The organism is Candidatus Krumholzibacteriota bacterium (assembly GCA_016932415.1).
GTDB lineage: Bacteria > Krumholzibacteriota > Krumholzibacteriia > Krumholzibacteriales > Krumholzibacteriaceae > Krumholzibacterium.
On sequence record JAFGCX010000038.1, the window covers coordinates 1 to 49,606 of the forward strand.

Consider the following 49,606-nt stretch of genomic DNA (forward strand, 5'->3'; position numbering starts at 1 on the left):
ATTAAACGCCCGGGGGGCGCTCTATTCTAACGATTGACTCAACCGGTCTCTTTATCTAGAATATCACCTGATCGGTCTTTAGCGCGAAAAAGAATTATTCCACTAACCCTTCTCGATACCGGAGGTTTATCATGAGACATCTCCTGACCCTTTCCTTCCTTCTAACACTGATCGTCCCGGACCATTTACAGGCTGCTCCGGGAGACATCATCACTGAAAAAGCCCTGACGGGAATAAAAAACCCGACAGGGATCGCGTGGAACGGTAAAACTATCTGGGTAGCTGACAGGAAGACCGATTCTTTCAACGAGATCGACCCCGAGACCGGCATCCTGATCAGATCGATCGATTCTCCCGGATATTTTCCGTCAGGTCTCGCACTCCATGATGATCTGCTCTGGAGTGTCGATCCTTCTGCGGCAAAGATCTACGCGACCGATCCAGTGACCGGAAACACGGTAAAGACAATAGATTCACCCACGCCTTCCCCCACGGGACTGGCATGGAATGGATCAGAGCTCTGGATCTGCGATAACAGCTCGGATATCATCATGAAGATAGATCCAGAAGACGGCACGACTATAATATCATTTCCCGCTCCGGCGACAGACCCTCGCGGAATGACTTTCGGCAACGGATACCTCTGGTGCAGCGACAGGATCAGGGACAGGATCTTCATGATCGATATCATATCGGGAGAGGTCGTCATTATCCTCGATTCTCCCGGACCTTTTACCTGGGGCCTCGCCTGGAAAGACGGTCACCTTCTCAACACCGATTACCAGAATGATAAAGTCTATGAGTTGGTCACCAGCGACGGCGATGCCTTCAGTACCTTCGATCCCAGAAAAGCAAAAGTCGATTTCACTACCGAGGCGGTCGCGATGGGTCCCGGCATGATCGTATCACTCGATGTATATCTCGCCGACCCGTCGGACAGGCCGGGGCAGAAGATCCTTGAACCGGTAAAATACTCGATCGAACCTGATTTCCACACTGACAGATGGGGACAGAGAATAGCCGCTTTTCATTTTGACCGGATAGAGTCGGGAAATTCCGTCGAGGTATCGATGAACGCGACAGTAGAGGCGTCGGCGATCCGATATTTCATCTATCCCGAAAAAGTCTCTGGAAAGATCCCCGATGAGATCAGGAAGAAGTACCTCGCCGATGACATCAAATACGACATCAATAATCCTTACATACGCAAGATCATCGAAGAGACGGTCGGAGACGAACAAAACCTCTATTGGAAAGCGAGAAAGCTCTTTCAGTACCTTATAGCCAACATGGAGTACAAACTTGCCGGAGGATGGAACACCGCCCCTACCGTGCTCAAAAGGAAAAACGGTTCCTGCTCCGAATATTCCTTCTCCTTCATAGCCCTGTGCCGCGCTGCTGGCGTGCCGGCAAGATATGTTGGATCTCTCGTTGTGCGGGGCGACGACGCAAGCTATGACGATGTCTTCCACCGGTGGAACGAGATATACCTGCCCGGTTACGGATGGGTACCTGTCGATGCCAACGCCGGCGACAAGGAACTTCCTGCCGACCAGGCGGCGGCATTCGGAGGTATCGCCAACAGATTTCTTATCACCACAGAAGGCGGAGGCGGCTCGGAATATCTCGGTTGGAGCTATAACCATGAGAACAGATGGATATCGAAAGGTAAATGCACCGTAAAAGCCGAAGTGATCGCGGAGTGGTCTCCGATAGAATAGGTCGTCTGCTGTTTATTGCTGTCCCGTATTGCCTCCCGCTGAGCGGTTGGCAATACGGGATTACATTTTATCCCTTAATACATATTATCGGTTTCAGTCTTACCACGCGCCTGTTGACACCGGCACCTTCCATAATGGATACGACTCTGTCGACATCCTTGTAGGCGCCGGGTGCTTCTTCCGCGGCGGATCTTTTTCCGTGCGTCTTCAGCACCACACCGCGCGCTGAAAGCTCCTGGAAGATATCTTTCCTTCCATATTCCTTCAGCGCCTTTGTCCTCGATTTCAGGCGTCCCGCCCCATGAACGGCGCTTCCGAATGTCTCTTCCATCCCTTTTTTCGTCCCTATCAGAATATACGATGATGTTCCCATCGTTCCGCCGACGAGGACGGGATGCCCAGTCCGAGAATACCTTGCCGGCAGATCTGTCGAACCAGCCGTGAAAGCTCTTGTCGCCCCTTTTCTATGAACCAGCAATCTCTTCTCCACTCCGTCTATCATGTGCTTTTCGAATTTGAGATTATTATGACCGACCTCGTAGATATTCCTTATTCCTTCTTCTCCCAGCGAGAAAAGTCCGGAAAATACATTCCTGACCAGCCCGGATATCGCCTGCCTGTTGGCGAAACCGCAGTTTATTCCGGCTTTAACGGCCGAGATATATTCCCGCCCTTCCCGACTCTTTATCGGAGCTCCGGCGAGTTCATCCCCCGGAAGATCAAGATGGTACTTTTCAGTCGCTGATCTCAGGACCCGTTGGTAATCGGTTCCTATCTGGTGCCCCAGCGCCCTGCTGCCGGTATGTATGCTGACGACGATCGATCCTTCCCTCAGCCCGAACGCGGAGGATACCACCTCATCGAATACTTCCTCCACATACTGGACTTCAAGATAATGATTGCCGGATCCCAGCGTCCCGATCTGTCCCAATTGCCTTTCTTTCGCCCTCTCGCTGACTGCCCCCGGGTCCGCTTCCGCGACAGTCCCGTTCTCTTCTATATACTCGAGGTCCCTTTCCGATCCGTATCCCCTGTCGAGAGAAAACCGCGCGCCTTCGACGAGGGCTCTGTCTATATCTTTTTTCGAGAGTTTCATCGAGCCCGTCGATCCCATACCGGCAGGCACTCTCCTGAAAAGCTCATCGGCGATCTCGTGCTTTCTTCTCTCGATCTCATCCTTTTCCACATCGATCACCATGCTGCGGACCCCGCAGTTGATATCGAATCCTACTCCGGCGATTGTGACTATACCCTCTTCAGGATCGAAAGCTGCCACTCCACCGATCGGGAATCCATATCCAGGATGTATATCTGCCATTGCCAGGGAGGCTTTCTTTATTCCGGGCAGGCAGGCCACATTCCGTACCTGATCGAGAGCGTCCCACTGATTTGAGCCGCTCTCTGCCCTGAGATCGGCAATTGATTTTTTATCGGCATATATCCTTCCCGGGACGAGCATCTTTCCACGACGCGGTATCTCCCATAGAAATTCGCCGATCTGTAAAAGCGTCTCATTAGTGGCCATATCAAATACCTGCGTTTCCTGGCGCGATCCTGGCTTTAATCATGCTCATATGTCAAGGACGCACCTCGCGTTCCAGATCCCCTTTTCATCCTCTTGGCAGACGACACCGAGCCATGTCGCCCCTTTTATCTCCGAAAGAGATTTCTCACTGTTAAGTGTTCGATCGATACCCGATACGACCGCTTCGAGATCCCATTTTTCCCCCGGCTTTGCGATAGTGATAGATTCGACAGATGTAAAGAGAAGGCCGTTTATATCGGCAGTCGAGATCAGTTCGTTGAGAAACTCCACGAGAAGTTCCTCGAGGCACAAACCATGAGCGCTGATAGTCAGCCTGGAATCAGTCTCGTCGTCACCGACCTGCGACATTACGGAAAACATCGCCGCTGCCGCCTCACCTATCGCGATCTCCGGTGTCGGACCCCATCCCCTGACGCCGATATCGGCGGTATGTTCAAAAGTCTCGTTTCCCCTGCTGATCATTTCATCGTCCCTGTCCACCGCTGTCCGGAAAAACCGCCTGTCTAGCGGTTGAAGAGATATTGAACAACATCACCGTCGCGGATCACGTAGTCGTGGCCTTCCGTTCTGAGATGACCGTGAAGCCTCGCTTCGGCTTCGGAGCGATATTCGATAAGGTCTTCATAACTCAGCACCTTTGCCCTAATGAATCCTTCCTTCATATCTGAATGTATCCTGCCTGCCGCTTCAGGAGCAAGAGTCCCACGGGGAACGGACCAGGCCTGAAGCTTCCCGTTTGTCGCGGTATAATACCGGACAAGACCAAGCAGGCCGTGGCATTTTTCTATGAACCTCTCACGCGCTCCCGAACTGACGCCCATTTCCCTCGCGAACTCCTTTCTCTCGTCCTCGGGGAGTTCGGCTAACTCCTGCTCTATCCTCGCAGATATCGCCACGACTTCTCTGCCTTCGATCTGCTCCCTTATCGACGCGATATCCTTTTCTCCCGAAGGAGATTCTTCCCCTGAGTTCAATACTACGATCTGAGGTTTGCAAGTCAGCAGCTGAAGCTCATCGGCGACCTGCATGAAATGATCGGGAAGTTCCGAGGTGTCTATTCTTTTACCGTCCGCGAGCGATTGACGGATCGATTCAAGGAATTCAAGGTCTTTCCTCTCCGTCTTCTTCACCGCCTTCGCCTTCAAAGATTCTTTGGCGATCCATTTTTCAACTCTGTCGAGATCGGAGAGGAAAAGTTCGGTATCTACGATCTCCAGATCGCCCACGGGGTCTATTCCATCATGGATATGGCTTATATCAGGGTTTTTGAAATACCTTACCACGTGTGCGAGAATATTCGCTTCCCTGACGTGGTGAAGGAACCTGTTCCCAAGACCTTCTCCCCTGCTGGCCCCCTTTACCAGCCCGGCAATATCTATATATGTAATGTGGCTCGGAATTACTTCATCCGGTTGAAGAAGCCCGGCAAGCCTGCCGAGCCTTTCATCGGGAACGGCGACTACACCGCGATTACAATCTATCGTGCAGAACGGATAATTCGACGCTTCAGCTCCGGCACACGCCAGAGCATTGAGCAAAGTCGACTTACCGACGTTGGGAAGTCCTATGATCCCTACTGTCAGGCCCATGACCGGTCTCCATCATTTCTTCAGATAATTCAGCCGCCATCGACGCGCCTGCCGATCGATCCCGCGCGAAGATGACCTCCTCGCTCGTACAATGATAAAACAGCGATACCAGGTTGTAAATAAAAGTATATCCCCGCCCTTTCACTCAAAGGACGGGGATATTTAATCGTTGCGTTTTTCCCAGATCAGCCTATTTAAGAAGAAGGGGCGCGAAGACGAGCGCCACGACCGACATAAGCTTGATGAGAATATTCATGCTTGGTCCGGAGGTATCCTTGAAAGGATCTCCCACGGTGTCCCCCACTACTGACGCGGAATGAGCGTCTGTACCCTTTCCCCCAAGGTTCCCCTCTTCTATCCATTTTTTCGCGTTATCCCACGTTCCACCGGCGTTCGACATGAAGATCCCCATAAGCACGCCGGTGGTCGTCGCTCCGGCGAGAAAACCTCCAAGCGATTCGGCCCCGAGGAAGAACCCGATCGCCAGTGGAGAAGCGATCGCTATTATTCCCGGCAGCATCATCTCTCTGAGCGCCGCTTTGGTGACGATATCGATGCAGGTCCCCGTTTCCGGTTCCGCCGTACCTTCCATAAGACCGACGATCTCCTTGAATTGCCTCCTGATTTCGATCACCATCTTGTTGGCGGCCCTGCCCACGCCCTTCATCGTCATCGCCGCGACCATAAACGGCATCAACGCGCCGAGGAAAAGCCCTATGACCGTCCTTGTCGAAGCAAGGTTTATCGTATCAAGTCCGACAGTCTTCTGATAAGCGCTGAAAAGAGCCATCGCCGTAAGGGCGGCTGATCCGATAGCGAACCCCTTGCCTACCGCTGCGGTCGTATTACCTATCGAATCGAGCTTGTCCGTTATTTTTCTTATCTCCGGGCCGGCGCTGGACATCTCGGCTATTCCACCGGCGTTATCGGCGATCGGGCCGTATGAATCGGTAGACATGACGATGCCTATTATCGAAAGCATCCCTACAGCCGAAAGTGCTATCCCGTAAAGCCCTCCGCCGAATTCGTATGATATGAACATCGCGGCGGCCAGAGTGATTATCGGCATGATCGTGCTCTCGAATCCAACCGCGAGGCCCATTATTATCGTCGTAGCCGGTCCGGTCTCGCTCGCTCTTGCTACTGTCCTTACCGGTGATCCGGAAGTAAAGAACTCACTTTCAGCACCGATCAGTATCCCGGCGACAATGCCTGAAAGAATCGCCCAGAACGGGGCTATGGTACCAAGCATCAACCTGATTATAAAAAACGAAGCGATTATGAAAATTATTCCGCTCGTATACTCGCTATAACGCAGGGCTTCCTGCGGTCCCGCTTTTTTCAGGACGCCGATCGCCCATATTCCTATCACTGAGGCTATCAGGCCGGCTACGATCAGGAGGATCGGAAGAGCCATATACCTGTAATTGTCGATGCCGGTCATTGACGCTCCAAGGGCCATCGCGGCTACGACGCTTCCGACGTAACTTTCAAAAAGGTCCGCCCCCATGCCGGCCGTATCCCCGACATTGTCTCCTACGTTATCGGCTATCACTCCGGGATTCCTGGGATCATCCTCGGGGATTCCCGCCTCGATCTTTCCAACAAGATCTGCTCCCACATCGGCGCTCTTTGTGTATACTCCACCGCCGACACGGGCGAAAAGCGCGATGGAACTCGCGCCCATGGCGAAACCGTTTATTATCATCGGATTCTGCGTGAAGAGGAAATAGAATCCTATCCCGATGACTCCGAGAGCGGCAACAGATATTCCCATGACTGATCCGCCCCTGAAAGCTATCGTCAGGGCCTTTCCTATACCTCCGTCTTTAGCTCCCTGGCAGGCACGGACGCTGCTTCTAGTCGCGGCTTCCATCCCCAGAAGTCCCGCGCCCATGGAACAAACCGCGCCGAAAAGGAACGCTATCGCGGTCTGAAGGCTCAGAGCCAGAGTCAACACGATAAATATTACTACTATGAATCCCGCTATGATCGAATACTCTCTTTTGAGGAATACAAAGGCGCCGTGGTGTATTTTGTCAGCGATCTTTTTCATAAGATCCGTACCCTCAGGGTACCTTTTGACGTTCAGATACGTCATGACCGCTACGAGCATTCCCCCTACTCCCACCCAGGGCGCGATCTTCATCAAAAGTCTCAGTGTCTCACTTGACATGAAAACCTCCTTAAGGTCATTGAATAATACCCAGTTCTTTCCCGACTTTGCTGAACGCGGCAACCGCCCTGTCAAGATGATCGCGCGAATGGGCAGCCGAGATCTGGACTCTTATTCGCGCTTTACCCTTCGGGACGACAGGATAGAAGAACCCTATCACATAGATCCCTTCTTTGAGCACTCCATTTGCCAGTTCCTGAGAGAGTTTCGCGTCACCGAGCATGATGGGAACTATCGGATGGGTTCCTTCGACAATATCGAATCCCGCCGCCGAGATCCCGTCCCTGAAATATTTCGTGTTTTCGACGAGAGTCTTGAGCATCGGGCTTGGTTTCCAGAGCATATCAAACGCCTTCATCGCCGAGGCGACAAGAGCTGGCGGCAACGAATTGGAAAAAAGATACGGCCGCGATCTCTGCCGAAGGAGATCGACTATCTCCTGCCGGGCGGTCGTGAATCCTCCGGAAGCTCCCCCCATCGCCTTTCCAAGAGTCGATGTTATGATATCGACCCTTCCCAGAGCGCCACAGTGCTCGACGCTGCCCCTTCCGGTCGGCCCGAAAAATCCTGTCGCGTGGGAATCATCTACCATCACCAGAGCCCCGTATTCATCTGCCAGATCGCATATTCGATCGATCTGGGCGATAATACCGTCCATGGAAAAGACTCCGTCGGTCGCCACCATTATTCTCTTCGATCCATCGGCCTTCGCGGTTTCCAGCTGCGTCCTTAGATCGTCCATATCGTTGTTTCTGTAACGGTATCTCTTCGCCTTGCAGAGCCTCACACCGTCTATAATGGAGGCGTGGTTGAGCTCGTCGCTTATTATAGCGTCTTCCGCGCCAAGAACGACCTCGAAGAGTCCTCCGTTAGCATCGAAGCAGGAAGTGTAGAGTATGGCGTCTTCCATTCCGAAATACCCGGCGATCTTTTCTTCCAGCTGCTTGTGGATATCCTGCGTCCCGCAGATAAATCTCACCGAAGAGAGTCCGAATCCACGAGAATCCATCGCTTTTTTCGCCGTCTCTACCAGTTCGCGATTATTGGCCAGTCCGAGATAGTTATTCGCGCAGAAATTGATGACCGCTCCGCCGGTAGAAACGGTTATGTCGGCTTTCTGGTCGGAAGTGATTATCCTCTCTTCCTTGTAAAGTCCCGCGCCTCGTATCTCGTCGAGAGTGGCGCGAAGTTCTTCCTTTATCGTGTACATCGTTTCTCCCTCTGTCTCAATTACCAGGTCAGAACTATATCTGAAGCTCTCCTCTTTTGTTCTTTTCCCCGAGCACTTTCAGCATATCGACAGTCATCGAGACCAGGTCATACCTTGGATCCCAGCCCCATTCCTTCCTTGCCGCCGAATCGTCCATATAATTGGGCCAGGAATCGGCGATCCCCTGTCTCACTGGATCGACCCGGAAGGAGATCTCGAATTCAGGTATGTGCCTGGCGATCTCCGCGGCCAGCTCTACCGGAGTAAAATGCATCGCGGTGAGGTTGAACGCGTTCCTGTGTCTCAGTCTGGAACCTTCAGCTTCCATAAGATCTATCGCGGCCTGGATCGCGTCGGGCATGTACATCATATCCAGTGAAGTATCAGGATCGAGATAGCATCTGTAATTTTTTTCCAGTATCGCCCTGTAAAAGATCTCTACCGCGTAATCGGTAGTCCCCCCTCCCGGAAGAGTACCATGCGAGATGATCCCTGGATACCTCACGCCTCTCGTGTCGACACCGTAGCGCAGATGATAGTAATCACACAGAAGTTCACCGGCGACCTTGGTGACGCCATACATCGAATGCGGCCTCATAATAGTGTCCTGTGGCGTGTTATCGAGAGGTGTGTCCGGTCCGAAAGCGCCGATGGAACTTGGAACGAAAAGGCTGCAGCCATTCATCCTGGACGCTTCAAGCGCGTTGTAAAGCCCGTCCATATTTATCTTCCACGCTCTCTGGGGATCAGCCTCAGCCACGGCGGAGAGTAGAGCGGCCAGGTGATAAATCACGTTAATTTTCTCTTCCCTGACTACAGTATTAAATCGGTCCCCGGAAAGGACATCAAGTTTAACGAATCGCCCCGATCCTTCCAGCGCGCCTTTATCGTCATTCCTGATATCGCTCGTTATCACATTTTCCGTTCCGTATCTTTTACTGAGCGCGAAAGCCAGTTCCGATCCTATCTGCCCGAGCGCTCCGGTGATAAGGACCTTTTTATCTGAAGTCGTTCCCATCTACACCTGCTTTCTTTACAGGACTTAATACCGTCAGTATCCTATTTTACGACTTTGAGGGCTTCGGCAGTCGCTTCGAGAAGCGCTTGCGGCCCTACCGGAGTCCCGGTGGCATTGATCATCCAGAGATCAGGAGCCACATTTCCCACCAGGGCCATTCTTTCAAACTCGCTGCCTATATTCCCCGCTTTTTTCATCTGCTTCTTTACCTGAAAAGCTATCATGTGCCCGATGGCGTAGTCTGGAATATAGAGGAATGAATGGACGATATGCGAGTAGACCCCAAGTATAAAGATATCTTCAACGCCAAAGACCGGGGCGAAATACTCGTTCCATACCTCTTTCGATATCCTGACTGAAGCCTCTTTCAGTTCGGAAGGAGTCGCTTCGGGGTGGGCGTACATCCACCGCCATATCCGCATATCGACGAGAGAGACTCCACCGATCTCGTAAGTGTTCCAGAAATCGCTTATTACGTTTATGGCATCCGACTGGGAATCATGTCCCGGATCGAGTCCGAGCAACATCAGGTCGTTCTCCTGGAACACATAGGCGAACGCCTCGGTAAAAGCTGTATTGGGGACCCCGGTTAAAAGCGTATGGTCGATATAATTCATGTCGATAGTCTGCTCGACATTATGTCCAAGTTCATGAACGGCGATATTGAAGCCCTTGTAATCCATCCCCTTTGCACCCACGCGGGTCCTCAGCCTGGCAGGCTGATAACGCATCTCTCCGCCTGAAGCATGGCCTGATCCCCTTGCCGCCTCTACCAGTATGTTTTCCGCTATCGCGTCTGCTTTTTCATCGGCAAAGCCGAACAGCCTCAGGAATCGAGGTATGTCCTTTTCGAAATCGGCCGGTGTGGGATATTTATTTCTCACTACATCGTCAAGTTCTGACTCGGAGTATCTGCCGGTCGACTTGAATCCATTGTACCAGATATCGTAAGGGAGAAGATCACGCCCGAGGCGCTTCTTTATCAATTCTCCCACCTTCTCGACCAATGGGGACGAAAGAACATCGACAAGCATCTTTTCGACATCCTTCTCCCTGATCTCCCTGTCCTCTTCGAATCTTCTGGCGATAAGCGAAGGGGCGGCAGGAGAATATTCGTCGACCATCCTTGACGCGCGAAAACAACCAAGAAGGATCTCGTACCTCGTATCAGGTTCCCTGTTACCGGGGACTTTTTCCATTTCCGGCATATCACGGCCCGAATCGTTGACCGCCGCGGGCCAGACCTCGTTCGTGTAAGGGTTCCAGTCGACGAAGGGATTATTGATCACGACCTGCGGTATCGTCTGATCTACTATCCTCTCCATTACCTTGAATATCATCTTCTGTTTTTCCGGTCCATCTTTACTGTTTCCATAATTCGCCTTGAGTTCATCGCGAAGGTTCCAGTGGGAAAGCAGGCGAAGTCCCTGAGGAAAGAGCCTTTTCCCGTCGTTGTCCAACAGGTGATGCATCCAGATATTATAGTCCGCGATGTACTGGTCTGAAGCCGATCCCGCCCTGGCCAGCTCGAGGTTCACCCCGGCCGGTACCCGTCTCGAGAAACGCTGCGCAAGGCGTGCCTGCGCCCACTGCTTCCGCGTCCATTTCTTCCCGTCTGTCAAACGTTCCTCAAGCGATCTGATCGGAAAATTGAGAAGAGCCACGAAAGCCAGTTTGTTACTGAACAGGTCGTCAGTGATATGGGCTCCGACATCATATCCCGCGAAGACCCTGTCCATAGGAAGGATCGGCCCTGCATCGAGATCAGTCTGGAGCCTCATCGTTATCGACATGTCATGGACAGATCCGTTGATCTTCTCCAGAATCATCTCAAAGCGATCGAACATCGAGTCAAGGGTCTCCTCGTCTCCGGCGAAATTCTCTCGCACAAACTCCTCAAAATCAGCTGGGGTCCCATCCTCTTCACGCCAGTAATCGCTTACCTGTCTGATTCCTGCCGCCAACCGGACTCTCTGTTCGTCACCATACCTGGCGACAAGCTCCTTTTCGAGCTTTTCAGCCGATTCCATCAACCATGCCCCCTTCCCGGCATCTACTCCAGTCGAGACTGCCGCTGACAATATGAGGATCAGCGCGATACCAGCGAACGCATAATAAGCTGTCTTTTTCACAATAACCTCCTGAGATCAGAACCAAGGGACGATATCGGAAAACGGATAGTAACACCTTAAGCTATGAATCTCAAGCATAGAAATCCAAATAAATGCGTGTTCTTTCCGGCATGACTGGACCATTTATAAGGGGGGCGCGGAACGATAAAAAATGGCGCCCCCAACGGGATTTGAACCCGTGTCGTCGCCGTGAAAGGGCGATGTCCTAGACCTGGCTAGACGATGGGGACGCAGATATTTTTAACTGCTGGAATCTATCAATGCGAGTGGGCAAAGTCAACTGTAAAATCGGAAAAGAGTTAGTTTTTCATGGTTTGAAGCTGTTCCGCGGCCTTTACCTGGACCGGCTAATCATTTTCATCTTCATCGAAAAAAGAAAGCTGGCTTTCCTTCCTCTCTTTTTTTGTTCTGTTATGTGCCGGTCTCTGTTTGAAGAACTCTCCCGCCCTGGCGTGTTTTTCGTAGAACTCGAGAGATTCTTCTTTCATCGCCGTATGGTTTTTCATCAGAAAATCAAAAAGACCGGCATCTATCAGACCGTTGACCGAACTCATCGGAAGCCTCTGTGACATCCTGACCAGGAAATCACCAAATGTCGGGTACTCCCCCTTTTCTTCACGATCGGCAAGTATCGATTCAAGCTCGGAAGGATCGAGAGTATTGGAATAATTAAGGGGTGCCCTTATCCCGCTTCCCGATCTTGTGAACTCCATCGAGCTTGAATTGATATCAGGCGAAAAAACTATTTTCTGGATGCTTTCGAGGTAATCAAAATACTTTTTCTGTTTTTCATGCACTCCGGAAGTGCTGTTGAGCAGGGCCGTGAAATATTCGTCCAGATGATTTGCCTTGAGGAAAGCGGTCCTGTATGTGATGTAAGCCTGCGAGCAGCTGAACGCTCTGTTGTAGGTGAATCTGATGTTGCGAAGAAGATGATCGAATACCCTCTGCGCGTCGTTTTCCTCGATCCCGCTCTCAATGGCTCCTCTTATAAACCTGAGCCTGGCACTTAACAGGACTCCGGCTTCGCGCTTTCTCAGGGCGTTTTCCACGAAAACGGCTTCATTCCCGGTCAGTCCCGCCGACATCCTCATTATCTCTCTTACCTGCTCCCTGTAGAGAAGGACTCCCCTGGTGTCTTTTAATATCTCACTGAACATCCGATGGGGCAACAGGATCTGCTCCCCGTTATCGGAATTCTCGAGATATTTCTGCCAGAGCCTGCCCTCGAGGGGACCGGGCCTGTATAAAGAGATGACATTTACCAGTTCGTTGAAGTCGGCAGGCCTTATCTTTTTCAACAGATCCCTTATCCCCGGACTTTCAAGAAGATAGACTCCTGTCGTATCCCCCTCCGATATCAACTCAAAAGTCCTTTCATCATCAAGCGATCCTTCCCTCCATAGCTTTTCGATTTCCCTTTTCCCTTCTTCAATCGCCGACCGGGCGTTTTTCCCGTTCATTGCCCGTACGCACATCTCTATCGCGGTGAGAAAATGCAGCTTCTGTACTATCATTACCCAGCCGCCTACCTGTTCTATCTCGCCACTGTCGAGCAGGGCGAATCTGTCTCCCGAAGGCCCTGTCATGAATGAGACCAATCTGTCGGCTTCTCTCGGGAATACGACTATTTTCGAGCTGTTCAGATTGAAATTATGCACTCTGCCCTGAAGGGCGAATGAAGCGTGGATGATCTTTCTTATAACGCTGTTCCCATTATACAGCGTCTTGATCCTGTCGGAATTATCCAATAGCCAGTGTAGTGAATCGTTCCGTTTTTCAATCGAGAGAAGGTTTATCAGTTCGTCTTTCAGATCAGCGTCAAGCCCCTCGAGCGTGGAAAGCCTGCCGGCAATCGACATCAACGAAGTCTCCTCCCTTACTACCTGGTATGTTATCGCGTGCCCGGGCAGAAAACTTCTTAATATAAGAAGGAATCTCTCCCTTGTTCCATAAGGTTTGTAGAGTTCTACCTGCGGGGGTATTCCTGGTCTTGCCGAATTGAATGATTCGAATACCAGACCGTGTTCTGATGGATCGAGAGGCACGATACCAAGAATATTGGCGACGCAACTTTCCAGCACCTCGCTCCCCATCAGTTCGAGGCTTATGCCGCTTTTCCTGCAACTGTCCATAAGGCTGCTCAAAAAAAGGAGAAAGCCTGCCATACCTTCCCTTGACGCGCAATCGAGTTCCTGCCTGAGCGCGATTCTGCATCCCGCCTTCTTTTTTTCATTTTCATTATGGAATTTCAGAAGGAATCTTCTTTCACATTTTTCCGCGATCGACTGATCGGCATCAAGACCCCCGGAAAAATCTATCCTTGCCGAAGAATCAAGATCAACATCGCACCTTTCAGCGATCTTCCCAGATTCATCGATGGCCTTCTCGACAACGTAAAAATATGGTTCTAGATCCTGCCTTTTCTTAAGGTAGTATTCCGATATCCCTTCATCGGAGTCTTTCGGATCATCCTCTCCATTCATTTTTCCCAGAAGGGAATAATATTGCTGTTGATCCCTGTCCAGATACCTGTCGTTGTTCGTCACCACCATTGGCAGATTCATTCTTTTGGACAGAAGCATCATCTTGTCGAGGACGAACAGTTCCTTTTCCATGTTGTGATTCATGATCTCGAGGTAGATATTATTTCCCCCGTAGATCTTGACCAGTTTTTCGACTGCAGCTTTCTCCCTTCCCAGATTTCCATGAAGGACAGACTGGTTGGCTTCGCCAAGCATGCACCCGGTCAGGGCAATAAGCCCTTCCCTGTGGAGGACAAGTTCCTCCTGTGTCACGTACCTGCCATCCTTTTTCTCATAATGCTTGCTTACCAGGGATGTCAGGTTGGAATATCCCACATTATCACGGGCAAGGAGAGTAAGATGGAAGAGCCCGTCCGACCCGGTAAGTGATGTATGCTGGATCTCCGCCCCCAGAACCGGTTTTATGCCTGAAGCGAGGGCGAGATGATAGAATTCATGGTGCCCGTACGTCGTCCATCTGTCTGTCAGCGCGACTGCCGGCATCTTGAAAAAAGCGGCGCGGGACACTATCTCTTCACACGTCATCATCCCACGGTAGGGTGTATTTACGCTGTGAAGATGAAGAGGTACATATACCAAATTGATTCTCCCTCGCCGGACCGCGGATCGTGGTTCCCTTTTTTTGATTGTGGGACAGTTTCACCCCCCATTCAATAAAAAAATCTGTGACCAGTAAATTGTTGAAATATCGATTCCGTTATGAGAATATCACCCTACAGGATCAGCGGCATCGGAATTTTAACAGGGGCAGAATAATAATGGTAGAATTCGACAGGAGTACCGCCGAAAAGCTTGAAAAGGAGAACTTTCGCCTTAAAGCTGCAGTCGAGGAACTTTCGATACTTAATGAGATCTCCACGGCTATTAATTCTACCATGTCTCTCGACCAGATAATACGCCTTGTCGTGCAGAAATGCGTCAAGCATCTCGTCTCGGAACAGGGCACCGTTACGCTTCTGAGCAAAAACACCGAGGAAAACGCTTTTCACACGATAGAAAGACAGGCTGACCGGACTCACGATTTTTTGCCGTTTCATCTCGACACGCAGATCACCGGCTGGATGATCGTAAATCAGAAACCGATCCTTTCCAACGATCTTGATAACGATGACCGTTTCAAGATTCTTGACAATGAAAAGAATCCCATAAAGACGCTCCTGAGCGTACCTCTCCTTTCGAAAGGAAGGATAATAGGATCTCTTAACGTCTTCAACAAGAGACATGATCTTGGTTTCACCGAGGAAGATAAACGCCTGCTCAGTATCATCGCGTCGCAGTCGGCCCAGGTGATCGAAAACGCCAGGCTCTACGAGGAAGAGAAGATGCTCGAAAGCATCCGGGAGGAGATGAAGACTGCGTTCAAGATCCAGACGGGGCTCCTTCCCAAGGAACCTCCCTCGGTACCGGGGTATGATCTCTCAGGCAGGAGCATTCCCGCGAAAGAAGTCGGCGGCGACTATTTTGATTTCATCAGCCTGTGCGATGGAAGGATAGTCGCCTGCCTTGGCGACGTCTCTGGAAAAGGCATGCCGGCCGCGCTGTTGATGTCGAATCTTCAGGCCACCTTCCGAGGCCAGGATCTTGCCAACCAGAGCCCATGCGAAATAATGTCCCGCTCTAACGACCTGTTGTTCCGGAGTACCGATCCGGAAAAGTTTGCCACATTCTTTTTCGGTATCCTTGACCCGGCGAACCACAAGTTACATTACTGCAACGCCGGGCATAACCATCCATTCCTCGTCAACAGGGACAACCGGACGAGAAGGCTTGAGTTGAGCGGGCTTCTTCTCGGGGCACTTGAAGGTTCGAAATATTCCAACGCTACGGTTGATATCGATCCTGGAGACATTCTCCTCGTCTTTTCTGACGGGATCTCTGAGGCGAGGAATCCATCCGAGAATGAGTTCGGAGAAGAGATTCTCCCTGACCTGATCCTGAAGCATCATGAAAGATCAGCCACCGAAATAATCGACCGGATCATGAAGGCCGTATACGAATTCGCGGACGGATCCTCACAGATGGATGATATGACGATCGTAGCGATCAAAAGGACCGGATAAGATATTTTAAACCTCTTCACTCAGTCAGGGCAGAAGAAGTGAATTGAAGAGGAGCTTGAACGTCCCCGGTGTCGAAGCCCTGAACTGGGGGTTGAATGAGAACAGCACCAGCTCTCCCTTTCCTTTTTTTAGCCATACCATCGCCGACCTGTTCCCCGCTTCAGATATGTTTTCAGCGTAACCGCTGAGCAGTATATCCTTTTCCGGAAATTTCGCTATGACCCGGCGGTCCATGTCGAATCTGGGAATTGAAGTCGCGAATACCGGTTTTCCCCTGAAAAAGACACCCGCTTCATCTCCCATGCCCAGGGTCAGTGGATGGTCTTTCTTCAACAGCACCCTCACAAGAGAACCGGGACAGTACAATCCCGATTTTTCCATCTCCTGCGAAAGGTCTCTGAACGGCAGGGTGAATTCTTCCTTATCCTCTTTCTCTCCGATTGAAAGGGACCCGTCAAATAACGCCGTAGACCTTCCCCAGGCGATTGCCTTTCCCCCTTCATCGATGAATCCAAGGATCTTTTCGAAACCTTTTTCGCCGAGCCCCTTGAGGTATTCCGGCGGATAGGAACCGGAAAAATACCCTCCTCGCGATTCATATTTACCTTTCATCAGGATCGATTTCTCGTTATCTGGAAATATTATCAGATCGTATTTTCCAAGATCGATCCCTTCGACCCGGTCCGTCTTTACCGGATCGAAAGGAATGCCGTACGAATCGAAAAGATATCTCGTCCATCCGGCATCCATATCGTGGAAATTCGTTTCAACAAGAGCTATCCTTGGCATATCAAGCGATAAATCATCCCTGCAGAGCCTGCCGGCCAGGTCATCGTCGATATAGAGAGGTTCGACCAAGAGACCCTTTCGTATTCTGCGGTATTTATCGAAATTCTTTCCATCGATCGGGATCACGAAACTTCCTTTCGATACCGCTGTCCCGTTCAGTTCAACAGTTTCATCGAGCCGGAAGACTTTCAACCCCGATGAAAGCGCTCTGAAAACGATCTTGTAACTCTCGTTATTTTCCGCGAAGAAGACTGCCGCCGCATTATTCCTTTCCGGTCCTCCCGTGAGGAATGAAAAACCCCAATCCACAAGTTCAAGGGAAGATTCGAGTCCATCCGATCTCGCATCGATCTCCTCGCAGACCAGTCCCGAGTGAAGAGGGATCGACCAGCTGGTTATATCGTAAGGCTTGATGATCTCTCCTCCCGGCGTGTAATGGCGTACCGGGTATTCCTGGCTTTCCATCACTTCCTTTATAAAAGCCCTAACAGGCTGAGCGAGAGGTATGACAATATCCCCTTTCGCGACCGAACATCCCTGTCCAAGGGGAAGATCCGCTCCCGCCCTGTAGACTTTTATTCCATGTTCCTTTAGCAGATAGACTACGCGCGCCAGTTCTCCAAGGTCATGCTGCCTCTCCCTCGACGCCGGAAGGATATAGTAATACGGAGGGGTAGTGGATCCTTTCTCCACCTCCCTGCGGCACAATTCGTTCCGGAACCTAAGGATCGCCTCTCTGTGCAGTGATGATGTCCTCAGCATCGAATATGTCGAGCTTTTTTCGTATTCTACAATGTCTGAAAGCCTCCACCAGCCCCCTTCCCACAAGAGAGGCATGTTGATACTTTTCTTATATTCAGATAGTCCTTTTCCATGGACCGAGAGTTCGTTCGGTTCGATATATATCGGTGTGGCGTGCAGAACACTCGCAGCTTCAGTGAGAAGGCTTATTACATTTTTCCATATCGATGTCTCGGTCGAACCTGGCCAGTAGTCATCAAAAAGGTAATGCTGCGCTACTCCGGAGAGTCCCTCCTGCGTCATATCCTTTATCATGTTCGATCCGAATATTCCCATCCAGTTCCATAGTCCGGCATCTACGTTTTCGGCGATAGGATCGTGGTTTGGCGGGACGAAATATCTGACTCCGGAAGACCCCATCTGGTGTTTTTCTATCATCACATGGGGATACCAGTCGTTGCTCAGCACGTTCGAGATCGCTTTCGTGTCTGACTGGGTCAGCGTCACGAAATCGCGATTGTTGTCGTGCCCGACGTATTTGTGATAGACGCCTGGCATCCTGCTGCCCTCGTACTTGGTGCCCCTGTATTTCTGGTAATGTTCCACTATCATATCCATGCCATCGGGGTTATGACACGGATTCATCATAAAGACGACATCGTCCAGCCATTTTAGCCTCTCGGGATCTTCCGTCGTCAAAAGTTCGTATGCGATTTTCGGGGCTGCCTGCGATGGCCCTACTTCGTTCGAATGCATAGAGAGGGTGGCCATGAAAAAGACCTTCCCATCTTTCACGATCGATTCGAGTTCCTTCTCATCTAACGCGGGATCGTTTGCCAGCTTTCGGTTTATTTCCCTCAGTTGCCGGAGATTCTCGATGTTTGACGGCGACGATATGAAAGCGATATAGATAAACTTGCCCATAGGCGATTTTCCTATCTCGACAAGTTTAAGGGAAGGAGATTCCCCGTCCAGCACCTTCAGGTAATCTATCAGCTGTTCATAATTGAAAAGCATGCCGTCAGCGCCGGGCTCGAAACCGAAATATTTTTCCGGAGTGATCATCTCCGCTCCCGCATTTCTCGCCGGGCAATGCAATAAGGTAAAAACCGTTACGGTTATGAAAAGACTTCTTACAAGATATTTAAGGCCTCTCCTGTCCATCTCTTCTCCTGTCGTCCTTGTTATTCCTGGTTATAGACGCCATATTCAGGCATCACGCCCGTGGCACTTACGCCGTTGATACTAACACAGCGGTACATTTTGGAAAAGGAATCTTCTCTTTTCATCGCCGGACAAGTTTCTTTTTGACCTCGGACTAAATTGTTAATAGAATGGTTCCGGCTTTGAGACCAGGCAACGAATTACAAGTGATAACCCGGAAGGAAATATCAGGCATGGGAAAAATGATGTGGGAACCATCGAGAGAAAGAATAGAAAAAACGAATCTTTTTTCGTTCATGAAAAAGATAAATGAACAATACGGTCATGATTTCTCCTCTTACGATGAGCTCTGGGAATGGTCTATCGATAATATTACGTCTCTCTGGAAATCGCTGTGGGATCATTTCGATATAATCCACTCGAGGAAATACGATCGGATCCTCGTGGACGGCGAGAAGATGCCGGGAGCAAAATGGTTCGCCGGCGCTGAGCTTAATTTTGCGGAAAACCTTCTTCGGTACAGGGATGACAGGCTTGCCATCATATCTTCAGGCGAGAACGGAAGGAAAGAAAAGATCACCTACTCTGAACTCTATGAAAGGGTAGCCAGGCTTGCTTTTTCGCTCAGAAAAGCGGGGGTCGCGCCTGACGACAGGATCGCCGGGTTCATGCCTAACATCCCTGAGACGATCATCGCGATGCTGGCAGCCACGAGCCTTGGCGCTACATGGTCATCCTGCTCTCCCGATTTCGGGATAAAGGGAGTGCTTGACAGATTCGGCCAGATCGAACCGAAGATACTGTTTACCGCTGACGGCTATTCGTATAATGGTAAATCGTTTGATTCTCTCGGACAGATAAAGGGGATAGTCGGACAGATCTCGTCAATCAGGAAAGTGATAGTTATTCCCTACGCCTCTGCAGAACCGGATATCGGCGATATCGCGGGCAGCATTCTCTATGAGGATTTCATCTCGAAAGAAGATGGCCTTGAGATCGAATTCGAGCAGCTGCCTTTCGAACACCCCCTTTACATAATGTATTCATCTGGTACGACGGGGCTACCCAAGTGCATGGTCCAGAGCGCCGGAGGGATCCTTATCCACCATATGAAGGAACTCGCTCTCCATACCGATGTAAAACGCGAGGACAGGATATTCTACTATACGACCTGTGGCTGGATGATGTGGAACTGGCTTACCAGTTCTCTCGCCCTCGGCGCGACCGTCATCCTTTTCGACGGTTCTCCCTTCTATCCCGGTCCAGACGCGCTTTTCAGTCTTATCGATGACGAGAAGATCACTATTTTCGGTACGAGCGCCAAGTACCTCTCCGCTGTAAATAAATCAACGTACAAGCCGCGCAATAAACACAGTCTCGATTCACTCAAAGCGATATTATCAACGGGATCTCCGCTTCATGTGAGCGAATTCGATTTTGTCTATGAAGATATCCACCCGGACCAGTGCCTTTCATCTATCGCCGGGGGAACTGATCTGAACGGATGTTTTGCAGCTGGAAATCCGATAGGCGCCGTCTACCGCGGAGAGATACAGTGCAGGACTCTCGGAATGAACGTCAGGGCTTTTAACTCTGAAGGCATTTCTGTGGAAAGGCAGCAGGGTGAGCTCGTCTGCCTCTCCCCCTTTCCCTCGATGCCGGTCTACTTCTGGAACGATCCTTCCGGCGAGAAATATCACAACGCTTATTTCGACGTTTATCCGAACATCTGGAGACATGGCGACTTTATTGAGATAACAGAACACAACGGTGTGATCATGTACGGAAGATCGGACGCTACCCTCAATCCGGGCGGAGTGCGGATCGGCACGGCCGAGATCTACCGCCAGGTGGATACGATAGAGGAGATAAAAGACAGCCTTGTGATAGGACAGGAATGGGAAGATGATGTGCGCGTCATCCTTTTCGTGATCCTTAATGAAGGATTTGAGCTTACCGCGGAACTTCAATCAAGGATAAAGCAGACGATAAGGAAGAACGCCACACCAAGACATGTGCCCGCTAAAATAATCAGGATCGACGATATACCGTACACTATAAACATGAAAAAAGTCGAGATAGCAGTGAAGAATATCATTCATGGCAAAAAAGTGTTCAACCAGGACGCGCTTAGAAACCCGGAATCGCTAGACCTTTACAGGGATATACCGGAGCTCCGGGAAAAGTAGGCGCCTGGCAAACTGAAAAAAGCCCGTGAATTCTGATCTAATCACGGGCTTGCGCCAATCTTATTCTCCCTAAAGCCTTATAGGCTGTCGTTGCACCCGATATGCCTCGAAATAACCAGCCGTTGTATCTCGGATGTACCTTCACCTATGGTGAGGAGTTTGTAGTCCCTGTAGAACCGCTCGATATTGTATTCCCTCATCAGACCGTAACCACCGAAGATCTGGACAGCTTCATTGACGATCCTTCCCATCACCTCGGAGCAATACAGTTTCGACATCGCCGCCTGTTTCGAGAATGGCAATCCGGCATCCTTCAGCGAACAGGCCTTGTAAAGAAGTGCCCTGGCCGCTTCTATCTGTGTAGCCATATCGGCAAGTTTGAATGAATTTGCCTGAAATGTGGCGATCGGCCTTCCGAACTGCTCTCTTTCCCGGGCATACTTCAAAGCCAGCTCGAAAGCACCTTGGGCGCCTCCGAGTCCCATCGCCGCGATCGCGAGCCTGCCGTTATCGAGCGTCTCGAGCATCTGCCGGAATCCTTCTCCCCGTTTTCCCAGGAGGTTCGCTTCGGGGACCCTGCATCCTTCGAAAAAAAGCTCTCCTGTGTCGGAAGCTCTCCACATCATCTTGCCAGTCATCTTTCTTGCTTCAAAACCGGGCGTTCCGTTCGGAACGAGAATGCATGACATCTCGTTCTTCCCGTCAGAACGCTGGCCCGTCTTCGCCTGGACGACGCAGATACCTGATATCGGCGAGGATGAATTGGTGATGAATATCTTGCTGCCGTCGATCACCCATTCGCCGTTTTCCAGTTTTGCCGATGTCTTGCTCGCTCCCGCGTCAGATCCGGCGTCAGGTTCTGTCAGGCCGAAAGAAGCAAGTATCTCACCCTTGCAGAGACGGGGAAGCCACTCTTCCTTCTGCTGCTGATTCCCGTAGTAGTAGAGAGGTCCGATTCCGAGCGAATTTCCAGCTGCTACGGTCGCCGCTTGCGAGCCATCGACCCTGGCGATCTCCTCCACGGCGATAATATAATCGCCGTAACACATCCCCGATCCTCCGTATTTCTCATCGACGACTACTCCGAACAGCCCCATCTCAGCCATCTTGGCAGTTATCTCAAGAGAGAACTCTTCCCTTTCGTCAAGCTCCTGGGCTATCGGAGCGATCTCGCTTTCAGCAAAATCCCTTATCGAAGAACGCAGAACTTTCTGGTCTTCCGTGAGTCCGTAATCGATTTTATCCCTCCATGTTACAACAACAACTTCATCTATTTTCTAAAAAGTGAAACCCTCGGGAAGGTCTTTTTTATCAGTCCCTTCCGGAACCCAGGAAAGATCAAGGATCGTGTAGGTCGGGTTCTTCGTCCTGAAGATCGGGATCACTTTCATCCCGATCTCGGGATCCCCGAGAGAAAGATAGCTCATCAGGATCGTATCGACTCCCTCGAATTCGATGTTGATGAATTTGATCGGCTTGTCAAGGACATTGAAAGCTCCCGACCTCTCGCATACCATGAAGGTATGTACGAAGGCTTTCGTCTTCGCAAGTTTCGTCATATCGAAGACCGTGTTCCTGCCGAGGCAATCGGCGCAATGGATCCTGAACGGCTGATATACCGTGCCTTTGTATTCGCAGTCGGGATTATCACAGCGGGTTCCAAGGAGTTTTCCTTCGCCGAGACCCTCGAAGAACGGAGCTTCTCCCCCGTACATATGGATATACGTCATGTCCCTCGGGTTGGTCACTCCCATCAGCTTCCATCCGTCGTCGGCGTTTCGGATCGGCGTATTTTCCGACAACCTGTGAAAATCTCCCTTGATCTTGTATCTTCCGTCTTTAACAAAGACCTGTCCGAACATACTCATAATGATTCTCCTTTGATTTACAAACCTTATAACAGGTGATCGGGATCCATCAATATAGTCGATGTCACGTGAGAACCGACGCCGGCATGGCTTATTGCCATCCCTCTTTTCGCTCCCTTGACCTGAAGATCGGTCCAGTCTTTCGGTTTCACGCGCCCGAATTCTTTCCATCTCTTAGCGTCGCCATGGATCTCCGCCCATCTTTCCCAGATATGCGTCGCTACCTCGAACATCTGCATTATTCCCGTCGCTCCGACAGCGTGCATACAGCCTATCAGCCCTCCGGATATGTTCGATGGAAGCCTGCCCGGTTTTCCAGTCTTCGGATTTGTGTGATAGCAGTCGCCCGATTCGACGTAATCGCGTCCCTCGCCGTATGGCCTCAACCCGATATCCTCATATGTCTGAACGTCGCTGATCGTGAAAGCGTCGTGAAGTTCGACAAGGTCAAGGTCTTCGAGCGGATCCTTGATCCCGGCCATCCGGTATCCGTACCACGCCGCCATCCTCGCTCCAAGGAATCCGGTGAATCCGGGATACCTGTCCCCCCCCGGGAATCTCTTGCCAAGGTCTTTGTACTGATCGGCTGTTTCGTTGGGAAGCAGAGGTATCTCCATGTCGCGCCTGTCGGCCGGCCGGAGAGTATGCGATCCGGCGGCGACCCATATCCTGAGCGGCTTGTGAGGAGAGTTTTTCGTCATCTCTTCAGCTGTTTTCTCATCACAGATTATCGCGCATGCAGCCCCGACGCTCATCAGGCAGCAATCGAGAGCCCTGAGCGGATAAGCGACCACGGGGGATTTCAGAACGTCATCCACCGTTATCTTCATCGGTGACTGGGCATATGGATTCATCCTCGCGTATCCATGGTGTTTTACCGATATCTCGGCAAGAGTCCTGCGGAATGAATCTTCCGCCTTACCGAATATCTGCCAGTACCTCTGCGCCATCACGGCGTAATATCCAGTATATATGTGGCCGAGAGGAGACTCCCAGTCCTTGTCGGCGGCGCAGGATATGAGGAAATTGCCCTCATCGGTCGGGACTTCGTCCATTCTTTCCCATCCCATCGCCAGCACGCAGTCGGAATATCCCGAAGCTACGGCCTTGACCGCTTCCCAGAGAGTCGATCCTCCTGTCGCTCCTCCGGTCTTGACTCCGATGTTGCCGAGCGGGTCGAGACCAAGCCTGTCGTGGATCACTGCCTCGCCGAGGAGCTGATCACCGAAATGATCGGCAAAGTGGCCGTAGTAGCATGAATGTATATAGCTTTTCAATTCAGCCGGCGACATCCCGATCAGGTCGGCGGCCTGCGTGATCGCGTCGACGCACAGTTCCTCCGTCCTTTTTTCAGGTATCGCCCTGCCAAATTTTGACTGGCCGGCAGTGACGAGATAGACCGGCCTCATCAACGCGGGCACTTTAAGTTGCTGCTTGCTGAACTTGATCATATTTCCGACTCCTTTTTCCCAGACCTGTCACTTTTCGATTTAACGGTTGTTTACCTTACCAGATGAAATTAAAGATGTCCATTATTTTTGGGCACCGCCATTGAATAGCCATCGGCACCTGTGATATAATAGATACTCAGGTCAGTTTGAGAGGAGAGATCAGTGCTGAAGACATCGCTACCTGTATTAATATCGTTATACCTTCTTCTGCAGATCCCGACAGCTGTTCCGGCAGCCGAAGTCAATTGTTATAATGGATCTTCCCTGAGTGGAATAGAGGGCCTTGATATCGAGGTCACGTGCAATCCACTCGCTGAGAAGATCCTCTTTCACAGATCACTCGTAAGGGATTACGCGGTAAAACACCTTCTACGGGCCGGTATCGACATCAGTGGAGTTCTTGAAGCAAGATCGGGAATGATCGCCATATCGGTAGCGACAGTAGAGATGAAAGCTGAAAGCGGCGTGGAAGGATTCGCGACGACGCTCAACATCGATCTTAACAGGGCGGCTCTGTGCCTCCTCGATGACGAGGAATTCCACGCTATATCCTCCATCGTATGGGAAGAAGACAGGTTGATCGTATCGAGCGAAGATGAAGTGAAAGAATTTATCATCGAGATCCTTTCAAGGGCCCTTGACAACCTGGCCAATGACCTCCGTACCGCGGACCCTGGAAAATACGCCGTCTCATCCCTTGATACGGAAAGCGAATGATCTACTCCGTTTTGTAATCCGAGAGGACCTCCTTCAGCGTTTCCGCGTCGATATTGGCCCCGCATATGACTATTACCACGTTTTTTCCCCTGTACGATTCCTTTGTTTTCAGATAGGAAGCTACAGAGACGGCGGCGGCTCCCTCGATAAGCATATGTTCATTCCTGATGAATCCTGCCAGAGCGTTTTTTATCTCTTCTTCCGTGACCGTGATGAAATCATCGATATATTCCCTGCATAACCCGAAGGTGATCGCTCCGGGTTCGATGCCTCCGGCCGTCCCGTCAGATATTGTCGGCATCGATGGGATATCAAGTATTTTTCCCGCTTTAAGAGATTCCGCCATCACTTTCGAATTTTCGGGAGAACACCCGACCATCCGTATATCAGGCCTGATACTTTTTATATATCCCCCGATTCCAGATATCAGACCGCCACCACCTACCGAAGCAAAGATGGCGTCTATATGATCGATCTGCCTCTCGAGTTCCAGACCGATAGTACCCTGCCCGGCTATCACCTCACGGTCGTTGTAGGGAGAAATATACGTCATCGAGGCGTTAAGAGCAGTTTTTCTCGCGAAAGCTTCCGTCTCCGCGTTGTCAGTCCCGTATTCCTCTATCTCAGCTCCATACTGGCGTATCAACCTCAACTTATCCCCTGAAGCTCCTTCCGGGACGAATACCGTTCCCCTGCCACCTGTTATTTCAAGGGCGCGGGCGACAGCCGCTCCGTGATTTCCTGTCGAAGCGGTCACTACACCGCTGGACAGGTCTTCCCTGGAAAGAGAGAGTATCCTGCTGAGCGCCCCGCGGAATTTAAATGAGCCTGAATACTGGAGATTTTCCAGCTTGCACGCTACATCAGCGCCTCCGGCCTCGCTGAGATAAGACGATCGCGCGAGGGGCGTCTCCCGTATATACGCTCTTATAAGTGACTCGGCGTCGATAACCGCTTTTCTTACGTCCAGGATCACAACCCTCCCCGTGATAAAAAAAGGCCACCGGAAAACTTATAACCGATGACCCCGCCATTATCAAGCAATCAGATGAACACGAGCTAGAGAAGAGAGATAGCCGTATTTACCATTTCAAGCGTCTATGGTCAATTGAATATTTAACGATCATAAAAGATGTTTTTGTTCGACAGCTTGCCGGACTCCTGTATATTATTATGCGTTGCCGTACTGTTAGAGGATTGCTTATGAGAATGAACGGAATAAAATCTTTTTTCTCTCTTTTCAGGGATACGGCAAAAAGCTGTTTCAGAGACGATGTTCCATCGATGGCCGCCGCCCTGGCTTATCACGCCATACTCTCCCTCGCTCCCCTTCTTATCGTGATAGTAGGAGTCGTCAGCATGCTGTTCGGGACGGAGGCGGTGGAGAACGAGATCGTGATCCAGCTGCGTGATTCTATAGGCGAGAAAGCTTCCCTCGCGATCCAGAGCATTATTCGCAGCACCCAGGAGAGCCGTTCGGCGAATATCGCGGCCGGTTCGGGGTCTCTGCTCCTGCTTATAATCTTCTCAACCGGAGTCTTTCAACAACTTATCCTCTCTCTCAACACGATCTGGGGCAGGGATGTCGATCGCAGCCAGGGATTATTGAGAAAACTAATCCAGATACTGAGAAGCAATTTTTTCGCCTTTCTCATGGTCATCGGGCTTGGATTGTCGCTTTATACATCTCTTGTCATGAAGACTCTCACGGTGATACCGGAAAAACTCCTTCTAGAATCGTTTCCCGAGGTCGCCGGATTTCTGCCTCGCATCCCCGATCTCCTGTCACCCCTTATCCTTACTCTTCTCTTCGCGACCCTTTTCAAGGTAATACCTAATATAAGAATAAAATGGGGCGATGTATGGTTCGGCGCCGCGTTCACGTCGATACTTTTCGTCGTAAGCGAAAAGCTAATAGAAATGTACCTCCAGAAGACGATCGTCACGTCGCTATACGGCGCGGCCGGCTCTATCATAATTCTTCTTCTGTGGGTCTACTGGTCGGCGATGATTTTTCTCTTTGGAGCGGAACTGGCCAGGTCTTATGCGGAAAGATTCGGATCGAGAAGGGATATCGTCGACCTCGATTAAGGTCATCATCGATCGAACCGATCCCATCTCCAAGAAATACTCGGAAGCCCAAATCCTATGACCATATCCCTGACATGAGCCTGATTATTACTTCCATCGCCCTGTCAGTCCTTGCAATGAAATCGTCAAACAACCTTCCCGCCGCGTCGCTCGAGTCTCCATACCCCATACTGACGGCGACAGACGGAAGATATTCTTTCTCTATGACATCGTGAGCGGCTACCTTCAAACGGTAAAGGTCCCTCATCTTTTTAATAAAATCGAGATGCTCGATAAGATATATAAAATCTTCTTTTCTCTTTGGATTGAGTTCTGAAAGATATAAAAGAAGTTTCCTCGAAAGTGGATCGCGAAGCCTGTACTTCGCTTTGTATATAAGCAGAAGCATCTCGAGGTCACGCTGCCCCCCCCTGCATTCCTTCAGATTTCTCCTGATCTCATCATCCTCATTGGCGTGCCTTGCCACCATTTCCTCTATCAGCAACTCTATGAAATCGGCATCCCTGCCGAAAATAAGCGGCTCAATGATCTTTTCCTTGAGCTTTTTATCGAGTTTCTTCGGTCCGACGAGCATCCGCGAACTAAGGATCTGCGAAAGATCAACGAGCACATCCTTCGTCTCTGCGCTGAGAAATCCGCTCAGCTGGTCGAGGCTTATCACGTAACTGCCAAAATGCTCGGCAAACCTGTGATGAGGTAATATTCCCCTCTTGAGTATCTGGGAGTTCATCTTCGATACGATCTTGTTGCAGTAATAGATTATCTCGTCATCACTCGAATCAAGGATCACGATCATGTCATAATCATCGTCGAATCCCTGTTCGCGCGCGTGCCCCCCGGTGGCGTAGAGAGCGAACATGTCATGAGTATAGATCGAATATCCAAGGGATTTGTGCACATCCTGAAGGCAGTTTTCGTGCAGGGCATGCGTGTAATTATCGCAGAACTCGATAAATTCGGCATCTGTCTGCTCGCTTCCGGCGCCGGCGAGGGTCAGCAGGCTGACCCTTACGAACTCCATATCATAATAATCGCCTATCCGCTCTATTCTCTGGTCTATCGTCGGGATCGACGAGATATCACTGTAAAAACCTTTCGTTATCTCCTTGAGTTTCTCGTTCCTGTAGAGGTTCTTTATGAAGACCGGATATTTGTTCAGGATCGGATGAAAATGTCTTTTAAAAAAATGGCTGCTTTTGTAATGGAGGTCCGACAGGCTGAGAAGCTGCTTGTGATATGGCAACAGCTCCGGGATGACCGGTTCCTTTTTTATTATCGATATGAACCGTCCGAGAAGGTCGTAATCGAGAAGGGCAAGAAAGTTGTTGAGTGTCTGCGACTGGGAGCTTGATATCCTTGCCAGTGAATCCGAGACACTTGGAAGGGAACCGAGCTGATCGATGAACAGCCTGCTCAGCAGGGCGAAGATCTCTTTCGATTCCTCTGTATTCGCCTTTCTGCCCATTATAGTAAGAAACTGGATTATTGGGGCCGGTTCATAGACGGTGCTCGAGACATACCCCTTCGCTACTTTATTAAGTGTCCTCCGTGGAAGCTCCCTGAAACTCTCTATGAATTCATCGTAAAAAAGATTGTTCTCGTCCTTCAACTCTTCGAGAAAATCATCCCAGTATGTTATTCCCTCGAGAAACGACGAAGCCCGGAGAAAGTCGATCGCCAGATTGCCTTTATACCCTGGCGACTTGCGCGCGTCGCCGGAAAATATCGGACCATATATACTGATATCGCGCAGATGTTTCTTCAGGTCCGCGCTAAGTACCTCTATCGCCTGGTAACAGCTCTCGAGGTGATTGTAATAATCGACAAGCATGAATTCTTTCGCCGAAACTACTCCACGCTCCTCGAATCCGATCATTTCAGCTATCCGCGCCACCATATCTCCTATGCACTGTTCGCTTAGGGTGATCTCTTCATCCTGAGCGACCATGATCTGGTACAGCTGCCTGAAAAGTTCCAGGAAGCTCAGAGCCCGTTCAATGTCATCGTATTCTTTTTCACGGCCGGGATTTTTAGCCTTGAGTTCTTCTATGATCTCCCACGCGTTGAGTCTTTCAACGCCATATAACAATTTCAAGGCGGAAAGAAGTCCCCTTATCGGCCGAAGACCGTCTTCCTTCGGATTGATGCTGTCTTTCGATTTCGGATTGGACAGGACCGATTTTATCTCCCCGAGGATTCCCCTGAGGAAACCCTCGTGGTAGCGGTTCTCCCTGTTTTTCGGATCGAAATAAAAGCGGCTTGTCACCCGTTTCCTGAATTCCTCATAAAGATCCTCGCTGCCAAGGATATTCGCGGCCCCTATCATCTCGCTGACAATAATGAAATTGTATGTGTTGCTTGTAAGTACTGCCTCATATTCCTCGATCCGCGCGCTCAGTGAATTCCCTCCGATATATTCGGAAAGATGGAAATGCAGCCTCGTCGCGGTCTTGAACATGTGGCTGCTGAGCTGCCCGATCGCGCTGTTGAGGTTATCGCGGTCTCCATCCTCGGCGCAGACGATCCCCAGGTCTATATCATCCTGGTCCGCTCTTGTCCCGACGCCAAGGACGACGAATTCGGGATGGTCTTTCCCCTCGAGAAAGAGATCGAGGAGACGCCGCATGTAATCTCTCGTAAGGTGCCTGAACATTCTTCCCGATTCGAGCATGAATTTCTTGCTAACCTTGCTTCTGTCCCTGCTCGAAGCGAGATCGAGTTTTACGATATCTATAAGCCTGAGATTCATCTGCAGAAACTGCAGCGCGTAATAGCACCCGAGAAAATCGAGAGCCTCTTTTTTATCTTTCGCGACCTGGAGTATAGTATCCATCTCTTCCGAGATTTCCATCGAATAACTCCAGAAATGGACCCTGTCACGAACACCCTCGCGTTCGAGGGCCGCGGTCAGTTGATCGATATTTCTTGATATTACGTGGAGATATTTGTGGTTGTAATTTCCGAGTTTCTCCGTTTTTTCCTTCAGTCTCGCAAACTGATCCTTCATAGGCGACGCTTTCCCTCGATCAGGCCCTGATATCAGCCGCAGTCTCCCGCGGCATATTGACTCCCTGTTTTAATACCTGCATCAAAAGCGCTGAGATAGTTTTCCTCCGACAGCTTCGGAGCTCTCGCCATGATCGCAAGCCTGATCGATTTTTCTTCGAGTACGTCTGAGATCGACGCAAAGATACCGAGGACAAAAATATTTATCATCGAATAATTATCGACGTACCTGTCTATTACCTCGAAGAAAGGAATCTTGCAGATCCTTTCCTCTCCAGGCGACCCTGCCGTCTCGACATCGATATCGGCAACGACCACACCGCCCGGGGCGAGATCGGCGATATGCCTCTCGAACGCTTCCTGCGTAAGGACGAGAAGAAAATCGACCGCCTGTACTCTTGGAGAATCGACCGGTACGTCAGAGATTATGACATCGGCCCTGGCGATGTTACTTCTCGCTTCCGGACCGAACGAAGCACTTTCAAGGGCATACTTGTCTCCGTATATCGCCGCCGCTTCGGCAAGTATCCTCGCCGCCTGTTTCAGGCCATGGTTGCTTGACCCGCTCAACCTGATGCAATATTTGTACGACATGGCGGACTCCCTGTTTTTTTTACCGGTCCTGATCGTCGCTGGCAATGGCCAAGAATACATCGAATGAACGGCCCTTACAACAGGAATGATCATCACTGACGAGATGGCACGATGAAAAAGGACTAAACCATCGGAGTTTCCAACCGATAACTCTTACCAGCAAGGAACTTTGCGATTGAAATAACGTATATAAATATAGTAAGTTGACAGAATATGGTGCTTTCTTATCACTGATTCTCATGGATGGACTATCAATATTCGGCGGGATGCGTCACGGATGATTGGAAATTTAAATCGGTCTTCGCGCTTCATTGCTCTTGCGGCGGTCGTTACGGCCGCTATTGTGTATGTGTCATCATTTCCCTCTTCGGCCGCTCCGTCCACCGCGGTCCAGACGGCTGACACTCCAAGGATTAAATTCAAACGTATATCGATCGAAGACGGATTATCACAGAGTATCGTCGAATGCATCATCCAGGATAAGACTGGATTCCTGTGGCTCGGTACGGAATCGGGGCTTAACAAATACGACGGATACGACTTCACTGTCATGGTCAATGACCCGAAAGACCCGAACAGCCTCAGCTATAACCATATCCTCTCTGTCTGCGAGGACAGTCATGGTTATCTCTGGATCGGGACTTTTCACGGAGGGTTGAACAGGTACGATCCCGAGACCGGTATATTCAAACTCTACATCAACGATCCGAGGAACAGTTCGAGCATCAGCCATAACAATATCAACGCTATCCTCGAGGACCGTTCCGGTACTCTCTGGATAGGGACTGACGACGGGTTGAACAGGTTCGATCCTGTCAGCGATTCCTTCTCCAGGTTTCTCGACAGCTCAAAGAGCTCGACCAGCCCGGGCGGTTCTGCGGTCCTCGATATCTACGAGGATGATGAAGGGATGCTCTGGATAGCTCAGGACGGGAATGGATTGTGCTGCGTAGATACGCATGGGATTCTCATGAGGCATTATCTCCATGACCCCGGTGACGATTCCTCGCTAAGCAGCAATTCGGTAAGATCCATATTCCAGGACCGGTCGGAGACATTCTGGGTCGGGACTGTCGGAGGAGGCCTCAACAGGCTTGATGATTCCAGGAAACATTTTTCGAGGTACAGGCACGATCCCCACGATCCATCCAGCCTGAGCAACGACAATGTCTACGCGATCTACGAGGACAGTTTCGGTTCGCTGTGGATAGGGACGAAAGGCGGAGGACTCAACCTCTACGACCGGGGTAATGACGGTTTCTTCCATTATCTCAATGATCCGAACGACCCGACCAGCATCGGGTACAACGAGATATATGATATCTTCGAAGACAGGTCGGGAGTGATCTGGCTCGGCACATATGGAGACGGAACGAGCAGTTTCCACGGCAAGCTCAGCAAATTCAACGTCTACAGGCCGGACCCCACCGATCCCGAAGCGCTGAATGAAGGGATCGTCTGGTCGATACTCGAGGATACCGACAAGACCCTGTGGATAGGGACGCATGGTGGTGGATTGAACCATTTCGACAGAAAATCGGGGAGATTCACTCATTTCAGGAATGATCATGATGATCCAGAAAGTATCAACAGCGATATAGTCAGGATCGTCTTTATGGACAGGAATAAGACTATCTGGGTAGGAACGCGGGACGGTATAGGCAGGTTCAACCGGAAGACAGGTAAATTCAGTAGATATACTCACGATCCCGGCGATCCTTCGAGTATCAGCCACAACGAGATCAGATCGATCTACGAAGACCGCAAGGGAACGATGTGGATCGGCACGTACGGTGGCGGGCTGAACAGTTTCGACAGGGAAAGTGGGAAGTTCCAGACGTTCAGGCATGATATCGACGATTCAACGAGCCTCAGCAACGATTTCGTCAGGGAGATGCTGGAAGACAGCGCGGGAAGATTCTGGATAGGCACTCAGGGTGGCGGACTTGAACTGATGAATCGCGCCAGGGGGACTTTCACTCATTTCAGGACCGATATATCCGACCCCCAGTCGCTGAACAACGATTACGCCTTTACGATCTTAGAAGGTGAAGGACGCACATTGTGGATCGGAACGATGGGAGGCGGCCTGAACAGGCTTGATATAAATACCGGGAAATTCAGACATTTCACTGAAGACGACGGGCTGGCGAACAATTCCGTCTACTGCATACTCGGAGGAAACGACGGGAAACTCTGGATGAGCAGCAATTTCGGGATATCCTCATTCGACCCTGAAACGGAGGAGTTCAGCAACTATAACAGCGAGGATGGAATCCAGAGCAACGAATTCAATGGAGGATCCTCGTTCAAAAGCAGTTCGGGCGAACTTTTCTTCGGCAATATAGATGGATTCATCTCTTTCTTCCCGGACAGGATAGTCAACAACCCTAACATCCCTCCCGTGGTACTGACGACATTCAAGAAGCTAAACAAGAGCGTCGATCTGGACAGGCCTATAGCCAGGATCGATGAACTCGTACTTTCGCATAAGGATTACTTCTTCTCGTTCGAATTTTCCGCCCTTGATTATTACGCCCCGGGAAAAAACAAATATGCCTATATGATGGAAGGTCTCGACAAGGACTGGATATATACCGACTCTTCAAAACGTATCGCGACATATACGACTCTTCAGCCGGGAAAATATATTTTCAGGGTCAAGGGCTCGAACAATGATGGTATCTGGAACGAGGAAGGAGTCTCGATAAAGATCACGATAACTCCCCCTTTCTGGAAGACTCTATGGTTCCGCGCCCTGATCGGCCTGATAATAGCCGCCATAATATTCATTCTCTACAACCGCCGGGTCAAGAACGTGCGAATATCGACGGAGCTGATGGCCGCCCAGGCCGCACAGATGTCGATCATGCCGCATAAAGATCCCCAGATCGATGGCTTCGATATAAGCGGGACATGCATTCCGGCGAATGAGGTAGGCGGAGATTTTTACGACTATATGTGGCTCGACATCGAAAAGACAAGATTCCTCGTGGCGATAGGCGACGTTTCGGGCAAAGCAATGAAAGCGGCGATGATAGCGGTTATGTCAAGCGGCATGATCTGCTCGAGAGCGATGGGTAACAGCTCGATCTCAAAGATCATGACCGAGATCAATCCACCTCTCTTCAGCAAGACCGAAGCTACGATGTACACGGCGCTATTCCTGGCGGCGATCGATATAAAGACGAAAGAGATCGCATTTTCCAACGCCGGGTTCAGCGATCCGATCCTGAAAACAGCCGAAAGCCTGATGAAGATAGACAACGTCGGATCGAGACTGCCCCTTGGGATGCTTGAAGATACTTCCTATTCGGAAAAGAAGGTCAGAATGGAACATAACGATATTCTGGTCCTTTTCTCCGATGGCGTTCCAGACGCGATCAACCAGTCGAAGGAATTCTATGATACCGATTCGCTCGAGACTCTCCTGAAAGACAGAGTGACGCCTTCGATGTCAGCCAGAGAGATCAAGGAACTGATCGTCGACGACGTCATGAGGTTTGCCGGGCATACTCCCCAGAACGATGATATCACTCTTGTAGTCATCAAGGCCTGCTGAAGCAGCCTCTCTCGCTCTCACCCCCTTTCTGACACGATCTGCCGAAAAGTCGATTTCCTGGAATAAATCTGCTTATAAAATTTGCATCAATGGCGGATTTAATGTATAAATGTAAAAAAGTTACGAGAGGATCGAGCAACGCATCTGACCCGCACGGTTCGATGCGTTAACAGTAAAGGAGTTAACAGGTTATGAGTAAAAGAACTATCGTCTCAATGCCCGGTGATGGAATCGGCAAGGTCGTCCTCCCCGCCACCGTTAAAGTCCTCGAAAAAGCCGGATTCGAAGCGGACTATGTCCATGCAGATATCGGATGGGAATTCTGGTGCAAAGAAGGAAATCCCTTTCCGCAAAGGACTATCGATCTTCTCAGCAAGCACAAGATAGGCCTCTTCGGCGCTATAACCTCCAAGCCTAAATCTGAAGCGGCCCTGGAACTCGATCCATCGCTTCAGGACAAGGGACTTGTCTATTACAGCCCGATAGTGGCGATGAGGCAGCTTTTCAACCTTGATATCTGTATACGTCCCTGCCGTTCATTTCCCAACAATCCGCTCAACTTCATAAGAAAAGGACCGGGCGGGACTATCGAGGAACCTGTCGTCGACACCGTCATTTTCCGCCAGAATACCGAAGGGCTCTACGGCGGCGTCGAATGGACAAATCCTCCGCAGATTGTCCTCGACGCTCTCAATTCTCATCCGAAATTCAAGAACTTCGCATCCACTCCACCCGCTGAACTGGCCGTATCGACGCGTATCTTCACGCAGAAGGCGTGTAACAGGATAGTCGGTGAAGCTTTTAAATATGCCGACAAATTCGGTTACAAGTCTGTGACGATATGTGAAAAACCGAACGTCATCAGGGAGACTTCAGGGATGATGCTGGCAACGGGCAAGAGGATCCAGAAGGAGTATCCCGGTATCGAACTCTGGAACACCAATATAGACGCGCAGATGATGTGGCTGACCAAGAATCCTGAAGATTACGGCGTAATCGTCGCCGGCAACATGTTCGGCGATATCGTCTCCGACGGGTTCGCCGGTCTTGTCGGCGGACTTGGATTCGCCTGCAGCGCCAATATCGGCGAAGAAGTCGCTGTCTTCGAGCCTACGCACGGATCGGCCCCCAAATATGAAAAACTCGATCCCCCGATCGTAAACCCGATGGCGATGATACTTTCAGCCTGCATGATGCTCGACCACATCGGAGAGACCGAAAAGGCCGAAAAGATCCGTTCCGCCATCGCCTCTGTGATCAAAGAGGGTAAGATATACTCCTATGATATGCTTAAACTCAGAGGCGGCGCCGACGCCCTGGCAAAAGGCGCGTCATCGACCGATCAGGTCGCGGCGGCAGTGATGGAGAAACTTTAACACTTATCGCGACAGGAGAATCGATATGATCACTTCAAAAGATATCGAATCGATCTTCGCCGCGCAGCTCGCGAAGATAAAGAAAGTCGAACTCAGGAACATGGTCGTTGAGATATGGGTCGCGGGCTGCGCCAAAGGAGCCTGGGAAAGCGTCGAAGAACTTCGCGCTATCCCCTTCACCCTTCTTACCGACACAAAAGGGATCAGTTTCATAGAGCACACCATCGCGGTGACCGAAGGAGCGCTCGCTCTTGCCCGTGCGCAGATCGACGCGTACAGCAAAATGCCGTACCCCTTCGACCTTGACCGCCTTGTAGCCGGCGGGCTTCTCCACGATGTCGGCAAGCTGCTTGAGATCGAGCGGGACGGAACGGGCGGCTATCGAAAGAGTCACAGCGGTAAATGCGCACGCCATCCTATATCGGGGGCTCTTCTTGCCGCCGAATCGGGCGCCGATGAAGAACTGCTTAATACCATCATCTGTCACGCGAAGGAAGGTGACGGACGCCCGCAGGTACCTGAGACCGTGATGATACACCAGGCTGATTTCGCCACCTTCGACCCCCTTGTCATGCTTAGCAAGGGATTGTTGATCGAATAGAAAGGCTGGATCCATTGTGGGAAAGACAATAATCGAAAAGATCATCGCCTCGCATGCCGGAAAAGAAGTCGTTCCCGGCGAGATCGTTGACATCATGATCGATGTACGCGTGGCGAGGGACTTCGGCGGAGCGAATGTGGCAAAGAATATCGTCGACAACGGCCTCGGGATAGACGATCCCGCCAGGACCGCCTTCACCTTCGATTGCAACCCAGGCGGCTCCGATCAGAAGTACGCGACCAATCAACAGATATGCCGTAATTTCGCCAGGGAACATTCTATCGGCGTATACGATATCGACGCCGGGATAGGCACTCATATCGCGATCGACAAGGGTCTTGCTCTGCCCGGATCGACTTTCGTATCTACAGATTCTCACGCGAACATTCTGGGCGCGATAGGCGCCTTCGGCCAGGGAATGGGAGACGTCGATATTGCCCACGCTTTCGCTTACGGAAAGGTCTGGTTCAAGGTCCCTCCTACCGTCAGGGTGATCCTCAAGGGGACTCCCTCGCCCCTCACCACGCCGAAGGATCTCGTCCTGGCGATGCTTAAGAAGCTCGGAGCGAACGGGCTCCTCGGATACGCCGCGGAGGTCTGTGGAGATGTCATCGACGATCTTGATCTCTCGGGAAGGATAACGATGGCGTCGATGGCGACCGAAATGGGCGGAATAATATCTCTCTTCTCTCCCAACCAGGATGTGATCGACTATATGGCAAAAGTGAGCGGCAAGAGGATCGAACCTGTCAGGGCGGACAGCGATGCCGTTTACGAAAAGAGTATAGAGATCGATATAGATGGACTGGTTCCCCAGGCGTCGAGGCCGGGGCATCCCGAAGATGTGGTCGACGTGGCCGACGTCGCGGGCACTAAAATAGGTTCCGCCTTTATCGGCTCGTGCACGAACGGCCGTTTTGAGGATATGAAAGCGGCGGCGGCCGTCCTCGAGGGGAAAAAGGTCGCCCCCGGTGTCGTTCTTAAGATCGTACCGGCAACCGACGAAGTCTGGCGGCGTTGTCTCGATGAAGGAGTGCTGAAAATATTCAAGGATTCAGGTGCGCTTGTAGGCAACGCGGGCTGCGCGGGGTGCGCGGCGGGGCAGATCGGGCAGAACGGTCCGGGTGAGGTGACTATAAGCACCGGTAATCGCAATTTCGCGGGAAAGCAGGGAAAAGGCGAGGTATATATCGCTTCTCCCGCCGTGGTCGCCGCTTCGGCCGTTGCCGGTATAATAACCCTTCCCGACTCTATCCCGGCCGAGCCTTTCCTTTTCTCGACAGGTGAACCCGGAGAAACCCTCGTGGCGGAGAAAAAGCGGTCGAAAGCTCAAAAAAGACCGATAGTCTTCAAAGGGAAGGTCTGGCTAATCGACCGCGACAATATAGATACCGACATGATATACCATAACAGGTATCTGACGATCACCGATATCGACGAGATGGGACAGTACACGTTCGACAATCTCGAAGGATGGAAAGATTTCGCTAAAAAGGCAGGTCCCGGAGATATCGTCATTACGGGAAAGAATTTCGGAGCGGGATCGTCGCGTCAGCAGGCGGTCGATTGTTTCAAGAGCCTCGGGATCTCTCTCGTCATCGCCGAATCTTTCGGCGCGATCTATGAGAGAAACGCGATCAACAAGGGTTTTCCGATTGTCACCGCCGCCCTTCTCTCTTCGGGACTTAAAGATGGAGAAGAGATCGAGGTAAATCTCGAGGACGAGAGTGTCACCCTTCCTTCGGGAAAAAAGGTGAAAGGTTCTTTTTCCGAGGTGCAGATGAATATCTACCTCAAGGGCGGGCTTCTGAGTAATGAGGATTAAGTCACAGGATACCTTCGAACAAAGGATCGGATAATGGGAAAGACATTTGCCGAGAAGATACTGGCTTCTAAATCAGGTCAGCGGGAAGTGACGGCGGGCCAGATCGTCATCGTCAAGCCGGAACATCTCCTCACCCATGACAATACCGCGGCCATAGTCGGTAAGATCAAGGACGACCTGAAGGAGTACGGAGTGGCAAGGACCGACATGCCGGTCATAGTACTCGATCACGTGATCCCCGCGGCCAATGAAAAAACGGCCGCCAACCACAAGACTGTCAGACAGTTCGTTTCCGATTACGGGATAAAGAACTTTTTCGACGCGGGGAGCGGGATCTGCCACCAGGTCGTTATGGAGAAGGGATTCACGATCCCTGGAACGATCATAGTCGGAAGCGACTCTCATACCTGTTCGTACGGCGCCCTGGGAGCATTTTCCACCGGGATAGACCGCACAGAGGCGGCCGCGCTTCTTCTCAGGGGAGAGACATGGCTTAAAGTCCCCGAGACGATTAAGATAACTCTCACTGGGAAGCTGAAACACCCGGTTTCGGCTAAGGACCTTGTTCTCTCGATCATAGGAGATATCGGAGCGGACGGCGCGAACTACTGCTCCGTAGAATTCCACGGAGAGGTATCCTCCCTCTCTATCGAGGAACGCTTCACAATCGCCAATATGGGCGTCGAGATGGGGGCCAAAATCGCCGTATTCCCCGTTGACCGGCTGGCAGAAGAATACCTCGCCTCGATAGGAGTGGCGAGGTCTGCATATGAACCTGTATGGGCCGACAAAGATGCCGTTTATATCAGGGAACTCAAATATGACATGGGAAAGATCGAACCTGTCGTGGCCCGTCCTCATACGGTCGATAATATTTCTTCCGTTTCAAAGGAAAAAGGGATCTTCTTCGATCAGTATTTTCTCGGTACCTGCACCAATGGACGCCTGAGCGACCTGAGAAGCGCCGCGAAAATAATGAAAGGTAAAAAGATCGCGCCGGGTACGAGGCTTCTCGTGCTTCCCGCGTCGAAGGATGTATTCGAGGCCGCTATCCTCGAAGGACTGATAACGGTATTCTCCGAAGCCGGAGCGATGATCCTCCCTCCGGGATGCGGCCCCTGCCTCGGCGCCCATCAGGGATGTCTCGCGCCGGGAGAGAAGTGCCTGAGCACAGCCAATCGTAATTTCAAGGGACGGATGGGATGCAAGGAAGCGGAGATATATCTGGCAAGCCCTGAAACGGTCGCCGCGTCGGCCATAGCCGGCAAACTAGTAGATCCCCGCAAGGAGGTATGATTATGAAGATATGGAAATACGGAGATGATATCAATACAGACATGCTTTTTCCGGGGAAATATACATACTCCTGCGGAACTGCCGAGGAGATACTTCCCCACCTTCTAGAAGACCTCGATCCAGAGTTCGCGTCGAATGTTGCCGAAGGAGATATTCTTTTTGCCGGTAGCAATTTTGGTTGCGGATCGTCGCGAGAACAGCCGGTTGTCGGATTGAAAGCGGTTGGCATCAAGGCGATCGTCGCCAAAAGTTACGCGAGGATATTCTACCGGGCTGCGATAAACCAGGGCCTGCTCCTGATCGAGTGCCCGGGGGCTGTCGACGCGTACAGCGGAGATAAACCTGTCACCCTCGATATCGAAAACGCGACGGTAAATGTCGGCGGGCAGAGCTTCTCATTTCCCAAGCTCCCGCCCGAGATACTGAAGATACGCGACGCCGGCGGCCTTCTCAACTTTACAAGGGAGCAGCTTCAGGGATAGAGGGTTGTCAAGGCGAGTTCATTTCAGGACAATAATCGATTCCGATCGACGGCCCGGATGGTAAATAGACGACAGTGTATTATTACTCAGACTCGAAAAGCACCGCGGATATCATCAGATTCCCATGGTGATTCGCGCCATCGACAAGGGCACCCTGCTCTCCGAATGTGAAGGCGCCAAGAAACGGATTTCCTCCGATCGTCTCCCTTATATTGGCCGCGGCCTTCGGCATATCATCCTGGATGGTCAACATACATCCGGCGCAGTAGATTATCAGGCCTCCTGCTACCTGATCTGACGATATCAGTCCGTTTCTGAGAGCTGATTTAGCCACGGTACCAGCTCGATCGACCAGTCTGTTTTTTGAACCTGTCATAAGCACTATCTCTTCATTCTCTCCGATATCAGTAAAGATATTCAACCCGCCATCCGGAGTCACCGATTCGGGATGTGAAAGACAGTAAAACTTCAGGCTCCCCATCTGTTTCAAGGGCCGGCCTATTGGATAGAGCGTGGTATTTGCGAGAACTGAACCACCTTTCAGAGATTCCTTTATAGCTCCTCCCGTCCATTCATTGTAGACCTCTGCCGCAGACCTGTTATCGATCTCCATAATCGTGCGTTTACGAGATTTTGTCACTTTTCCCATCTTGTCGGTGGCGTAATAACCACTCCAGAAAGACCAATGCATTCTGGTCGATGGATACAGTGCCGTAATCACCACTCCATTTGAGAAGCCTTTTCCGTTAATAAACTGTTTCCAGTGTCCCTCGATCGTATTATCGGCCGAACTGCCGCCGGCAATCGGAATATCACTACCAATCACTTCTTCAATTCCCTTGATAATATCTTCCTCGAACCCGGGTGCGCATGTCAACCAAACAAGCTGAGGTTTCTCACCTGGTCGGTGAGCCGCATCGATTGCTTTTTGAATCGCATTCCTGCCGGCATCTCTCGGACTGGCCTTAACATCTTCGGCGCCGACTCCATAAGCACCTGATGGATCTTTGATACCGAATAATCCCAGCCCGGTTCCCTCCAGCGAATGAAATCCCGCGTCGGTCATGACTCCCTGACAGGAAGAGCCTCCGTGGATTGAAAGACCAGGATCGATCCGATTGAGACAAGCAGCGAGTCGATCACAATCATACCCGACGGAGCTATAAACGACCATCCAGTCAGGATCACCCCCGAGTTTCGACTGAAGAAGCTTGTATGCTGTTTTAATTGATTCTTCAGTATCGGGTGATGTGCTCCATGAAGTGGCAATTTTCATCTCAATTCCTTTCAATCATTATCAAAATTATCCCCTGTGGACCTGTATTTCTTCTAATAGTCACTTATCGGCAATATTGATTGATATATTTACCTGATTATCCTACGAGCTGCGGTTTACTGCAGAGCGGATGATGTGGAGATCCGTTTTCAATCGACCTGGATTATCTCTATTTTGTCCCTGGGTTGCAACTCGTATAGATCCGATCGGATATCGTGCAATGGCCTGACCGTTGCTACATGTCTCTGCTGTGATAAAGAGGAAAGTGCCAGTTCTGAGACGACTACCGCCTCAACGTTTGGATCGGCCTCTCCTTCTATTCCTTTTTCCGGAAACGAAAAATCGCTTGGAGTCAGTATTGCCGCCTGGCTGTAGTTGAGGAAGGAGCCCGATTCGGTCTTCATATTACCGACGCTTCCAGTCATCACGACATATACGAAGTTTTCAACCGCCCTGGCCTGGGCGCAATGCCTTACCCTGTAGTATGCCTTTTTTTCCTCCGTGTAGAAAGGTACGAACAGGATCTCTACGCCAGCCAGCGTAAGCAGCCTCGATAACTCCGGGAACTCGATATCATAACAGACCTGGATCGCTATCCTTGCCAGGGGCGTCCTGAAGATCCTGATTGCCGAGCCTGGCTCTATCCCGCCTTCATTCCGTTCCGCTGGAGTGATATGAAGTTTATCCTGCGTATAGACCTTCCCGGTCGGCGCGAACAGGTGCGCCGTGTTATAATATTTTCCATCTCTCAGGACAGGATGAGATCCTCCAATAACATAGATGTTGTATTTCTGCGCGATCCGTCTGAACATGTCGATATACCGGTCTGCATAGAGCGCGAGTTCCTCTGTGACCTGTCTCATGGTAAGGTGCTTCATGTAACTAAGGAGCTGATAAGTGAAGTATTCGGGAAACAGCAGGAAATGGCAGTGATAGGAATCCGCCGTATCGGCAAAGAAATCCACGGAACGTTCCAGATCTTCAAAAGATTGTATCGCCCTCATGTGATATTGCGCGGCGCAGACCCTGACCCTGCGTGCCTGAATCTTCGGGAAGACTCCTGAGGATATCTTCTTTTTAGCTATGTTGAATTCAGGATTGTCCATGACCAGAAATGTTGAGTAGTTAAGGCTGGAACGGTCGACAGTGATATCGAGTTGAACTTTCTTCACGCGGTATCCGGCCTTCAGATGCGTGTTCAGGGCATAATCGCGCAATTCTCCATTTGTCACCTTTTCCACGTACTGTTCTGCCGTCATCCTGCCGGCGTATTCCCTGTATCCCGGTATTCTGCCGTAGGCGATCATTCGTTTCAGATTGTATCTCTTCAGGATGGCGTACCGCCTCTTGTAGAGCATCGTGGCGATACCTCTGCGCCTGTAGTCAGGGTGCACAGCGATATCAGATCCGTACAGGGTATCCCCATCAGGGTTATGCGTACTGAATGTACCGGCTCCTGTCAGTTCATCGACATCGTACCAGAATTCATCGGCGATGCTGACTATCAGGCATGTAGCGTACCCCACAACCTTCTGTCCGCAGAGAGCAACCAGCTGCCCCTGCGGGAACGCGGCGAACTGCATCTCATATTGACGTTGCGTATATATGTACTCTTCCAGATAATCCTGGTATGCGGCCCTGCTGCATGCTATGACTTCAGGGATGTCCTCACGGCGCCACTTCCGAACTGTTATTTTGGCCTGCGGTTTCTTCAAGATATCTTCCTCACTCTCGAGAAGGTTGTCATGTCATTACTATAGACAGGGATCATCTGTACCGGTAAGCGCCGAATCACCTCATCAGGATCATCTTGCGTGTCTGCGAGTATCTGCCGCTGACAAGCTGGTAGAAGTAAACACCACTCGCGACCGGAGTCCGATTGTTGTTAGTCCCGTTCCAGACCACTTCCCTGTAACCTTCGTTCATTTCACGATCGAGGATCGTTGAGATCAGCTCGCCCTTGACATTGTATACGCTTAGCTTCAGACGCATCTGGCGAGGAAGGTAAAAACCGATCGTCGTTACCGGGTTGAACGGATTGGGATAGTTCTGATACATTACCACGCCAGCGGCCGGCAGGCTCTCCCACGGATCGCCGGTCGTGATGTAATCGACTTCATCTATGAACCACTGCGCGTTCTCAGCCGTTATAGACGCGTGCTCCTGATTCCCCGCCGGATAGTAGACCGCATCGAATGGTGTATGGCTCAAAAGATCGGGGTCTCCCACGATATCATAATTCAGGTCGCCGGTATCGATATCGAGGGCGCTTATCGTTGGGATGAAGCTATGATTATCGTAGAGGGCGATAATATCGCCGTACGGAGCCTCGGTCGAGTCCATTTCGGCCATCGAAGATCGCCACCCTCCTGGCGCGCTGTCGTATGGCCCCGTGCCCGATACGGTAACGTTCATCGTTATCGGAATGAAAACAAGCCTCACAAATCCTTCGAATATCATCTGTGACGTGCCTTCTGGAACGGCCCACACATTACCGCGGATGGTAGTCAGGAGATCGCTGTACTCGTAATCGATGATCTGATCGCCGGGAAGGAACCCCTGTTCTGTTCCATAGCCGCTCCCGTTGGCTATCGCGACATTTCTCGTATTCTGCGGATATTCGCCGACCGCGATAAAATCAGCAAGCATCTCCGCGCGAAGCGGATCAGGCTCGCCTGTCGATCCAGGCTCGGGCGTATGGTGATAGACAAGCATCTGCCTCGCGGCGGGGCGGTCGAGGCTGGCCAGCAGATCGGCGGCGGATGTGGAGAGTCCCGAGAAGAAATCGAGCCAGTACTGTATTCCGAGGGGGATATTCGCGCCACGGTTCGGGGCGTCGAAAGAGATGAATGTCCTCACCCTGTGCTCGAGCGAGTGCCTCTCCATATAGGCGAGCGCGTACCTTCCGCACAACCCTCCCATGCTCGCCCCCGCGACGACGATCGTCTGTTCGGGATCTATCACCGCCTGCACCTGTTGAATGAGCTCGACGAGCACGTAGCTGTTAAGCTGTATGTAATCTGTGGCATCGGTGAAATCGAGGATTATCAGGTCGTAACCATCCGCCCTCAGGGTCTCGAGAAGGTCGTGATTGTTCAGGTGGTTGTAGAGATAATCCCACCCCATGCTGTTGTCCAGATCGAAACCTTCAACGGCTATCACCGGGTTTGTGATCGTACCCAGCGGATCGGACAGGTATACATAGGCGTTGCCGCTTCCATACCGGCCTTCGTAAGGTATCGAAGCTGTCACGAAGAGGGTATCGTGAGGATCGGGTACGGACTGGGCCTCTGCCTGTAACGTAAGATTCACACAGAGAAATACAACTGAAACGAAGGCTGCAGACTTCATAACGGCCTCCCTTGGATCTGGATGATGATATTCTACCATAACTCCCTGGTATTGTCCAACATCCTCATAGCGAATTTATTTCAGTATGAATAAACGATTGAATCTAATATTTTGTATAGTCACTCGCTGTCGTCATTTCATATCCGGCGCGGTGACCATTCAAAACAGGCATCGAGAACAAGGATCGAGGGAGGACCGGCATGAGGAGATTCATTGTGTTGTTCATATCTATCGCTGTCGTATCAGGGATATCGGCATGCAGTACCGGCACCGAACCGACACGCACCTACCTGGATGATATCGAGCAGGACAATAGTACCGTCTCTGACCTGATGGCCGAAAATTGCGCCAGTCACGATGAACCGGAGGATTATACCTGGGACGCCGGCAGCGTCGTTAATATCACGTTGAACGGGTCCTCCATTTCGGTCGACGGGCCCGGAGTAACAGTCGATGGCAGCAAAGCGACAATCACCGCGTCGGGTAATTACAGCGCAAGCGGAGCGCTGACCGATGGACAGATAACGATCGATACCGATGATGACGGAATCGTCCGCCTCATTTTAAATAATGCCGATATTACATGCTCGACCAGCGCTCCGATCAATATCGCCGGAGCGGAAAAGACAATAATCATCCTCCCCGAAGACACCGGCAGCCATCTTGCCGATGGAGATACATACATATTCGATGACCCTGAAGACGATGAGCCGAACGCCGCGCTATTCAGCAAAGACGATCTTTCTTTCTACGGCAGCGGTTCTTTGACGATCGACGCAAATTACAACGACGGCATCACCAGCAAAGATGGCCTGGTAATAAACAGCGGGATTATCACGGTGGACGCGCTGGATGACGGGATACGGGGCAAAGATTACCTGGTCGTAAAGGATGGATCAATTATTATCACTAGTGGCGGAGACGCGCTGAAATCAGACGATGACGATGAAGACAAGGGGTATATATTGATCGAGCATGGTGTTATCGATCTGACCAGTTCCGATGATGGAATAGACGCTGAATCGGATCTGCTTGTCTCGGGTGGAACGATCACTATTCTGGCCGGCGGAGGCAGCGACGCTGTCATCGGCGAAGATGATTCAGCCAAAGGGATCAAGGGGAACGCATACGTCGTCATCGATGATTGTATTATCAGCGTAGACTCGGCTGATGACGCTATTCATTCCAATACGGATATGATCATCAACGGCGGTGATTTCACTCTGGCGAGCGGCGACGACGCGATCCACGCCGATAATACCCTCTCCATAAATGACGGGAATATATCCATAACCCGTTCGTTCGAAGGGATCGAAGGTTATTTCATTGTTTTCTATGGTGGAAATATCAGCGTCATCTCATCTGATGATTGCGTCAATTCAACAGCCGGGGCCCGGGCTGAACTTGATAACGGCTGCTGCACATATATCTATGGAGGATATATCGTCCTGAACGCAAGTGTAGGAGACGGGATCGACAGTAATGGCAACATCGTCATGAAAGGTGGCACAGTCATAATACACGGACCTTCCAATGACCCCGAAGTGATGTTCGATTATGACGGGACGTTCGATATATCGGGAGGGTTGATCGTTGGATCGGGCAGTTCATCCCACATGACCCAGGCGCCGAGCCCGGTCTCTACCCAGAATTCTGTTATGATGACCTTCACCCTTGCCAATTCCGCGTCAACGATATTCCATATCGACGACAGCGACGGAAACGAGATAGCGACCTTCGAACCGCTTCATCGGTATCAGTCGATCGGTTTTTCTTCTCCTGACCTTGAGACCGGGAAAACATACAGAGTCTATCTGGGAGGTGTTTCTACCGGCTTAAACAACGATGGACTGATTACCGGAGGCAGCTATTCCGGAGGATCGCTGTCAACCACCTTCACCATATCCGAGGTGGTCACACCAATCGAGAAATAGTGATCCAACTGCCATCAGAATAGTTCGCTACCGTTCAGACTTCCGAAACAACATCGCTGAGCCGATAAACAGCCCGACGAAAAACCCGTTGGCGATCAGGATATCCCATGGCCAGATTGGGCCGGTGGAACCAAACCTGGCGATCAAGGCGATCACGGCAACCGACGCCTGAGCGAGCGCTGTTGCGAACAACGCGCGTGCCATCCCACGTGGATGGAAGCGAGCCAGTATGGCACCGATGAGTCCGACGGCAAGCACACCATAATACATCATGTTCGCGTCTTCATCGGAAGCCCCTATGACGCCAACAGCACCGTTTACCCAGAAGAGAAGGAATGCTGCCGTGAGCGATAGTCCGACGGCGTATTTGTACGCCGTATTACCCGGCTTCCTCGTTTTAAGGACCATAAAGATCACGATGAATGCTGCCGCGAGAATAACGCCGGGTAGAAAGTGTTTCGCAAAGTAGATCATATTACCTCAAATATAAAATATTACTTTATTAATCGGCTTACGGCCTCGGCGCGAACTCCGCTCAAGCAGGGAGCGCGCCGGGGCCGAGCTTTCTGCCGCAAGCAGTAGTTAGAAAATCCGTAATTATAATGACTCAACGCGTGACTTATCGAAAGCGATTAAACTCCGCGGTAAAACAATCAGCACAGCCAACGACGCCATCAACAGAGAATGTTTTCGCACTTTTTTCTTCCTTTCGCGAAAAAACCCCGAAAACCATTACTAACGCAATCTGTCATTTGCTTCGACAAAACAACGCGTTTACCACTGTAGGCTGAACAATTCCGCTTCAGTTGCTGACTTTCCCTTCGCGGTCCCTGCCCAGGAAAGGGCCGTGGCAGGGAGAACCGTCTTCTGCAAGCGGAGGTTATATCCCTGCTTACCTATCCATCATCTGAGACATGGACAACTGATATGTCGTCGAACCATACCTTGCCTCCGGGATTCGCATGTCCAAGAATACCAGCCAGAATCACAACCCTCCAGGTTCCTTCTGGAATCTTTATGGTTGTTTTAACTTCCGTCCAATCAGAGGTACCCAGAACCTTGTAATCGTGTTCGGTGCTGACAAGTCCCAACCTTTTCTTCATTCCTCGATCCCAACACTGGACTAGAATGCTCGCTGATTCCTTCAGGTCTTGTGTTTTTATCCATCCGGAGATTTCATATGTTAATCCGGGAATGCATTTCAATGGAGCCTGATTCCAGTGATAATGTATCATGGTTCTTGGGTGATCTTTGCCAATTGTAATTGAAACTGATCTTTTGCCGGAATGAAAGAAATCTTTATCCCACTTGAGATCTACGAAATCTTTCATTTGAGGAACACGCGTTGCATTCCAATGGTCAGGATTTTCCCCAGATCCCAGTTCGTATTCAAAGCCGCCGTTTTTAACAAAGTTTGTTTGCCCATCTCCACAATAACCGGCAGCCCCGGCGATAAGAATCAAGGAAAATGATACTCCAACCAGCACTCGAATCGCGCTTCTTGTCAAAACCATTTATCCTCCCTATTGAAACCGTGAATATTACAATTCCCTACAGCAGTAGGGCGATCCAGGCGAGGGCCTTGCCCAGGCAAGGGCCGTGACAGGCCGGAGCCGTCTGCTGCAAGTGTTAGACGCTGAATTATTTAGCGCTCTGACTCATTCCATACGCGAGAAGTATCTGTATCCTGCCTTTCTTTGTCGAATAAAGTTTCAAGCCACTTTTTTCTGCGAATATATTTTTCGTCCTGCCCCTTGCGTCCATCATGTTCTACCTGGACTACATTTGATGCATCGCTTACATTTCCAGCACGATCCATGGAAGTAACATATAGTGTAAAACTAAAAGAATCCTGAGTCCAATTTTCTCCGTCATCCCAAAATATCCATATCCGACTATCATGCGAATAATAATATCCTTCAGGAACTTTGAGATTTTCAGGCGTTGTGCCATTTAGTAGATGAAACATGTACCCCAGTTTTTCCGAAGGAGTGCGATTGTCTTCTGCATCCAACACGTTGAAGCTAATTTCGCCGTTGCTAATATCCTCTACCCATGGCGTACTGCCGTTATCTAAAGTTATGGAGCCGGAACCTCGACCAATATTCGCTATACTTAAGATTGGAGGAGATGGTGGTATGCTATCAATGAGTTCCTCTCCTGGAACAGTGCAAAACCTAGTCATCGTAACCAGCACCGAGTGAGATTCATAGGCATGGGTCATAAATAATGCTACTACCAATATGAAGATACTTTTTTTCATAGTTACATGCGTCTAACGTTGGTTTAGCCTGCAAAGGCGGTTGACGCGTGCCGAGCGCCTGCACGGGGCGTGACAAGCGACTTTGTCAGGTTCAAACTCTTGTTATGCTCTATCCCGCAGCCCTACGAACCATTACGTTCCAGCAAATCCAGATAGTGGTCAATCAACTCCGGGCCATGAACAGGGGCCCCGTGTCCGGCAACGATAGTTTTTATATCTAATTCAAGCTCCTTGAGCTTGAGTAAAGTCTTCGGATACTGCTCCAAGTTCGCAAAACTCAAATTACCGAGGCCTTGCTTAAGAATGCAACCACCGTACAGGACTTTCTCGCTGGGAAAATACACGAATATTCCATCCGGCGTGTGCGAGGGACCTAAGTACAACGCACGCACTTGCCCCTTCTGCAACTCGAAATCACCCTGATACGTCTCCGCAGGGAGAACGAGAGGCAAATTCGGATACTCAGGAATCGCCCGGCGAGTCCACTCGACTACAGCCGCCCAGTCGCTTTCAAGTAAGTCATATGTCATTTGGGTGGAGATGACCTTCGCCCCGATGCTTTCCCAGTAGGCGTTCCCCCCGGTACGATCTGGGTGATAATTGGTATTGACGACTTCCGAAACTGGGAGATTCGTTACCTTTGCGATTTCTCCTGCAAGCAACTCTGCTGTCGCGGGCGTCCATGTGGCTCCAATGATGGTTACACTCTCGGAGCCAACATAAATGATCGAGTTTTCCCGTGCGTAGTATGTGTCCTCGGCGACCCACAATGGGCCGACAAGATGGCTTACAAGCACACGTGGCGATTGCGCTCTTGCAGATGCTTCTGTCAGAACCAACCCACAACAAATTCCGAACACGACAACCGATGTCGCTTTTATCAACGACGAGTAGAACTGCACTCTTCCTCCTCCCTGAGCATAACAATCTTCGCTTCAGCCGCGGGCTTCACTGGCGCGGGCCCTGCCCCCGCAGGGGCCGTGGCAGTGAAACCCGTCTTCTGTAAGCAGTTGTCAGGTGACAGACAACTAA

At 50.7% G+C, this 49,606-nt stretch carries 34 protein-coding genes and 1 tRNA gene; 12 read left to right on the top strand and 23 right to left on the bottom strand.

What is annotated here, in order from left to right:
- The first annotated feature begins 131 nt into the window (after positions 1–131).
- Positions 132–1,721, top strand: coding sequence for a transglutaminase (locus tag JW814_12555; GenBank protein MBN2072277.1), 1,590 nt, complete (start codon positions 132–134; stop codon positions 1,719–1,721).
- 67 nt (positions 1,722–1,788) lie between these two features.
- Here the strand turns inward: JW814_12555 and JW814_12560 are convergent, their stop codons facing one another.
- From JW814_12560 to JW814_12600, 9 genes are all read right to left on the bottom strand, one after another.
- Positions 1,789–3,246 carry an RtcB family protein gene (locus JW814_12560; GenBank protein MBN2072278.1) on the bottom strand — a complete coding sequence of 486 codons (1,458 nt, stop codon included), beginning with the start codon at positions 3,244–3,246 and terminating at the stop codon, positions 1,789–1,791.
- A 45-nt stretch (positions 3,247–3,291) separates the two neighbouring features.
- Positions 3,292–3,729 carry an archease gene (locus tag JW814_12565; GenBank protein MBN2072279.1) on the bottom strand — a complete coding sequence of 146 codons (438 nt, stop codon included), beginning with the start codon at positions 3,727–3,729 and terminating at the stop codon, positions 3,292–3,294.
- A 41-nt stretch (positions 3,730–3,770) separates the two neighbouring features.
- Positions 3,771–4,856, bottom strand: coding sequence for a redox-regulated ATPase YchF (ychF, locus tag JW814_12570; protein ID MBN2072280.1), 1,086 nt, complete (start codon positions 4,854–4,856; stop codon positions 3,771–3,773).
- Positions 4,857–5,046: 190 nt separating this feature from the next.
- A complete protein-coding gene (locus JW814_12575; protein ID MBN2072281.1) occupies positions 5,047–7,017 on the bottom strand; it encodes a sodium-translocating pyrophosphatase in 1,971 nt (656 codons plus the stop codon).
- Between the two features lie 31 nt (positions 7,018–7,048).
- Positions 7,049–8,242, bottom strand: a complete 1,194-nt coding sequence (gene kbl, locus JW814_12580) for a glycine C-acetyltransferase (GenBank protein ID MBN2072282.1) — start codon at positions 8,240–8,242, stop codon at positions 7,049–7,051.
- Between the two features lie 34 nt (positions 8,243–8,276).
- Positions 8,277–9,260, bottom strand: coding sequence for an NAD-dependent epimerase/dehydratase family protein (locus JW814_12585; protein ID MBN2072283.1), 984 nt, complete (start codon positions 9,258–9,260; stop codon positions 8,277–8,279).
- Positions 9,261–9,301: 41 nt separating this feature from the next.
- A complete protein-coding gene (locus JW814_12590) occupies positions 9,302–11,290 on the bottom strand; it encodes a hypothetical protein (protein ID MBN2072284.1) in 1,989 nt (662 codons plus the stop codon).
- Between the two features lie 254 nt (positions 11,291–11,544).
- A tRNA-Glu gene (locus JW814_12595) sits at positions 11,545–11,622 on the bottom strand.
- Positions 11,623–11,739: 117 nt separating this feature from the next.
- Positions 11,740–14,517, bottom strand: a complete 2,778-nt coding sequence (locus tag JW814_12600; GenBank protein ID MBN2072285.1) for a DNA polymerase III subunit alpha — start codon at positions 14,515–14,517, stop codon at positions 11,740–11,742.
- Positions 14,518–14,696: 179 nt separating this feature from the next.
- Here JW814_12600 and JW814_12605 point away from each other — a divergent pair, with 179 nt between their 5' ends.
- Positions 14,697–15,998, top strand: coding sequence for a SpoIIE family protein phosphatase (locus JW814_12605; protein MBN2072286.1), 1,302 nt, complete (start codon positions 14,697–14,699; stop codon positions 15,996–15,998).
- 24 nt (positions 15,999–16,022) lie between these two features.
- On the opposite strand, the gene JW814_12610 is transcribed toward JW814_12605, so the two are convergent.
- The gene (locus JW814_12610) at positions 16,023–18,692 is read right to left on the bottom strand and encodes a hypothetical protein (protein ID MBN2072287.1); all 2,670 of its coding nucleotides are present in this window, start codon (positions 18,690–18,692) and stop codon (positions 16,023–16,025) included.
- Positions 18,693–18,925: 233 nt separating this feature from the next.
- Here JW814_12610 and JW814_12615 point away from each other — a divergent pair, with 233 nt between their 5' ends.
- Positions 18,926–20,881, top strand: a complete 1,956-nt coding sequence (locus JW814_12615) for an acetoacetate--CoA ligase (GenBank protein MBN2072288.1) — start codon at positions 18,926–18,928, stop codon at positions 20,879–20,881.
- Positions 20,882–20,958: 77 nt separating this feature from the next.
- On the opposite strand, the gene JW814_12620 is transcribed toward JW814_12615, so the two are convergent.
- The 3 genes from JW814_12620 to JW814_12630 are packed head-to-tail and all read right to left on the bottom strand — an operon-like array spanning position 20,959 to position 24,200.
- On the bottom strand, positions 20,959–22,119 hold the full coding sequence (locus JW814_12620) for an acyl-CoA dehydrogenase family protein (GenBank protein ID MBN2072289.1): 1,161 nt from the start codon (positions 22,117–22,119) through the stop codon (positions 20,959–20,961).
- A gap of 39 nt (positions 22,120–22,158) precedes the next feature.
- Positions 22,159–22,749, bottom strand: coding sequence for a hypothetical protein (locus tag JW814_12625; GenBank protein MBN2072290.1), 591 nt, complete (start codon positions 22,747–22,749; stop codon positions 22,159–22,161).
- A gap of 26 nt (positions 22,750–22,775) precedes the next feature.
- A complete protein-coding gene (locus JW814_12630; GenBank protein ID MBN2072291.1) occupies positions 22,776–24,200 on the bottom strand; it encodes a thiolase domain-containing protein in 1,425 nt (474 codons plus the stop codon).
- A gap of 162 nt (positions 24,201–24,362) precedes the next feature.
- Between JW814_12630 and JW814_12635 the strand changes: the two genes are divergently transcribed.
- Positions 24,363–24,917 (top strand): hypothetical protein, encoded by a 555-nt coding sequence (locus tag JW814_12635; protein MBN2072292.1) that lies wholly within the window; start codon positions 24,363–24,365, stop codon positions 24,915–24,917.
- A gap of 1 nt (position 24,918) precedes the next feature.
- Here the strand turns inward: JW814_12635 and JW814_12640 are convergent, their stop codons facing one another.
- A complete protein-coding gene (locus JW814_12640; protein MBN2072293.1) occupies positions 24,919–25,890 on the bottom strand; it encodes a threonine/serine dehydratase in 972 nt (323 codons plus the stop codon).
- Between the two features lie 236 nt (positions 25,891–26,126).
- Here JW814_12640 and JW814_12645 point away from each other — a divergent pair, with 236 nt between their 5' ends.
- The gene (locus JW814_12645; GenBank protein MBN2072294.1) at positions 26,127–27,008 is read left to right on the top strand and encodes a YihY/virulence factor BrkB family protein; all 882 of its coding nucleotides are present in this window, start codon (positions 26,127–26,129) and stop codon (positions 27,006–27,008) included.
- Positions 27,009–27,063: 55 nt separating this feature from the next.
- Here the strand turns inward: JW814_12645 and JW814_12650 are convergent, their stop codons facing one another.
- Both JW814_12650 and JW814_12655 read right to left on the bottom strand, forming a co-directional pair.
- Positions 27,064–30,015, bottom strand: a complete 2,952-nt coding sequence (locus JW814_12650; protein MBN2072295.1) for a hypothetical protein — start codon at positions 30,013–30,015, stop codon at positions 27,064–27,066.
- 32 nt (positions 30,016–30,047) lie between these two features.
- Positions 30,048–30,608 (bottom strand): 2-oxoacid:acceptor oxidoreductase family protein, encoded by a 561-nt coding sequence (locus JW814_12655; protein ID MBN2072296.1) that lies wholly within the window; start codon positions 30,606–30,608, stop codon positions 30,048–30,050.
- Between the two features lie 277 nt (positions 30,609–30,885).
- On the opposite strand from JW814_12655, the gene JW814_12660 reads away from it, so the two are divergent.
- From JW814_12660 to JW814_12685, 6 genes are all read left to right on the top strand, one after another.
- The gene (locus JW814_12660; GenBank protein MBN2072297.1) at positions 30,886–34,170 is read left to right on the top strand and encodes a SpoIIE family protein phosphatase; all 3,285 of its coding nucleotides are present in this window, start codon (positions 30,886–30,888) and stop codon (positions 34,168–34,170) included.
- Positions 34,171–34,361: 191 nt separating this feature from the next.
- Positions 34,362–35,546, top strand: coding sequence for an isocitrate/isopropylmalate dehydrogenase family protein (locus tag JW814_12665; protein ID MBN2072298.1), 1,185 nt, complete (start codon positions 34,362–34,364; stop codon positions 35,544–35,546).
- Between the two features lie 25 nt (positions 35,547–35,571).
- Positions 35,572–36,147, top strand: a complete 576-nt coding sequence (locus JW814_12670) for an HDIG domain-containing protein (protein MBN2072299.1) — start codon at positions 35,572–35,574, stop codon at positions 36,145–36,147.
- Between the two features lie 16 nt (positions 36,148–36,163).
- Entirely contained in the window at positions 36,164–37,972 is a 1,809-nt protein-coding gene (locus tag JW814_12675) for a 3-isopropylmalate dehydratase large subunit (GenBank protein ID MBN2072300.1), read from the top strand.
- A gap of 33 nt (positions 37,973–38,005) precedes the next feature.
- Positions 38,006–39,268, top strand: a complete 1,263-nt coding sequence (locus JW814_12680) for a 3-isopropylmalate dehydratase large subunit (GenBank protein ID MBN2072301.1) — start codon at positions 38,006–38,008, stop codon at positions 39,266–39,268.
- 2 nt (positions 39,269–39,270) lie between these two features.
- A complete protein-coding gene (locus tag JW814_12685; GenBank protein ID MBN2072302.1) occupies positions 39,271–39,750 on the top strand; it encodes a 3-isopropylmalate dehydratase in 480 nt (159 codons plus the stop codon).
- 82 nt (positions 39,751–39,832) lie between these two features.
- On the opposite strand, the gene JW814_12690 is transcribed toward JW814_12685, so the two are convergent.
- The 3 genes from JW814_12690 to JW814_12700 all read right to left on the bottom strand — a co-directional run bounded on the left by JW814_12690 (position 39,833) and on the right by JW814_12700 (position 44,377).
- Positions 39,833–41,026: an FIST C-terminal domain-containing protein gene (locus JW814_12690; GenBank protein MBN2072303.1), complete on the bottom strand. Its 1,194-nt coding sequence runs from the start codon at positions 41,024–41,026 to the stop codon at positions 39,833–39,835.
- 149 nt (positions 41,027–41,175) lie between these two features.
- On the bottom strand, positions 41,176–42,741 hold the full coding sequence (locus tag JW814_12695; protein ID MBN2072304.1) for a GNAT family N-acetyltransferase: 1,566 nt from the start codon (positions 42,739–42,741) through the stop codon (positions 41,176–41,178).
- 76 nt (positions 42,742–42,817) lie between these two features.
- Positions 42,818–44,377, bottom strand: a complete 1,560-nt coding sequence (locus JW814_12700) for a T9SS type A sorting domain-containing protein (protein ID MBN2072305.1) — start codon at positions 44,375–44,377, stop codon at positions 42,818–42,820.
- A 200-nt stretch (positions 44,378–44,577) separates the two neighbouring features.
- Between JW814_12700 and JW814_12705 the strand changes: the two genes are divergently transcribed.
- On the top strand, positions 44,578–46,311 hold the full coding sequence (locus JW814_12705) for a carbohydrate-binding domain-containing protein (GenBank protein ID MBN2072306.1): 1,734 nt from the start codon (positions 44,578–44,580) through the stop codon (positions 46,309–46,311).
- Positions 46,312–46,338: 27 nt separating this feature from the next.
- Here the strand turns inward: JW814_12705 and JW814_12710 are convergent, their stop codons facing one another.
- The 4 genes from JW814_12710 to bla form a co-directional block, all read right to left on the bottom strand.
- The gene (locus JW814_12710) at positions 46,339–46,785 is read right to left on the bottom strand and encodes a hypothetical protein (protein MBN2072307.1); all 447 of its coding nucleotides are present in this window, start codon (positions 46,783–46,785) and stop codon (positions 46,339–46,341) included.
- Between the two features lie 422 nt (positions 46,786–47,207).
- Entirely contained in the window at positions 47,208–47,825 is a 618-nt protein-coding gene (locus JW814_12715) for a carbohydrate binding domain-containing protein (GenBank protein ID MBN2072308.1), read from the bottom strand.
- Positions 47,826–47,956: 131 nt separating this feature from the next.
- Positions 47,957–48,574, bottom strand: a complete 618-nt coding sequence (locus tag JW814_12720; GenBank protein MBN2072309.1) for a hypothetical protein — start codon at positions 48,572–48,574, stop codon at positions 47,957–47,959.
- Between the two features lie 122 nt (positions 48,575–48,696).
- Positions 48,697–49,458, bottom strand: a complete 762-nt coding sequence (bla, locus tag JW814_12725; GenBank protein ID MBN2072310.1) for a subclass B2 metallo-beta-lactamase — start codon at positions 49,456–49,458, stop codon at positions 48,697–48,699.
- Positions 49,459–49,606 lie beyond the last annotated feature (148 nt).

Excerpts from the sequence above, each read along its gene's own strand:
- JW814_12555 (MBN2072277.1), top strand. The coding sequence starts at position 132 with ATGAGACATCTCCTGACCCTTTCCTTCCTTCTAACACTGATCGTCCCG.
- JW814_12560 (MBN2072278.1), bottom strand. The coding sequence starts at position 3,246 with ATGGCCACTAATGAGACGCTTTTACAGATCGGCGAATTTCTATGGGAG.
- JW814_12565 (MBN2072279.1), bottom strand. The coding sequence starts at position 3,729 with ATGATCAGCAGGGGAAACGAGACTTTTGAACATACCGCCGATATCGGC.
- ychF (MBN2072280.1), bottom strand. The coding sequence starts at position 4,856 with ATGGGCCTGACAGTAGGGATCATAGGACTTCCCAACGTCGGTAAGTCG.
- kbl (MBN2072282.1), bottom strand. The coding sequence starts at position 8,242 with ATGTACACGATAAAGGAAGAACTTCGCGCCACTCTCGACGAGATACGA.
- JW814_12585 (MBN2072283.1), bottom strand. The coding sequence starts at position 9,260 with ATGGGAACGACTTCAGATAAAAAGGTCCTTATCACCGGAGCGCTCGGG.
- JW814_12590 (MBN2072284.1), bottom strand. The coding sequence starts at position 11,290 with ATGGAATCGGCTGAAAAGCTCGAAAAGGAGCTTGTCGCCAGGTATGGT.
- JW814_12605 (MBN2072286.1), top strand. The coding sequence starts at position 14,697 with ATGGTAGAATTCGACAGGAGTACCGCCGAAAAGCTTGAAAAGGAGAAC.
- JW814_12610 (MBN2072287.1), bottom strand. The coding sequence starts at position 18,692 with ATGGACAGGAGAGGCCTTAAATATCTTGTAAGAAGTCTTTTCATAACC.
- JW814_12615 (MBN2072288.1), top strand. The coding sequence starts at position 18,926 with ATGGGAAAAATGATGTGGGAACCATCGAGAGAAAGAATAGAAAAAACG.
- JW814_12625 (MBN2072290.1), bottom strand. The coding sequence starts at position 22,749 with ATGAGTATGTTCGGACAGGTCTTTGTTAAAGACGGAAGATACAAGATC.
- JW814_12630 (MBN2072291.1), bottom strand. The coding sequence starts at position 24,200 with ATGATCAAGTTCAGCAAGCAGCAACTTAAAGTGCCCGCGTTGATGAGG.
- JW814_12645 (MBN2072294.1), top strand. The coding sequence starts at position 26,127 with ATGAACGGAATAAAATCTTTTTTCTCTCTTTTCAGGGATACGGCAAAA.
- JW814_12650 (MBN2072295.1), bottom strand. The coding sequence starts at position 30,015 with ATGAAGGATCAGTTTGCGAGACTGAAGGAAAAAACGGAGAAACTCGGA.
- JW814_12655 (MBN2072296.1), bottom strand. The coding sequence starts at position 30,608 with ATGTCGTACAAATATTGCATCAGGTTGAGCGGGTCAAGCAACCATGGC.
- JW814_12660 (MBN2072297.1), top strand. The coding sequence starts at position 30,886 with ATGATTGGAAATTTAAATCGGTCTTCGCGCTTCATTGCTCTTGCGGCG.
- JW814_12665 (MBN2072298.1), top strand. The coding sequence starts at position 34,362 with ATGAGTAAAAGAACTATCGTCTCAATGCCCGGTGATGGAATCGGCAAG.
- JW814_12670 (MBN2072299.1), top strand. The coding sequence starts at position 35,572 with ATGATCACTTCAAAAGATATCGAATCGATCTTCGCCGCGCAGCTCGCG.
- JW814_12680 (MBN2072301.1), top strand. The coding sequence starts at position 38,006 with ATGGGAAAGACATTTGCCGAGAAGATACTGGCTTCTAAATCAGGTCAG.
- JW814_12685 (MBN2072302.1), top strand. The coding sequence starts at position 39,271 with ATGAAGATATGGAAATACGGAGATGATATCAATACAGACATGCTTTTT.
- JW814_12690 (MBN2072303.1), bottom strand. The coding sequence starts at position 41,026 with ATGAAAATTGCCACTTCATGGAGCACATCACCCGATACTGAAGAATCA.
- JW814_12700 (MBN2072305.1), bottom strand. The coding sequence starts at position 44,377 with ATGAAGTCTGCAGCCTTCGTTTCAGTTGTATTTCTCTGTGTGAATCTT.
- JW814_12705 (MBN2072306.1), top strand. The coding sequence starts at position 44,578 with ATGAGGAGATTCATTGTGTTGTTCATATCTATCGCTGTCGTATCAGGG.
- JW814_12710 (MBN2072307.1), bottom strand. The coding sequence starts at position 46,785 with ATGATCTACTTTGCGAAACACTTTCTACCCGGCGTTATTCTCGCGGCA.
- JW814_12715 (MBN2072308.1), bottom strand. The coding sequence starts at position 47,825 with ATGGTTTTGACAAGAAGCGCGATTCGAGTGCTGGTTGGAGTATCATTT.
- JW814_12720 (MBN2072309.1), bottom strand. The coding sequence starts at position 48,574 with ATGAAAAAAAGTATCTTCATATTGGTAGTAGCATTATTTATGACCCAT.